The following is a 57671-nucleotide window of genomic DNA, read 5'->3' as shown; positions in this document are numbered from 1 at the left end:
CTTCGACGTCTGGCTCAGCCGGGCCGCGCAGGAGACCCTCCACTCCGGCCAGGCGCTGACCCTGTTCACCATCACCATCGCCGCGGCCGAGATCGGCATCGGCCTGGCGATCGTGCTCGCCGTCTACCGCAACCGCGGCACCTCCGACATCGACAAGCTCCGCGACACCGCCGAGGGTCCCGGCACCGAGGGACCGGGTTCCGCGGCCGAGAAGGCTGAGGCCAGCGCGTGACCACGACCACCCTCGCCGTCCTCGTCCCGCTTCTGCCGTTCCTCGGCGCGGCGGCCGGACTGCTGCTCGGCCGCACCGGGCCCGGGTTCGTCCGTCCGCTCGCCGTGCTGCCGCCGCTGGCCTCGCTCGTCCTGGCCGCGCTGGTCGCCGCACGCCAGGGCGGCGGTCAGGCCATCGACGCCCACACGGAACTGACGCCCACCGGCTCGGTCCCCATCGAGCTGGCGCTGCACATCGACGGCTTCGCCGCGCTCGTCGCGATCCTGGTCGCGTTCGTCGCCGCCTGCGTGCAGATCTACTCGACCGGCTATCTGCGCGACGACCCGCGCTACCCCTCGTACGCCGCACTCGTCTCCCTGTTCACCTCCGCGATGCTCCTGGTCGTCTACTCCGGCGACCTGATCGTGCTGCTGGTCGGCTGGGAAGTCATGGGCATCTGCTCCTACTTCCTGGTCGGCCACTACTGGGAGACCCCCGAGGCCCGCGCCGCCTCACTGAAGGCCTTCCTGGTCACCAAGCTCGGCGACGTGCCGTTCCTCATCGGCCTGTTCGCGCTCGCCACCGACGCCGGCTCCTTCCGCATCACCCGCGTCCTCGGCGCCGTCGCGAGCGGCGGCCTGCACCATCCGACGGTGGTCGCCCTGCTGCTCCTCGCGGGCGTCGCGGGCAAGTCGGCGCAGTTCCCGCTGCACACCTGGCTCCCGGACGCGATGGCCGGCCCGACCCCCGTCTCGGCGCTGATCCACGCGGCGACGATGGTCGCCGCCGGTGTCTACTTCATCGCCCGTCTCCTTCCCGTCTTCGAGGCCTCCCAGGCCGCGATGACCGTGCTGGCCGTCATGGCCGCCGTCACGATGGTGGGCTCCGGCCTCGCCGCGCTCGCCCAGGACGACATCAAGCGCGTCCTCGCCTACTCGACCATCGGCCAGCTCGGCTACATGACCGGCGCCCTCGCCGTCGGCGACCGCGGTGCCGCCGTCTTCCACCTCCTGTCCCACGGCGCCTTCAAGGCGCTGCTGTTCCTCGCGGCCGGTGTGATCATCCACGCCGCCGGCACCAACTCGCTGGCCGCCATGTCCCGCATGCACGGCCTGCGCGACCGCGTGCCGGACGCCTACTGGACGATGACCGTGGCGCTCCTCGCGCTCGCCGCGATCCCGCCGTTCAGCGGCTTCTTCTCCAAGGAGTCCGTCCTCGGTGCCGCCGAGCGAGCGGCCGACGGTCACACCGCGCACGTGCCCGGCGCGGCCGGCTGGATCGTCCTCGTCACCGGCCTGGTCACGGCCCTGCTGACCGCCGCCTACGCCACCCGGCTGTGGCTGCTGGCCTTCCGCGGCCGGGGCGCCGAGGCCCCCGACCACGGCCGCCAGCCGCTGACGATGACCGTGGTGCTGTGGGTCCTCGCCGTGCCGTCCCTCGCCTTCGGCGGGCTCGCCTACCGCGCGCTGCCCGGCTGGTTCGACGGCCGCGACCTGACCCCGACCCTGCTCACCTCCGTCCTCGGCACGGGCCTCGCCCTGGTTGGCGGGCTGCTCACCTTCGGCGCCTGGCAGCGCACCACCGCCCTCGCCGCCCGGGTCCCGCTCGGCGCGGTCGCCGCCCATCCGGAGGAGGCCGCCGGACTGGTCGAGGCCGAGGCCATCGCCACCCACGAGCCGGCCTACGGCGACATCGCCTACGCGCCGGACCCCGCGGACCCGGCGCGGCTGCTGCTCGGCCCGCTGCGCCGCCACGCGGCCGCCGGCTTCCACGTGGACGCCGTGTACGCGGCGCTGTTCGTCCGCCCGGTGCAGGCCGGAGCGAGTCTCGTCCGGTTCCTCGACCGCGAGGTCGTCGACACCTACGTACACGGCGCGGCCGCGCTGCCCCGGCTGCTCGGGGCCGCCGTACGCCGGGCGCAGACCGGCAATGTGCAGACCTATGTGAGCGCGCTGCTCGCCGGCACCGTCGTCCTGGCGGTCGCCGTCGTCCTCGTCGCCACGGGAGCGTGAGCAGGCGTGATCGATATCAACGAGTCCGTGATGCAGTTCCTTCTGGCATTCACCGTCGTCGGCCCGCTCCTCGGCGCCGTCGCCGCCCTCCTGCCCGCCCCGCCCGGGCTGAAGGGGAAGTCGCCCGAGCAAGCCGTGCTGCGGCACGGCGTGACCGTGACCGGCGCGATCCTCATCGCCGCGATCGCCCTCGCGCTCGGCTTCGACCACCACCATCCGTCGAAGATGCAGGCCACGACCGACATCAGCTGGATCCCCGCGCTCGACGTGCGGATCCACCTCGGCATCGACGGCATCTCGCTCCCCCTTGTCGTGCTGACCGCGCTGCTGACCTTCCTGTGCGCGCTGTACTCCTACTTCAACCCGCCCAAGGGCGGCTCCCCGAAGGCGTTCGTCGCGCTGCTGCTCCTGCTCGAGTCCGGCACCCTCGCGACCTTCGCCGTCCTCGATCTGCTGCTGTTCTTCCTCGCGTTCGAGATGGTGCTCATCCCGATGTACTTCCTCATCGCCCGCTGGGGCGGCGAGGGCCGGACCCGGGCCGCGTGGAAGTTCATCCTGTTCACGCTGCTCGGCTCCGTCGTCATGCTGCTCGGCCTGCTCCTGATCGGGATCAAGGCGGGCACGTTCGACATGGTGGCACTCGCCACTGACAACGGCCGGTCGCTGACCGCGTCCGTGCAGGTCATCGCCGTTCTGGCGATCGGGATCGGGCTCGCGGTGAAGTCGCCGATGTGGCCTCTGCACAGCTGGCTGCCCGACGCGCATACCGCCGCGCCGACCGTCGGCTCGGTGCTGCTGGCCGGTGTCCTGCTGAAGATGGGTACGTACGGGTTCGTCCGGATCCTGTTGCCAGTGGCGCCGCACGGCTTCCACACCTTCGCGCCGTACCTCGCGGCGTTCGCCGTGGTCGGGATCATCTACGGGTCGCTGGCCTGTCTGGCGCTGGCCAAGCGGGGCGCGAAGGGCGATCTCAAGCGGCTGATCGCCTACTCGTCCGTCGGCCACATGGGCTTCGTGCTGCTGGGCATCGCCACCATGACCCCGACCGGCGTCAACGGCGCCCTGTTCGCCAACATCGCCCACGGCCTCATCACCGGCCTGCTGTTCTTCCTGGTCGGCGCGCTGAAGGACCGCACGGGCACGACGGACCTCGACACACTCGCCGAGGAGACCGGCCTCGCCCTGTACGGCAAGGCGCCCCGCCTCGGCGGCCTGCTCGCCTTCGGCGCCGTCGCCTCGCTCGGGCTGCCCGGGCTCGCCGGGTTCTGGGGCGAGATGCTGGCCCTGTTCGGGTCCTTCAAGCCCGCGGCCGACCTCAGCCGGCCCGCGTACCTCACCTTCATGGCGATCGGCGCCTTCGGCACCCTGCTGACGGCCGCGTACATGCTGATCGTGGTCCGCCGGGTATGCATGGGCGGCGCCGAACAGGAGGTCCCGGAACTCGCCGACGTGCGCGGCTACGAGTTCGCCGCCTGGACCCCGCTCGTCGCCCTCACCGTCGTCGCCGGACTGTGGCCGAGGGCGCTGCTCGGCCTGACCGACCCGGCCGTGCAGCAGCTCCTCGCAGGAGGCACCCGATGAGCGCCCAGCCCCTCGCCGAGTCGCTGGTCCAGTCCGTCGACTGGCTCGCCGTCGCCCCGCCCACCATCGCCGCCGCGGTGGGACTCGTCGTCCTGGTCGCCGACCTGTTCCTGCCCGAGGCCCGCAAGGCCGTCCTCGGCTGGGTCTCGGTCGCCGGACTGGCCGTGGCCGCGCTGATGCTCCTGCCCCTCCTGGACGGCGACCGCAGCACCTTCTGCCTGACCGGCGGGGGTACGCGCGCGTGCAGCTACACCGCCGACCACTTCACGCTCGTCATCCAGTTCCTCGTCCTCGGCGGCGCGCTGCTCGCGGCCCTGCTGTCCGTCACGAACCTGGAGGACGACCGGCGGCGCGTACCGCCGGGCGAGTTCTGGTTCCTGCTGCTGTCCTCCGCGGCCGGAGCCGCCCTGCTGCCCGCGTCCCGGGACCTCGCCACCCTGATCGTCGCCCTGGAGGTCGCCTCCCTGCCCGCCTTCGCCCTGGTCGGCATCCGGCACGGCGACGAGCGGTCCTCCGAGGCCGCCCTGAAGTTCTTCCTGTCCTCGGTGACGGCCACCGCGGTCAGCCTGATGGGCATCAGCTTCGTCTACGCCTCCACCGGCACCCTCTACCTCACCCAGGTCGCCCAGCGCCTGCCCCACGTCGGCGGACAGCTGCACACGCTCGCCCAGGCGGGTGTCGTCCTCACCCTGATCGGCTTCGCCTTCAAGACGGCCGCCGTCCCCTTCCACTTCTGGGTGCCCGACACCTACGTCGGCGCGCCGCTGCCCGTCGCCGCCTACCTGTCGGTCGTCGGCAAGGCGGTCGGCTTCTCCGGCCTGATCCTGGTGACCGTCGTCGCGTTCCCGTCGTACGCCGACGTCTGGGGTCCCGCGCTCGCCGTCCTGGCCGCGCTCACCATGACCGTCGGCAACGTCGGCGCCCTGCGCCAGCAGGCCACGCGCGCGTACAGCGCCGTACGGCTGCTCGCCTGGTCCTCCGTCGGCCAGGCCGGCTACCTGCTGGTGCCGATCGCCGCCGCCGGCTACGCCAGTGACCCGCAGAAGGCGATCGGCTCCACGGTGGCCTACGCGCTGATGTACGGCGCCGTGAACCTCGGGGCGTTCGCGGTGGCCGCCGTGGTGGGCCGCAGCCGGGACCTGAACCGGATCAGCGACTACCGGGGCCTGTACGCCACCAACCCGCTCACCGCGCTCCTGCTGGCGTTCTTCCTGCTGTGCCTGGCCGGACTGCCGCCGGGCGTGATCGGCCTGTTCGCCAAGGTCACCGTGTTCTCGGCGGCCGTGGACGCGGGCCTCGGCTGGCTCGCCGTCGTCATGGCCGTCAACGTCGTGATCGCCCTCTTCTACTACCTGCAGTGGACGGCGCTGCTGTTCCGCGCCCCCGAGGGCGAACCCGCCCGGCACCGCGTCCCGGCCCCCGTCACGGCAGCCCTCGCCCTCACCGGCGTACTCGGCGTGGCCCTGTCCGGAGCACCCCAGCTGGTCCTCCGATTCGCGGCCACCGGACTGTTCTGAGACGCGGCCACGCGCGCGTGGGGCACACCCGGCCCCACGCGCACGTGGCCGCACGCACCCCGTCACCCGTACGGCCCCGGCGCGCACCCGCACCCACCAGGGAACTCCCAGCCGCCGCCTGGCGTTGTCACAGGCGGGAGGGTCCACTGGACCAAAGTGTTCCCCAGCTGCACGACTTGGAGGGCGCACAGTGCACCGCCGGCACAACGGGCTCAGGACCGCAGTACTCCTCGGGGGGCTGTCCGCACTCATCATCGTCATCGGCAGCTTCTTCGGCCGTGCCGGTCTGGTCGTCGCGGTCCTGGTCGCCCTCGGGACGAACGCGTACGCGTACTGGAACAGCGACAAGCTGGCCCTGCGCGCGATGCGCGCCCGCCCGGTCAGCGAGTTCGAGGCCCCGGCGCTGTACCGGATGGTCCGTGAGCTGTCCACGCAGGCCCGCCAGCCCATGCCCCGCCTGTACATCTCGCCCACGGAGGCCCCCAACGCCTTCGCCACGGGCCGCAACCCGCGCAACGCGGCCGTGTGCTGCACCGAGGGCATCCTGCGCCTGCTGGACGAGCGCGAGCTGCGCGGCGTCATCGGCCATGAGCTCAGCCACGTCTACAACCGGGACATCCTCATCTCCTCGGTGGCCGGTGCGCTCGCCTCGGTGATCATGTTCCTGGTGAACTTCGCCTGGCTCATCCCGGTCGGCCGCTCGGACGACGACGACGGCCCCGGCCTGCTCGGCATGCTCTTGATCATGATCCTCGGCCCGCTCGCCGCCAGCCTCATCCAGCTGGCCATCAGCCGCTCCCGCGAGTACGAGGCGGACGCCTCCGGAGCCCAGCTCACCGGCGACCCGCTGGCCCTCGCCAGTGCCCTGAGAAAGCTGGAGACCGGCACCCAGCAGCTCCCGCTGCCCCCAGAGCCGCGGATCGAGACCGCCAGCCACATGATGATCGCGAACCCGTTCCGCCCTGGTCAGGGGCTGTCCAAGATGTTCTCCACGCACCCGCCGATGGCGGAGCGCATCGCCCGGCTGGAGCAGCTGGCGGGCCGTCACCGGTGAAGGCCCGCAGTCCTTGGAGGGACGGGACGAGCAGGACGACGCCCCGGTCACCCTGGTCCGTCCAGGGCCGGTGGCGACGGCCGTGAGCGCCGTGCCGCGGGAAGAGTTCTCGAAGGCGGCACTGAAGACCGGTCTGTAGGACCTGCGGTGGCTGGAGGCGACCGCCCGCGCCCATCACCCGGTCATCGAGACCCTGGCCCGGCACACCACGGTCCCCCTGCGGCTGGCCACCGTATATCTCGACTAGTTGCGGGTCCGGGACATGCTGCGCGAGCAGTCGCCGCGCTGCTGGAACGGCTCGCCGACCAGGAGGAACGGGGCGTCAAGGTGCACGCCGAAAGTGCCTGCCGACGCTGAGCCCGACCCCCCGCGGAAGTCGGCGGCCCGGCGGTGGAGCGCGCCCGGCACCGGCCGCAGGAGGCGGACCGCCCCTGTGGTCGGCGCCCCGGCACGGGGGGGGATCAGCGCCCGGCGAATCCCTGGTCCGACGCGACCACCTCACGTCCGAGCGGCATGAGCGAGACCGGGACGAGCTTCAGGTTCGCCCAGCCGAAGGGGATCCCGATGATCGACAGGAACAGCGGGATGCTCGTGATCAGGTGCCCCAGTGCCAGCCACCATCCCGCGAAGATCACCCAGATCACGTTGCCGATGAAGGAGCCCGCCCCCGCGTCCGGCCGTTCCACGGTCGTCCGGCCGAACGGCCACAGGACGAAGCCGGCGATGCGCAGCGAAGCGATGCCGAACGGGATGGTGATGATCAGGACGAAGCAGATCACGGCAGCGATGAGATAACCGATCGCCATCCACAAGCCGCAGAAGACGAGCCACAGGATGTTGAGCAGCAGGTTGAACACCTTCATGATCGGTACCTCTCCAGGTCGTTCCGTCGGCATGCCTGCTGCCACCAGTATCAGCATGTCCGGCGTTCGGGCAGAACCGCAGCATCCTTGTGGCGTGATCGGGAACGTTCGCGGACGGTCCCACTCGGCGGCGCCGCCGGCCCGCCGGGCGGGCCGCCGGAAAACGGGCACCACGCGCGCGTGCCGGGCGCGCTGACAAGGCGTCACTCGGTACGCCGCCGCGCCCGCCGCCGTACGGCGTGGACCGCCACGCCCACCGCGAGCACGCCCGCCCCCACGGCCACCGAGACGGCGGGCAGCGCGAACGCCAGCGTGGCGCAGCCCAGCAGGCCCACCACGGGCACCACGCGGGCGGCCGGGGCCGGACTCAGGGTCCACGCGGAGGCGTTGGCGACGGCGTAGTAGGCGAGCACGCCGAAGGAGGAGAAGCCGATCGCGCCCCGCACGTCGACCGTCGCGGCCAGTACGGCGACCACCGCGCCCACGGCGAGCTCCGCCCGGTGCGGCACCTGGAAACGCGGGTGCACGGCCGCCAGCACCCGGGGCAGATGCCCGTCCCGGGCCATGGCGAGCGTCGTCCGGGACACGCCGAGGATCAGCGCGAGCAGCGAGCCGAGCGCCGCCACCGCGGCCCCCGCCCGCACCACCGGCACGAGCCCCGGCGCGCCGGCCGCCCGTACCGCGTCGGCCAGCGGCGCCGCCGCGTGCCCGAGCCGGTCCGGACCGAGAACGGCGAGCACGGCGACGGCCACGCACGCGTACACCACGAGTGCGATCCCCAGGGCCAGCGGGATCGCGCGCGGGATCGTGCGCGCCGGATCCCGTACCTCCTCCCCCAGGGTGGCGATCCGGGCGTATCCGGCGAACGCGAAGAACAGCAGTCCCGCCGCCTGGAGCACCCCGCCCGCGCCCGACGACAGCCCGATGTCCAGCCGCCCGGCGCCGGCCCGCCCGGAGGCCAGGCACACGACCACCACGGCCGCGAGGACGGCCAGCACCACCGCCACGATCACGCGCGTCAGCCACGCGGACTTCTGGAGCCCGCCGTAGTTCACCGCGGTGAGGGCGACCACGGCCGCGACCGCCACCGCGTGCGCCTGCCCGGGCCATGCGTAGGCGCCCACGGTGAGCGCCATGGCCGCGCAGGACGCCGTCTTGCCGACCACGAACGCCCAGCCCGCGAGATAGCCCCAGAAGGGGCCCAGCCGTTCCCGCCCGTACAGGTACGTCCCGCCGGAGGCCGGATGGCGCGCGGCCAGCCGGGCCGAGGACATCGCGTTGCAGTAGGCCACCACGGCCGCGAGCGCCAGCCCGGGCAGCAGCCCCGGTCCGGCCGCGCGCGCGGCCGGACCCAGGGCCGAGAACACGCCGGCCCCGACCATCGAGCCGAGGCCGACGACCACGGCGTCCCGCACCCCGAGGGTGCGGCGCAGTCCGGGGCCCGGTCCGGTGCCGGAGAAGGTCATGCGCCGACCCTACTGACCGCCCCGACGGCGCCGTGGACCGGTGATGTCGTCCACGTCAACAGACCACGAACCCACGGTCACCAGGTCGCGAACACACGGACACCGGATCACGAACACTCGGTCAACAGGGCGCGAACCACGGACACGCGCGAAGACAGCACGGAAGGGTGGGCACCGCTCGGGGTGCCCACCCTTCCGTTCGGGTCCTACCGCTAGGTGTTGCCGGTAGGTCTTACCGGTAGTTCACGAACTGCAGCGCGAAGTCGAAGTCCTTGCCCTTCAGCAGCGCGATCACGGCCTGCAGGTCGTCCCGGCTCTTGGAGGAGACGCGCAGTTCGTCACCCTGGACCTGGGCCTTCACACCCTTCGGGCCCTCGTCGCGGATGATCTTCGCCACCTTCTTCGCGTTCTCCTGGGAGATCCCCTCCTGGATCGACGCGAAGATCTTGTACTCCTTGCCGGACAGCTGGGGCTCGCCCGCGTCCAGGGCCTTCAGCGAGATACCACGCTTGATCAGCTTGGACTCGAAGACGTCGAGGACGGCCTTCACCCGGTCCTCGGAGTTCGCCTCCATGAGGATCTTCTCCCCGGACCACGAGATCGAGGCACCCACGCCCTTGAAGTCGTAGCGCTGCGAGATCTCCTTGGCGGCCTGGTTGAGGGCGTTGTCGACCTCCTGCCGCTCGACCTTCGAGACGATGTCGAAACTGGAGTCGGCCATGTCCTGTGGCTCCTTGTATCGGGGTGCGTATCGGATGCGTGTCGGGTGCGTGCCGGCGTGCGCGGCGGCGGCCGCCGGGCCCGGCGTCGTACCGGGCCGCATCCGCACCAGCCTAGCCACCCCACGAGCCGAGGGGCGGAGATCAACCGGGTGGCGAAGCACCCCCGTGTATCGGGTATTGTTTACGTCGTCGCCAGGGAGCACCGCCGAGAAGTGGTTCGATCTGGTGGCCGACCCGGCGGTGTGCCCGAGCGGCCAAAGGGAGCAGACTGTAAATCTGCCGGCTCAGCCTTCCCAGGTTCGAATCCTGGCGCCGCCACACGGAATCGAGAGCCCCGTGACCTGCGAGAGCAGGTCGCGGGGCTCTTGTCGTCGGTCGTCAGTGGAACTTGGCGGCCATGCCCGCCTCGTAGTCGCCGGCGGGCTGCTGGGTGATGACGTTGCCGCGGTTGAAGGCGTTGATGGCGGCGATCTGGGCCACCAGGTCGGCGAGCTGGTCCTCGTCGTAGTACTTGGCCGCGTTCGCCCACACCTCGTCCGGGACGCCGCCGGCCGCGTCGGCGATGCGGGTGCCCTGCTCCGTCAGCTCCAGCGCCGCACGCTCGGCGTCGGTGAAGACCTTGGCCTCCCGCCAGGCGGCGACCAGGTGGAGGCGTACGGCGGTCTCGCCGGCCGCGGCGGCTTCCTTGGTGTGCATGTCGATGCATCCGGCACAGCCGTTGATCTGGCTGGCGCGGAGCATCATCAGTTCGCGGGTCGAGGCCGGCACGGTCGACTCCGAGAGCGCCCTGCCCGCGGCGATGAGGTGCTTCATGGCCTTGGCCGCGACCGGACTGGCCATGACGTTCAGACGAGCTTCCACGGTGTACTCCTGGGTGGTTGCCGGTGCGTACGCCCTCTTGGACAGAGCGGCCCCGCGCGCTGTGACAACCCATGAATGTGACCTGCGCCTCATGTGTCTCGTACGGCGGAGAACCGTTTCGGCGCGGATCCCGTTCGGTCGCATCCCGCTGGTCGCACTTCCGGGTATCCTCACTAGAATCGAACGTGTGAACGATGACCGTCCGCTGACGCGTCTCGACATGCTGCGTTTCGCCCGCCGCGTCGTCGAACACCAGGCCGCGCGGCAGCTCGCCCTGATGGACCGGTGGATCGCGGACGAGGAACGCAGGGAAGCCGAACGGCAGCGCCGTCTCGCCACCCGGCAGGCCGCTCCGGACTGGCTGATCGAGCGCGGCCTGAACGGCCGCACCGCGGTGTACGTCCACGTCGGCGGCTGTACCGGCGCCGGCGGGCGGGCCAAGGAGGTCGGGCGGAACCAGGCGGTCCGTGCGCTCACCGAAGGAGGAGTCGCCGCATGCCCGCTGTGCCGCCCCGACACCGCGCTGGGAATACTGGAATGACCGGTCCGGGTGCACGCCCGGACGGTCCGGACGATGCTGGAGCCATGGCCGGGAAACGCCCCATCATCGTGCACCTGCCGTCCCCGACCGGCGGCCGCCGGGTCCGGGTGGACGGCGAGATCCTCGGCCTGGCGCACAGTGTCGCGGACCTGGTGGAGTTCCTGCGCCGCGCGGGGCTGGAGATCGAGCCGGAGCAGGTGGCCGACTCGCCGCTGATCGACTGGCGCGGGGTGGGCCCCGATCGCTGGGAGGCCGAGACCCGCACCTGACGGCGGTGTCGCGCCGGCGCCGGTGCGGGCACACTGACGGCATGTCCTCCCGACGCGGAACCTGCCCTGTGTGCCACCGCGACATCGCCGTCGTCGCGGGCCGCTACGCGCGGCACGACCCGCCCGGCGCACGGCAGAACGGCGAACTCGTCTCCTGCGCCGGGTCACGGCGGCAGGCCCGACTCGGGGCCGCCCAGCCCGCGTTGGACGGATTCGCCGTACCGGAGTTTCCCGGGCAGCTGCCTCTGTTCTGAGTCACGAGGAGTCCGAGTCACGAGGAGGCGGAGCGAGACTGCTGGCGAGTTGGCCTGCGTGCGCGGGCGGGTGAGCTGACGCGGGGACAAGTGGACGGCGCAGACGGCTCGGTGGCGGGACCTGTCCGTTCAACGGCCGGAGGCCTGCGTCAGTTCCCGGCCACCGACTTCACCGCCACCGACACCGGTGCCGATCCGCTGATCAGCTCCAGCGTCAGGCCGGCCGTCGCCGGGGTGTCCACCAACTCCGCGAGTACGGCCGCCACATCGTCCCGGGGGATCGCGCCGCGCCCTGTGTGCGCCTCCAGACGGACCTGACCGGTACCGGCGTCGTCCGTCAGCGAGCCGGGGCGCAGGATCGTCCAGTCCAGGGCCTCCTGGCGGGCGATGTACGCGTCCGCCTCGCCCTTGGCGCGCAGGTACGCGTCGAAGACGTCGTCGCCCCGGTGCGCGGGATCCGCGCCCATCGAGGACACGACCAGGAACCGGCGCACGCGCGCGCGAACGGCCGCGTCCGCGAACAGCACCGCCGCGCCCCTGTCCACCGTCTCCTTGCGGGCCGCCCCGCTGCCCGGGCCCGCGCCGGCCGCGAAGACCGCCGCGTCGGCGCCCTGCAGGTGCGCCGCGACCTCCTCCACCGAGGCGGACTCCAGGTCGAGCAACACCGGTTCGGCGCCCGCCGCCCGCAGGTCGTCGCCCTGTTCGGACCTGCGGATGATCCCCGCGACCTCGTCCCCGCGCGCGGAGAGCAGGCGCTCCAGCCGCAGCGCGATCTGACCATGACCACCAGCGATGACAATGCGCATGATTCCGACCGTACGCCGGACGGGGCGCATCCGCCGCATGGGTTGCCCGGCGTGGCAGAACCGCGCCGCCTCACGCCAACGACCATGCCGACGGGCTCACGCCCACGGACGCGCCGCCGGGAGCGCATCTCCGGGCTCGCACCCACGGGTACGCGCCGGGCACGCACGGCCCCCCGCCCGTGCCCCCCGCGCACGCACCCCCCACCGCACGCCCCCCTCGCCCGCGCTCCCAGGCGCCGACTCCCGCCCCCGCACCACCCCCCTCACGACAACTCGCCCCGCCCCTGCCGCGGCAACCCGAGCTCCGCCGTGGCAACCGAGTTGCAGTACTCGCGTACCGCACTCGTGCGGGCCACCACCCGGCCCCGGTGGACCACGATCCGGCTGTAGGCCAACGACAGGGCGCCGGCCAGGCGGTTGCCGCGTACGGCGAGGAGGTCGGCGGGGAAGCCGGCCTCCACGCGTACCTCCGGCAGTCCGAGCGTGGCGCGGGCCGAGCTGCTGACGGCGTCGTAGGCGTCCTCCGGGCGCAGGCCGTGGGTGGAGGCGAGGAGGTAGGCGGCCTCCAGGGGATCACCGCGGCCCACGGGGTTGGCGGCGTCGCGCAGGGCGCCGCTGCCGGCGGACACGCGCACTCCGGCCGCGCGCAGCAGCCGTACCGGGGCGGCGCCCCGGCGGTCGGCGCCGCAGCAGCTGCCCTGCGGGAGGCACACGACCGTCACGCCGGCCGCCGCGAGCTGGTCCGCGGCGCGGGAGGCGGCCTCGGTGGGCAGGCGCGCGAGACCGGCGCACGGTCCGATCGTCACGCCGGGGCGCAGGCCCCCGGCCATGGCCGCGAGCCGGGACAGCCGGGCCGGGTCGGAGGCGTCCGTGTGCAGGTCCACCGGGCAGCCGTGCTCGGAGGCGACCTCCAGGACCGCCTCCACATAGCCCGTGGGGTCGGGGTCCAGGTCGGGGCAGCCGCCCACCACGGACGCGCCCATCTTGAGCGCGTCGCGCAGCATCGCCAGCCCGTCGGCCCCGGCCACCCCGGTCAGCAGCCGTGGCATCGCCACCGCCGTCAGCTCGGCGAGCCCGCGCAGCGAGCGCCGTGCCTGCAGGACGGCGCCCAGCGCGCCGAGCCCCTGCACATCGCCCACGCGCACGTGCGCGCGTGCCGCCGTCGCGCCGTGGCCGAGCTGCAGCAGGGCCGCCTCCGTAGCCCGGCGCTGGACGTCCTCGGGGGCGTAAGACACCGGGCCGGGGCGCTCGGCGGACAGCGCGGTGTCGCCGTGGGCGTGCGGTTCCGCCGGGGCCGGCAGGAGCAGGTAGCCGTTCAGGTCCACGCGCGTGGCGCCCGTCCGGGCCGGGCCCGGCGCCAGACTGCCGGCCGTGCCCACCGCCTCGATGCGCCCGCCGCCCAGCCGTACGTCCACCGTCCGGCCGTCGGTGAGGCGCGCCCCGCACAGCAGCAGGGCGGCCGGGTCGGACTGGCCCGAGGAGCCCGAGGAGTTCGACGGCGGGTGGGGCTGCGGCTGGCTGTCGGGCATCGCGCTCCAGGAGGGGGCCGGGGGCTCGGGCGGGCCCGCGTGAGACACCGGGGCCCGGGCCCCAAGATCACGCAGAGCGAGTCGAGCCTAGGGTGGCGAGCCGCGCCGGGCGCGCAGGAGCGCAATAGTCGTACCGGTTGGTCCGCCCATGGCAGTACACGTGTCGCCCACCCGCGTGGCCCGGCTCTCCCCGATGAGGCCCACGCGCGCGTGCCGCCGCTCCCGCTCCGCGCGCTCCCTGTGCTCCGTGCGGCGACACTGGGGCCGCTGCGAGCGCTGGGGTGGGAGTTGCCGGGAGCCGCCGGATACGGATTTGGGTGAACGGCGGCGGACCGTGTAATGTCTTCATCGCTCGCCCCAATAGCTCAGTCGGCAGAGCGTCTCCATGGTAAGGAGAAGGTCAACGGTTCGATTCCGTTTTGGGGCTCTGGTGTGAGAGGTTCCCGTCGAAAGGCGGGGTCCGATCACATCACAGCGGTGTAGCTCAGTCGGTAGAGCAAGCGGCTCATAATCGCTGTGTCACCGGTTCAAGTCCGGTCACCGCTACTGACAGTAGCCGATTGCGGGGTCGGTCCTTCGATCGGCTACTCTTTCTTGCGTTGAATTAGTCCACCCGTTCGTCTTAGGAGCACTCACGTGGCTGCCACCGACGTCCGCCCGAAGATCACGCTGGCCTGCGTGGAGTGCAAGGAGCGGAACTACATCACCAAGAAGAACCGGCGTAACAACCCGGACCGTCTTGAGATGAAGAAGCACTGCCCGCGTTGCAACGCGCACACCGCGCACCGCGAGACGCGATAAACAGGCTCGTCCGCGAGGCCGTCCCCTTCCGAGGGGGCGGCCTCGCGGCGTTTCACCGCTTCACCGGCGTTTCACCGCTTCACCAGTGCTTCATCCTCACCAGCGCTTCGGCCCCACCGGCGCTTCGGCTCCCCCGTGCTTCAGCGGCCAGGGGGCACACGCGTCCCCCCGCGCATTCCCCGGCGGGAATCCGGCTAATTTGGGGCCATCACAGCAGACATCAGGAGGTGCCGGGCCATGGCGCTCGACCAGTCCTTCGTGGGACGGACCTACCCGCCCACCGCGCCCTATGAGGTGGGCAGGGAGAAGATCCGCGAGTTCGCCGAGGCGGTGGGCGAGACCAACCCGGTCTACACGGACCCGGAGGCCGCGAAGGCGTTCGGTCATTCCGATGTGATCGCCCCGCCGACGTTCGTGTTCGCCATCACCTTCCCGGCCGCCGGGCAGATCGTCGAGGACCCGCAGCTCGGACTCGACTACAGCCGCGTGGTGCACGGCGACCAGAAGTTCGCCTACAGCCGCCCCGTACGCGCCGGCGACCGGCTCTCCGTGACCTCCACCATCGAGGGCATCAAGTCCCTCGCGGGCAACGACATCCTGGACATCCGCGGTGAGGTGCACGACGAGGCCGGCGAGCTCGTCGTGACCGCCTGGACCAAGCTCGTGGCCCGCGCGGCCGAGGAGGCGTGAGGACCTGATGACGGCGAAGATCGCGTACGACGACGTCGAGGTCGGCACCGAACTCCCGGCGCAGACCTTCCCCGTGACCCGTGCCACGCTCGTGCGCTACGCGGGCGCCTCCGGGGACTTCAACCCGATCCACTGGAACGAGAAGTTCGCCAAGGAGGTCGGCCTGCCGGACGTCATCGCGCACGGCATGTTCACCATGGCCGAGGCGATCCGCGTGGTCACCGACTGGACCGGGGACCCGGGCGCGGTCGTGGAGTACGGCGTCCGCTTCACCAAGCCGGTCGTCGTGCCGAACGACGACCAGGGCGCGCTGATCGAGGTCAGCGGCAAGGTCGCGGCCAAGCTGGACGACAACACCGTGCGCGTGGACCTCACGGCGACCAGCGGTGGCCAGAAGGTGCTGGGCATGTCCCGCGCGGTCGTGCGGCTGGCCTGACGGCTCCACCGGAACCGGTGATGTAAGGGGCGTCCTCCCTGGTGGGGCGCCCCTTACGTGCGTCCCGGTCCGGACGGCTTGCCAAGTTAGTGATTGAGTACTAACTTAGCCGCATGCCCAGGATGAGTGCAGAGGAACGACGCGAGAGCGTCATTCGCGCGGCGATCGCCGAGTTCGCGCAGAGGGGCTACTACGGCACCTCCACCGAGGCGATCGCGAGCCGCGTGGGGGTCTCGCAGCCGTACCTCTTCCGGCTCTTCCCGGGCAAGAAGGCGATCTTCGCCGCCGCGTCGCTGCGCTGCGTCGACGACACCTGCCGGGTTTTCGAGGAGGCGGCCGAGGGGCTGCGGGGCGAGGAGGCCCTGCATGCCATGGCGAACGCCTATGTGCGGCTGATCACGGAGCAGCCCGAGAAGCTGCAGATGCAGATGCAGACGTACATCACGGTCGCGGCGGCCGAGGCGGAGGGTGACCATGAGTTCGGCGAGGCCGTGCGGACGGCCTGGATGAAGCTCTGGGACACCGTTCACCTGCCGCTGGGAGCGGACGACAACGAGACCACGACCTTCCTGGCGTACGGAATGCTCATCAACGCCCTCGCGGCCATGGGGTTTCCGCCCCAGCACCGGGTCTGGCAGGGGATGTATCCGTCGGCCCGGACCACCGGCCGGCTGGAGAAGTAGCGGAACGAGGCGGCTGCCCTGCCTTTTTTCATGCGCACGAAAGTTAGTAAGCAATAACTAACTAGATCGCTCTCTGGGGGAGAGATGTCACAGCAGACCGCACCGAGCACGGGCCGCGGAAGCGCCGCCTGGGCCCTCGTCATCACCAGCGTCGCCGGCTTCATGGCGGCCCTCGACAACCTAGTCGTGACCACCGCCCTGCCCTCCATCCGCAAGGATCTCGGCGGCGCCCTGGACGACCTCGAGTGGACCGTGAGCGCCTACACGCTCACCTTCGCCGTCCTGCTGATGTTCGGCGCGGCGCTCGGTGACCGCTTCGGCCGCCGCCGGCTCTTCATCGCCGGACTCGCCGTCTTCACCGGTGCCTCCGCCGCCGCGGCCATGGCCCCCGGCATCGGCTCGCTGATCGCCGCCCGCGCGGTCCAGGGCGTCGGCGCGGCCGTGATGATGCCGCTCACGCTGACCCTGCTGACCGCGGCCGTCCCCGCGGCCAAGCGAGGGATGGTGTACGGCATCTGGGGCGCCGTCAACGGGCTCGCCGTCGCCTCCGGACCCCTCATCGGCGGCAGCCTCACCGAGCACGTCTCCTGGCACTGGATCTTCTGGCTGAACGTGCCGCTCGGCCTGGTCACGCTGCCGCTCGCCCGTCTCCGCCTCGCCGAGTCCCACGGCACCGGCGCCCGGCTCGACGTCCCCGGCACCCTGCTCGCCAGCGGCGGCCTCTTCGGGATCGTCTACGGCCTGGTCCGCGGCCCCGCCGACGGCTGGACCGACACCGTCGTCCTGACCGCGCTGTTCGCGGGTGGCGCGCTGCTGACCGGGTTCGTCCTGTACAGCTCGCGCGCGGCCAACCCCATGCTGCCGATGCGGCTGTTCCGGTCCCGCGCCTTCTCCGGCATCAACGCGGCCAGCCTGCTGATGTTCGTCGGCATGTTCGGCTCGATCTTCCTGCTCAGCCAGTACATGCAGGGCGTGCTCGGCTACTCGCCCACCGAGGCGGGCCTCAGGATGCTGCCCTGGACCGGCATGCCGATGCTCGTCGCGCCGATCGCCGGGATCCTCTCCGACCGCATCGGCGGGCGCCCGGTCGTCGCCGCGGGCCTGTTCCTGCAGGCCGCCGGTCTCGCCTACATGGCCGCGGTCGCCACCACGGACGCCTCCTACGCCGCCCAGCTTCCCGCCCTGGTCGTCAGCGGGGTCGGAATGGCCCTGTTCTTCGCGCCGGCCGCCAACCTGGTGATGTCCAGCGTCCGCCCGCAGGAGCAGGGCATCGCGTCCGGCGCCAACAACGCGCTGCGGGAGGTGGGCGGAGCGCTCGGCATCGCGGTGATGTCGTCGATCTTCTCCGCGCAGGGCGGTTACGACAGTGCGCGGAGCTTCGTCGACGGCCTGCGGCCCGCCCTGGTCACCGGCTCGGCGGTGGTCGCCCTCGCCGCGGTCGCTGCCCTGGTGATACCGGGCCGGCGCAGGGCCGCCCGTCTCGCCGCGGCGGACGAGCGGACGCCCGCGACCGCCTCGGAGGGCACTCCCTCGGAGGGCGCGGCGCCGGCGGCCGGGGCCTCGGTGGCCACGGCCCCGGCGGCTACCGCCTTGGAGAGCACCGCCCGCTGAGGACGGGACCCTGGATCGCCACCCGGCAGACCTCCAGCGACCGAATGCCGGGGAGCCGGGAGAAGGCGGAGCCGGCGGCTCACGTGGCCCGACGACGGTCGGCAGTTGGGGCACACACCGCCTACGCGCGCGTGGTCTTCGAGAGGAGGCCACGCGCGCGTGCATGTGTGCTGGCTTCCACCCGCGCGTACATGCGTCTGTGCCGTCCACGCGCGCGTGCCGGTCGGCAGGGAGCGGTCAGCCGTGGGCGGCAGGGGGCCGAGGCGTCATGCCGCAAGGGCCGTTCCTGGCGGGGCGTGCGGGGACGGGACCAGAGGTCGCCCGCCCCGCGAGGGCGCCCTCGTAGCCCCGGACAGGCCGGCCGGGGACGAAGGCAAGATCGCCTCGACGCCACCCTGCGTCAAGGCCCTGGCCCACCGGACGAGAGGCCCCCGCCCCGCCCACGGTGCCGAGAAGCCCCCGGTCCCGGCCTCGGCGCCGCCGTCGCCGCCCGCGTGGATGCCGGGCTGTCGGGGCCGTCTCGTAGTCTTGGGCCCGTGCAGGTACTCCACGACGCCCCTCTTGCCCCGCTGACCACCTTCCGGCTGGGCGGTCCCGCGACGCGGCTGGTCACTGCGGTGACCGACGCCGAGGTGATCGCCGCCGTCCGTGAGGCCGACGACAGCGGGACGCCGCTGCTGGTCATCGGCGGTGGATCGAACCTGGTCATCGGCGACAAGGGCTTCGACGGCACCGCCCTGCGCATCGCCACGCGCGGTGTCGAGATGCGCGGTACGACGCTGGAGCTCGCCGCCGGCGAGGTGTGGACGGACGCCGTCGCCCGCACGGTCGAGGCGGGGCTCGCCGGCATCGAGTGCCTGGCCGGCATCCCCGGGTCCGCGGGTGCCACGCCGATCCAGAACGTGGGCGCCTACGGTCAGGAGGTGTCCTCCACCATCACCGAGGTCATCGCCTACGACCGGCGCGCCGGCGAGACCGTCACGCTCACGAACGAGGAGTGCGCCTTCGCCTACCGCCACAGCCGCTTCAAGGCCGACCCCGAGCGCCATGTCGTGCTGCGCGTCCGCTTCGAGCTGGAGGACGCGGGCGGGCTGTCGGCGCCCGTCAGGTACGCCGAGGCGGCCCGTGCGCTCGGTGTCGAGCCGGGGGACCGGGTGCCGCTGGCCGAGGCCCGCGAGACCGTGCTGAAGCTGCGCGCCGGGAAAGGCATGGTGCTCGACCCCGAGGACCACGACACCTGGTCCGCCGGGTCCTTCTTCACCAACCCGATCCTCACCGGCGAGCAGTTCGACGCGTTCCACGCGCGCGTGCGCGAGCGGCTGGGCGACGGCGTGGAGCCGCCCGCCTACCCGGCGGGGGAGGGCCGTACGAAGACCTCCGCGGCCTGGCTGATCGACAAGGCGGGCTTCACCAAGGGCTACGGCACCGGACCGGCCCGCATCTCCACCAAGCACACCCTCGCCCTCACCAACCGGGGCGCCGCCACCACCGAGGACCTGCTGGCCCTGGCCCGCGAGGTGGTCGCCGGGGTCCGCGAGGCCTTCGGGATCACGCTCGTCAACGAGCCGGTGACGGTCGGCGTCAGCCTGTAGCGCATCGGCCCGCAGGGACAGACCGGGGAGCGAGGCGCACGCCTAGTACGCCACTCCCACTCCCTGCTTCACCGTCGCCTCGTCGTCGATCATCGCCAGCATGGCGTGCGCGACGTCGGCGCGTGCGATGAAGCGGCCCTGGCGCGGGAAGCCGCCGACGACGGTGCGGTAGCGGCCGGTGAGCGGCTTGTTCTGCAGGCGCGGTGGCCGTACGGACGTCCAGTCCGTGGCGCTGCGGGCCAGCTCGGCCTCCATGGCGCGCAGGTCGGTGTAGACGTCCTTCAGGGCGGCCGAGACCAGACCGCGCATCGCACGGTCGAGCGTGCCGTCGCCCTCTGCGGCGGGGCCGACGGGACCGGCGCTGACCACGAGCAGCCGTCGTACGCCCTCGGCCTCCATGGCGTGCAGGACCGTACGGGTCAGCCGGGTGGCGACCCCCGCGTCCTTGCGGCTGCGCGCGCCCAGGCCGGAGAGGACGGCGTCCCGGCCGCTGACAGCGGCGCGCAGCTCCTCGGGGTCGGCGAGGTCGGCGCGGAACACCTCCAGCGTGTCCCCTGTGACGTCGAGCCGGGCCGGGTCGCGGACCACGGCCGTCACCCGGTGGCCGGCGCCGAGGGCCTGACGCACGATCTCGCGGCCGATGCCGCCGGTGGCGCCGAAAACGGTGAGGTTCATGAGTACTCCCGCACTGGATGGTGGGTGAGTGTTCACTCACCCTTGCCTCCCTCTAGAGTGGGTAAGCACTCACTCACTCGTCAAGCCCGATTGGACGCCCCATGGAGCCGAAGCCGGCACGTGTCCGCATCCTCGACGCCGCCCACGAGCTCATGCTCACCGTCGGACTCGCCCGCGCCACCACCAAGGAGATCGCCCGCGCGGCCGGCTGCTCCGAAGCGGCCCTCTACAAGTACTTCGACAGCAAGGAGGAGCTGTTCGTGCGCGTGCTCACCGAGCGGCTGCCCCGGCTCACGCCCCTCCTGGCCAGTCTCGCCGCCGAACCCGGACAGGGCACCCTGGAGGGCAACCTCACCGAAATCGCCCGCCAGGCCGCGCTCTTCTACGAGCAGAGCTTCCCGATCGGCGCCTCCCTGTACGCCGAGACCCAGCTCAAACGGCGCCACGACGACGCCCTGCGCAGGCTCGGAGCCGGCCCGCACCGGCCCATCGAGGACCTGGACGCCTACCTGCGCGCCGAACAGGCCCTCGGCCGCGTCCGCGCCGACGCCGACACCTTCGCCGCCGCCAACCTGCTGCTGGGCGCCTGCGCACAGCGCGCGTTCGCCTACGACATGACCGCCACAGGGGAGCGGCCGCCGGTCGACGCGTTCGCCGCGCGGCTCGCGAAGACGCTGCTGGGCGGAATCTCCGTTGCGCCCACGCGCGCGTGACCCCCACGCTGGGCACATGACAAGCACCCGGACAGCCGCCCCGTGGAGCACCGTATGCGGCTGAGGCTGCGCGAGTTCCGGCCCCGCACCGGACCGCACGCATACCGGGTCGTCCAGCCGCGGCACCCCCTGCGGCACACCTCCCTGCGCGCTCCCGACCCCATCGGCCTGCTGCTCGGCGACCACGACGGACTGAGCCGGCTCGCGGGCCTGTTCTCCTTCGCCGCCTGCTCCCGGCACACCATCGTCCATGTGCCGCTGCGCGACGGCGTCCCGCCCGACGAGGGCGTCGGCGAGCCGGTCGACCTCGTCCTCGTCCACCGCAGCCTCGGCCTGCGCGCCGGTCACTGGCCCGAACTGCGGCGCAGGCTACGGCAGGGCACCCCGCTCACCGTCCGCACCGACGAGGCGCGCACCGCGCGGGACGCCGCCGCCTGGCGCGCACGCCAGGAGCTGACCGGTTTCCGGGACGAGCTGAGGCACGCCACGCACGCGCGTACCCTCTTTTTCTTCGGCGACCGGGACCTGTTCGCCGACACCGCGGTCTTGCTCGCCCGGGCGGCGGGCCACGGGCCGCATCAGGCGGGTGTCGGCGAGGGACACATGGCGTACCTGGGGTCGGTCTTCCACCTGGTCGACCCGCCCGGCGGCGGGCATCCGATCGAGGTGATGGTCTGCTTCAAGGCATATCCGCCCTACGCCCACTTCAGGCCGCCGGGCGAGCCAGCCACTCGTCCACGCCGGCCAGCAGCCGCGCCCTGACGTCCTCCGGGGCAGCCGACGCCCGCACCGACTGCCGGGCCAGCTCGGCCAGTTCGGCGTCCGAGAAGCCGTGGGCCTGCCGCGCGATCTCGTACTGTGCGGCCAGCCGGGAGCCGAACAGCAGGGGGTCGTCGGCGCCGAGGGCCATGGGAACGCCTGCCTCGAAGAACGTCCGCAGCGGGACGTCCTCGGGCTTCTCGTACACGCCGAGCGCCACGTTCGAGGCCGGGCACACCTCGCAGGTCACGCCCCGGTCGGCCAGCCGCTTCAGCAGCCGCGGGTCCTCCGCCGCGCGCACCCCGTGCCCGATCCGTGAGGCGTGCAGGTCGTCCAGGCAGTCGCGCACCGAGGCGGGGCCGGTCAGCTCACCGCCGTGCGGGGCCGACAGCAGACCGCCCTCACGCGCGATGTGGAAGGCCCGGTCGAAGTCCCGCGCCATGCCGCGCCGCTCGTCGTTGGAGAGCCCGAAACCGACCACACCCCGGTCCGCGTACCGCACGGCCAGGCGGGCCAGCGTACGGGCGTCCAAGGGGTGCTTCATGCGGTTGGCGGCGACCAGCACGCGCATGCCGAGCCCGGTCTCCCGGGACGTCGTCTCCACCGCGTCCAGGATGATCTCCAGCGCGGGGATCAGCCCGCCGAGCCGGGGCGCGTACGACGTCGGGTCCACCTGGATCTCCAGCCACCCCGAGCCGTCCCTGAGGTCCTCCTCGGCGGCCTCCCGGACCAGGCGCTGGATGTCCTCCGGCCGGCGCAGGCAGGAGCGCGCCGCGTCGTACAGCCGCTGGAAGCGGAACCAGCCCCGCTCGTCGGTGGCCCGCAGCCTCGGCGGCTCACCGCTGGTCAGCGCCTCCGTCAGGGCCTCGGGCAGACGTACGCCGTACTTGTCGGCCAGTTCCAGGACGGTTCCCGGCCGCATCGAACCGGTGAAGTGCAGGTGCAGATGGGCCTTCGGCAGCTCAGAGACATCACGTACACGCTCCATCCCAGGATCCTGCCGTACGCACCTGTCACACCGGTAGCCGTTTCCCCGTACGTGGTCTTGCTCGCACAAACGAACAGGGGCACCTCCGAGGTCCGGAGGTGCCCCTGTCCAGAAATGGACCACTCAGTCCCTGGCCTCCGCCAGCAGCTTCTGGATGCGGCTCACGCCCTCGACGAGGTCCTCGTCGCCCAGCGCGTAGGACAGCCGCAGATAGCCCGGCGTGCCGAAGGCCTCGCCCGGGACCACCGCGACCTCGGCCTCCTCCAGGATCAGGGCGGCCAGCTCGACGGTGTCCTGCGGGCGCTTGCCGCGGATCTCCTTGCCGAGCAGGGCCTTGACCGACGGGTAGGCGTAGAACGCGCCCTCGGGCTCGGGGCAGACCACGCCGTCGATCTCGTTGAGCATCCGCACGATGGTCCTGCGGCGCCGGTCGAAGGCCTCGCGCATCTTCGCCACGGCCTCGAGATCACCGGAGACGGCGGCCAGCGCGGCCACCTGGGCCACGTTCGAGACGTTGGAGGTGGCGTGCGACTGCAGGTTCGTCGCGGCCTTGACGACGTCCTTCGGGCCGATGACCCAGCCCACGCGCCAGCCGGTCATGGCGTACGTCTTCGCCACACCGTTGACCACGACGCACTTGTCGCGCAGCTCGGGCAGCAGCGCCGGCAGGGACACCGCGGCGGCGTCGCCGTAGACCAGGTGCTCGTAGATCTCGTCGGTGAGCACCCACAGGCCGTGCTCCAGGGCCCAGCGGCCGATCGCCTCGGTCTCGGGCTCGGAGTACACCGCGCCGGTCGGGTTGGACGGGGAGACGAAGAGCACGACCTTCGTCCTCTCCGTGCGCGCCGCCTCCAGCTGCTCGACCGAGACGCGGTAGCCGGTCGTCTCGTCGGCCACGACCTCCACCGGGACACCGCCCGCCAGGCGGATGGACTCCGGGTACGTCGTCCAGTACGGCGCCGGGACGATGACCTCGTCGCCCGGGTCGAGGATCGCGGCGAACGCCTCGTAGATGGCCTGCTTGCCGCCGTTGGTCACCAGGATCTGCGAGACGTCGGGCTCCCAGCCGGAGTCGCGCAGCGTCTTCGCGGCGATCGCGGCCTTCAGCTCGGGCAGGCCGCCGGCCGGCGTGTAGCGGTGGTACTTGGGGTTCCTGCAGGCCTCTACGGCCGCCTCGACGATGTAGTCCGGGGTCGGGAAGTCGGGTTCGCCGGCGCCGAAGCCGATCACCGGACGCCCGGCGGCCTTCAGGGCCTTGGCCTTGGCGTCCACGGCGAGGGTGGCGGACTCGGAGATCGCGCCGACTCGGGCGGAGACCCGGCGCTCGGTGGGTGGGGTTGCAGCGCTCATGGAGCCCATCGTTCCAGACCGGAAATGTCCCCGGCACACGGGTTTCACGGACTGAACAACCAGGGGTCGAAGCGTGAACACGGGTCCGAATACGCCCTCCGGCCAGGACGATCTTTGGTCAAGTGGCCCCGGACGGGCTCTTTCTGTTCGACGCCGGGCCGTGGACCACGTACACTCTCACCTCGTTGGCCTTCAGAAGCCGCCGCCGAAACCGGTGCACACCGCGCACCCGGCCGGATGCGGTACGTTGGGGGACACACAAAGGGTCGTAGCTCAATTGGTAGAGCACCGGTCTCCAAAACCGGCGGTTGGGGGTTCAAGTCCCTCCGGCCCTGCTACACACACCGCCAGGATGTGTGCGCATGTACGTACAGCAATGCACCGCCGTGCGGCTCAGAAACCGGGCGCGGCACGGCCACGACCCGGGACCAGGTGAGGACAATGACGGACGCCGTGGGCTCCATCGACACGCCTGATGCCCAGGACGAGGCGCTCGAGTCGAAGAAGAAGGCCCGCAAGGGCGGCAAGCGCGCCAAGAAGGGCCCGCTGAAGCGCCTCGCCACCTTCTACCGCCAGGTCATCGCGGAGCTCCGCAAGGTCGTCTGGCCGACGCGCAACCAGCTGACGTCGTACACCACCGTGGTGATCTTCTTCGTCGCCATCATGATCGCGCTGGTGACCGTGATTGACTATGGGCTCAACCACGCGGCCAAGTACGTCTTCGGCTGAGCCAAGAGCGAAGGGCGCCGTGGTACCGGCGCCCGTTTTCGCATGTTCCACCCCTATGTATCCAGGAAGAAGCAGCCATCGTGTCTGACCCGAACCTGAACGACGACGCCATCGAGTCGCGCGCGACCGCTGCCGAGACGGTGGACGACGAGCTCGACATCGTCGAGGGCGCGGACGAGCAGGACGAGTTCGAGGCTGCCGAGGCCGAGGCGGGGGAGCCGGCCGAAGAGGCTGCCCTGAACGTCGAGGACGAAGAGGACGAGGAAGCCGGCGAGGAGGCTGCCGCCGAGGCCGAAGAGGCCGCCGAGGAGGAGCCGGCCGAGCCCGTCGACCCCGTCGAGGCCCTGCGCCAGGAACTGCGTTCCCTGCCCGGCGAGTGGTACGTCATCCACACCTACGCCGGTTACGAGAACCGCGTGAAGACCAACCTGGAGCAGCGCGCCGTCTCGCTGAACGTCGAGGACTACATCTTCCAGGCCGAGGTGCCGCAGGAGGAGGTCGTCCAGATCAAGAACGGCGACCGCAAGACGATCAAGCAGAACAAGCTGCCGGGTTACGTCCTGGTCCGCATGGACCTGACCAACGAGTCCTGGGGCGTCGTCCGCAACACGCCGGGTGTCACCGGCTTCGTCGGCAACGCCTACGACCCGTACCCGCTGACCCTGGACGAGATCGTCAAGATGCTCGCCCCGGAGGCCGAGGAGAAGGCCGCCCGCGAGGCCGCCGAGGCCGAGGGCAAGCCCGCCCCGCAGCGCAAGGTCGAGGTCCAGGTGCTGGACTTCGAGGTCGGCGACTCGGTCACCGTCACCGACGGTCCGTTCGCCACGCTGCAGGCGACCATCAACGAGATCAACCCCGACTCGAAGAAGGTCAAGGGTCTGGTGGAGATCTTCGGCCGCGAGACGCCGGTCGAGCTGTCCTTCGACCAGATCCAGAAGAACTGATCCAGAAGTACTGATCCAGAAGAACCAGTCCATTTCTGGACGTCGCTCTTCCGCGCAGGTCAGGCGGCCGTCTCAGGCTGTCTGACCTGCTCGGTTTTTGGCCGCGCATCTATACCCGTTATCGTTGTGCGGTATGCCTGCGTCAGGGTCGCGACCTTGCGTGGGCATGGACCCGAATGAAAGGACCCGGAGAGCTATGCCTCCCAAGAAGAAGAAGGTCACGGGGCTCATCAAGCTCCAGATCAACGCCGGTGCGGCGAACCCGGCCCCGCCGGTCGGCCCCGCGCTGGGTCAGCACGGCGTCAACATCATGGAGTTCTGCAAGGCCTACAACGCCGCGACCGAGTCGCAGCGCGGTTGGGTCATCCCGGTGGAGATCACGGTCTACGAGGACCGCTCCTTCACCTTCGTCACCAAGACGCCGCCGGCCGCGAAGATGATCCTCAAGGCCGCGGGCATCCAGAAGGGCTCCGGCGAGCCGCACAAGACCAAGGTCGCCAAGATCACCGAGGCGCAGGTCCGCGAGATCGCCCAGACCAAGCTGCCCGACCTGAACACGACTGACCTGGACGCCGCGGCGAAGATCATCGCCGGTACCGCGCGTTCCATGGGCGTCACGGTCGAGGGCTGACCTCAACCCCCCAGCAGTCATGCGGCCGTAGCCGGTCGCACGTGGCAGGGCCTGCTCGGCCCGAGGACCACGACTCCTCACGAACACACAGGAGCAAGTTGTGAGCAAGCGCAGCAAGGCTCTCCGCGCTGCGGACGCCAAGGTCGACCGGGAGAAGCTGTACGCCCCGCTCGAGGCCGTCCGTCTCGCCAAGGAGACCTCCACGACCAAGTTCGACGCCACCGTCGAGGTCGCCTTCCGTCTGGGTGTCGACCCGCGCAAGGCCGACCAGATGGTCCGTGGCACCGTGAACCTTCCGCACGGCACCGGTAAGACCGCCCGGGTCCTGGTCTTCGCGACCGGCGACCGTGCCGAGGCCGCGCGTGCCGCGGGCGCCGACATCGTCGGTGCCGACGAACTGATCGACGAGGTCTCGAAGGGCCGTCTGGACTTCGACGCCGTCGTCGCCACCCCGGACCTCATGGGCAAGGTCGGCCGCCTCGGCCGCGTCCTCGGCCCGCGTGGTCTGATGCCGAACCCGAAGACCGGCACCGTCACCCCCGACGTCGCCAAGGCCGTCACCGACATCAAGGGCGGCAAGATCGAGTTCCGCGTCGACAAGCACTCGAACCTGCACTTCATCATCGGCAAGGCGTCCTTCGACGACGCCAAGCTGGTGGAGAACTACGGCGCCGCGCTGGAGGAGATCCTCCGTCTGAAGCCGTCCGCCGCCAAGGGCCGCTACCTCAAGAAGGCCGCCATCACCACCACGATGGGCCCCGGCATCCCGGTCGACCCGAACCGCACCCGCAACCTCCTCGTCGAGGAGGACCCGGCCGCCGTCTGAGCCCACCGCTCACCCCGGTAGCCGCGTCAGGTACGCGTAAGAGAGGGCGGGCCCCGCAACCTTTGAGGTGCGGGGCCCGTCCTTTCTTTGTACGAGGCTGTGCGGGAACTTTCGTACGGCTGTCAGTGGCCTGGGCTACGTTCAGGGCACAACGACTCGCAACAGGGGTGGGACGAGACATGAAGAGCACGACCGTGCGCCGGGTGACCCTTTCCATGGCGGTGGCCGCCGCGCTGACGTCCGTGGCGGCCTGCGGCTCCTCCTCCGGCTCGGGCAAGGGTGACAAGGCGGCCGGCGGCGGCACGATCCACGTCAGCCCCATCGCCGCCGTGCTGCGCAGCGCCGAGCAGGCCACCGACAAGGCGGACTCGGCCAAGGTGCGCTCCACGATGTCCCTCGGCAACGTGATGTCGGCGACCGGAACCGGCGCCCTCAACTGGGCCCACGGCCTCCAGGGCAACATGACCCTCAGGTACACCGGCGGCCAGATGGCCCAGATGATGCGCGCGGCCGGCACGCCGACGACTCAGGCCCGCTACCTGGCGGACGCGTACTACGCGCACATGAGCGACACCTTCGCCCAGAAGACGGGCGGCAAGCACTGGCTCCGGTACGCGTACGCCGACCTCGCCAAGTTCGGCGGAGCCTCCGGTTCGTACATGAAGGACCAGCTCCAGAACGCCACGCCGACCCAGACGGTGAAGCTGCTGCTGGCCTCCCCCGACGTGAAGAAGGTCGGCCAGGAGACCGTCTCCGGCGTCCGTGCGACGCACTACGCGGGCACGGTGAACGTCGCCGACTTCGCGGGCCGGAGCAGCAACCTCAGCGCGGACCAGCTGGCCGCCCTGAAGACACAGCTCGACCAGGCGGGCATCACCACCGAGACCATCGACATCTGGCTCAACGACCAGAACCTGCCGGTGAAGAAGACCGAGCGGGCGGACACGGCCAAGGGCGCCCTGACCAGCACCGCCTACTACAGCGACTACGGCGTGCCGGTCTCCGCCGAGGCCCCGCCGGCCAGTGACACCAAGGACTTCAAGGACCTGCTGAAGTCCCTCGGCACCCCCGGCTCGGGGAACACGTCGAGCGGCTCGGCCACCGGCGTCCCCGGGGCCGGCATCGGCAGCAGCTCCTGACTCCGCCACGGGACCTGGGCGCCGTAGAGCCCGATTTGCTCGACGGTGCCCGGGTCCCGTACTCTCTTCCAGAAGCCAAAGACCGCTGGTCGTTGCCGCGCGCTCGTACGAGGGTGCGGTGGCCGAAGGATCCGCTGAAAAGTGGGCGACCCGCGCAGGTGACAGTGGAAGAACTCCCGGAGTGCGCGCGCCGAGCGCGTGTGCGGCCGGTCGAGTCCGCCCCGTGCGCCTGCGCCGGGGCGTTTCGTTTTCCCCAGTCCTCCTTCGGGTCCGCGCGGTCCGAATCACCCGGAAGGAGGCCGAGGCTCTATGGCGAGGCCCGACAAGGCTGCCGCGGTTGCCGAGCTGACGGACAAGTTCCGCAGCTCCAACGCCGCCGTGCTGACCGAGTACCGCGGTCTCACCGTGGCGCAGCTCAAGACGCTGCGCCGGTCGCTCGGTGAGAACGCCCAGTACGCCGTGGTGAAGAACACGCTGACCAAGATTGCGGCCAAGGAGGCCGGGATCACGCTGGAGGACCAGCTCTTCGCTGGCCCGACGGCCGTCGCCTTCGTCACCGGTGACCCGGTGGAGTCGGCGAAGGGTCTGCGTGACTTCGCCAAGGACAACCCCAATCTCGTCATCAAGGGCGGTGTCCTGGAGGGCAAGGCCCTCTCCGCCGACGAGATCAAGAAGCTTGCGGACCTCGAGTCCCGCGAGGTTCTGCTCGCCAAGCTGGCGGGCGCCATGAAGGGCAAGCAGTCCCAGGCTGCCGCACTCTTCCAGGCGCTCCCGTCGAAGCTCGTCCGCACCGTGGACGCGCTGCGCGCCAAGCAGGCCGAGCAGGGCGGTGCCGAGTAATTCGGCTCGCATCATGACCGCCGCCGCCAGGCAGCGGTCGTAGCGGGCCGAACGTACGCCCGCCAGTCATGTACATCCGGCACCAGCCGATTTAGTGGAAGGAAAGCCATCATGGCTCTCACCCAGGACGAACTGCTCGCCGAGTTCGAGGGCATGACCCTGATCCAGCTCGCCGAGTTCGTGAAGGCGTTCGAGGAGAAGTTCGACGTCACCGCCGCCGCCCCCGTCGCGGTCGCCGCCGCCGGCGCCCCGGGTGCCCCGGCCGCCGAGGCCGTCGAGGAGAAGGACGAGTTCGACGTCATCCTCACCGGCGCCGGCGACAAGAAGATCCAGGTCATCAAGGTCGTGCGTGAGCTGACCTCCCTGGGTCTGAAGGAGGCCAAGGACCTCGTCGACGGCACCCCGAAGCCGGTCCTCGAGAAGGTCAACAAGGAAGCCGCCGACAAGGCCGCCGAGGCCCTCAAGGGCGCCGGCGCCTCCGTCGAGGTCAAGTAAGACCTTCGCGACCGCGCAAGCGGCCTCCTAGGGCCACGGTCGTAAGAAAACGGCCTCCTAGGGCTGTAACGCGAACGCACCGAAGGGCGATCATCCATCCGGGTGGTCGCCCTTCGGCGTTCCCCGGGGCCCGGAGTGGGCTGCCTTGCACCTGTGTTCGTGAGGGGTAAGGTGATCTTCGCCGTGTCTCCGGATCCCCGGTTCCCGCAAGGGAGCCCTTGACGAACCGCACGCAGCGCGCAATTCTCAGGACGCGTCGTCACAAGGATCCGAATCCGAGGCATGGATCGACGGCGAAGAGGGCAGTATCAACGTGCGTTGAGGGCAGCATGCCGAGGGCGTTGACAAGAGCGGTGAGCACAGCGAGGGTCTCGACAAACCCGCACTGGACATCAGTGTGCCAAGTGGCTACACTGACCCTTTGCGCTGCCTGTTAGCTGCCCCCTGCCCGTCACCAGGGGTCTGCCCTCACTCGAGCACTGACGACAAAAGCCACCTTGACCTGGGGCTTCTGTCTCTGTGTACGGGAGAGGGGCCGGCACGCGCGTAGTGAGTCCGAGCCCTCGGAAGGACCCCCTCTTGGCCGCCTCGCGCAATGCCTCGACCGCGAATATGAACAACGGCGCCAGCACCGCCCCGCTGCGCATCTCCTTTGCAAAGATCAAGGAGCCTCTCGAGGTTCCGAACCTGCTCGCGCTGCAGACCGAGAGCTTCGACTGGCTGCTCGGCAACACCGCCTGGCAGAGTCGGGTCGAGGAGGCTCTGGAGAACGGTCAGGACGTCCCCACCAAGTCCGGTCTGGAGGAGATCTTCGAGGAGATCTCCCCGATCGAGGACTTCTCCGGGTCGATGTCCCTGACGTTCCGGGACCACCGCTTCGAGCCGCCGAAGAACTCCATCGACGAGTGCAAGGAGCGCGACTTCACGTACGCCGCCCCGCTCTTCGTCACCGCCGAGTTCACCAACAACGAGACCGGTGAGATCAAGTCCCAGACGGTCTTCATGGGCGACTTCCCGCTCATGACGAACAAGGGCACCTTCGTCATCAACGGCACCGAGCGTGTCGTGGTGTCCCAGCTGGTCCGTTCCCCCGGTGTCTACTTCGACTCCACCATCGACAAGACGTCCGACAAGGACATCTTCTCCGCCAAGATCATCCCGTCCCGGGGCGCCTGGCTGGAGATGGAGATCGACAAGCGCGACATGGTCGGTGTCCGCATCGACCGCAAGCGCAAGCAGTCGGTCACCGTGCTGCTGAAGGCGCTCGGCTGGACGACCGAGCAGATCCTCGAGGAGTTCGGCGAGTACGAGTCCATGCGCGCCACCCTGGAGAAGGACCACACCCAGGGCCAGGACGACGCGCTGCTCGACATCTACCGCAAGCTGCGCCCGGGCGAGCCCCCCACGCGTGAGGCCGCGCAGACGCTGCTGGAGAACCTGTACTTCAACCCGAAGCGCTACGACCTCGCCAAGGTCGGCCGCTACAAGGTCAACAAGAAGCTCGGTGCGGACGAGCCGCTGGACGCCGGCGTGCTCACCACCGACGACGTCATCGCCACCATCAAGTACCTGGTGAAGCTGCACGCCGGCGAGACCGAGACGGTGGCCGAGTCCGGCCGCACGATCATGGTCGAGACCGACGACATCGACCACTTCGGCAACCGCCGTATCCGCAGCGTCGGTGAGCTGATCCAGAACCAGGTCCGTACGGGTCTCGCCCGTATGGAGCGTGTCGTGCGCGAGCGCATGACCACGCAGGACGTCGAGGCGATCACGCCGCAGACCCTGATCAACATCCGCCCGGTCGTGGCGTCGATCAAGGAGTTCTTCGGCACCTCGCAGCTGTCGCAGTTCATGGACCAGAACAACCCGCTGTCGGGGCTGACGCACAAGCGTCGTCTGAACGCCCTCGGCCCGGGTGGTCTCTCCCGTGAGCGGGCCGGCTTCGAGGTCCGTGACGTGCACCCCTCGCACTACGGCCGCATGTGCCCGATCGAGACGCCGGAAGGCCCGAACATCGGTCTGATCGGCTCGCTCGCCTCCTACGGCCGCGTCAACGCGTTCGGCTTCATCGAGACGCCGTACCGCAAGGTCGTCGAGGGCCAGGTCACCGACGAGGTCGACTACCTGACCGCCGACGAGGAGGACCGCTTCGTCATCGCGCAGGCCAACGCGCCGCTGAACGACGAGATGCGGTTCGCCGAGGCCCGCGTGCTGGTCCGCCGCCGTGGCGGCGAGGTCGACTACGTCGGCCCCGAGGACGTGGACTACATGGACGTCTCGCCGCGCCAGATGGTGTCGGTCGCGACCGCCATGATCCCCTTCCTGGAGCACGACGACGCCAACCGTGCCCTCATGGGCGCGAACATGATGCGTCAGGCCGTGCCGCTGATTAAGTCCGAGGCCCCGCTCGTCGGCACCGGCATGGAGTACCGCTCCGCCGTCGACGCCGGTGACGTGGTCAAGGCCGAGAAGGACGGTGTGGTCCAGGAGGTCTCCGCGGACTACATCACCACCGCCAACGACGACGGCACGTACATCACGTACCGCCTGGCCAAGTTCTCCCGGTCCAACCAGGGCACCTCGGTCAACCAGAAGGTCATCGTCAACGAGGGCGACCGGATCATCACCGGCCAGGTGCTGGCCGACGGCCCGGCCACCCAGAACGGCGAGATGGCCCTCGGCAAGAACCTGCTCGTGGCGTTCATGCCGTGGGAGGGTCACAACTACGAGGACGCGATCATCCTGTCGCAGCGCCTCGTGCAGGACGACGTCCTCTCCTCGATCCACATCGAGGAGCACGAGGTCGACGCCCGTGACACCAAGCTCGGCCCCGAGGAGATCACCCGGGACATCCCGAACGTCTCCGAGGAGGTCCTCGCCGACCTCGACGAGCGCGGCATCATCCGCATCGGTGCCGAGGTCATCGCCGGCGACATCCTCGTCGGCAAGGTGACCCCGAAGGGTGAGACGGAGCTGACCCCGGAGGAGCGCCTGCTGCGCGCGATCTTCGGTGAGAAGGCCCGTGAGGTCCGTGACACCTCGCTGAAGGTGCCGCACGGCGAGACCGGCAAGGTCATCGGCGTGCGCGTCTTCGACCGCGAGGAGGGCGACGAGCTGCCGCCGGGCGTGAACCAGCTGGTCCGCGTCTACGTCGCGCAGAAGCGCAAGATCACCGACGGTGACAAGCTCGCCGGCCGGCACGGCAACAAGGGTGTCATCTCCAAGATCCTGCCCATCGAGGACATGCCGTTCCTCGAGGACGGAACCCCGGTCGACATCATCCTCAACCCGCTGGGTGTGCCGTCCCGAATGAACCCGGGACAGGTCCTGGAGATCCACCTCGGCTGGCTCGCCAGCCGCGGCTGGGACGTCTCCGGCCTCGCGGACGAGTGGGCCCAGCGCCTGCAGGCCATCGGCGCCGACCAGGTCGCCCCGCGCACCAACGTCGCGACCCCGGTCTTCGACGGTGCCCGTGAGGACGAGCTGGCGGGTCTGCTGCAGCACACCATCCCGAACCGCGACGGCGAGCGCATGGTGCTCCCGTCCGGCAAGGCGCGGCTGTTCGACGGCCGCAGCGGTGAGCCGTTCCCGGACCCGATCTCGGTCGGCTACATGTACATCCTGAAGCTGCACCACCTGGTCGACGACAAGCTGCACGCCCGCTCGACCGGTCCGTACTCGATGATCACCCAGCAGCCGCTGGGTGGTAAGGCGCAGTTCGGTGGCCAGCGGTTCGGCGAGATGGAGGTGTGGGCACTCGAGGCCTACGGCGCCGCGTACGCCCTCCAGGAGCTGCTGACCATCAAGTCCGACGACGTCACCGGCCGCGTGAAGGTCTACGAGGCCATCGTCAAGGGCGAGAACATCCCCGAGCCCGGCATCCCCGAGTCCTTCAAGGTGCTCATCAAGGAGATGCAGTCGCTCTGCCTGAACGTGGAGGTGCTGTCCAGCGACGGTATGTCCATCGAGATGCGTGACACCGACGAGGACGTCTTCCGCGCTGCGGAGGAGCTCGGAATCGACCTGTCCCGGCGCGAGCCGAGCAGCGTCGAAGAGGTCTGACGGGAGTCCGGCAGGGGCCTCATCACCGTGAGGCCCCCGCCGACCCCCAGGCCCCCGTTTCAGACCAAAGACTTTCGACCCTGAGAGGGATTGACGCATAGTGCTCGACGTCAACTTCTTCGACGAGCTCCGGATCGGCCTGGCCACCGCTGACGACATCCGTCAGTGGAGCCACGGCGAGGTCAAGAAGCCCGAGACCATCAACTACCGCACCCTCAAGCCCGAGAAGGACGGACTCTTCTGCGAGAAGATCTTCGGTCCTACCCGGGACTGGGAGTGCTACTGCGGCAAGTACAAGCGCGTCCGCTTCAAGGGCATCATCTGCGAGCGCTGTGGCGTCGAGGTCACGCGCGCCAAGGTGCGCCGTGAGCGGATGGGCCACATCGAGCTGGCCGCGCCCGTCACGCACATCTGGTACTTCAAGGGTGTTCCGTCGCGCCTGGGCTACCTGCTCGACCTGGCGCCGAAGGACCTCGAGAAGGTCATCTACTTCGCCGCGTACATGATCACGTACGTCGACGAGGAGCGCCGTACCCGCGACCTGCCCTCCCTGGAGGCGCACGTCTCGGTCGAGCGCCAGCAGATCGAGAACCGCCGGGACGCCGACCTGGAGGCCCGCGCCAAGAAGCTCGAGTCCGACCTGGCCGAGCTGGAGGCCGAGGGCGCCAAGGCCGACGTGCGCCGCAAGGTGCGCGAGGGTGCCGAGCGCGAGATGAAGCAGCTGCGCGACCGTGCGCAGCGCGAGATCGACCGCCTCGACGAGGTGTGGAACCGGTTCAAGAACCTCAAGGTCCAGGACCTCGAGGGCGACGAGCTGCTCTACCGCGAGCTGCGTGACCGCTTCGGCACGTACTTCGACGGCTCGATGGGAGCCGCGGCGCTGCAGAAGCGCCTGGAGTCCTTCGACCTGGAGGAGGAGGCCGAGAAGCTCCGCGAGATCATCCGCACCGGCAAGGGCCAGAAGAAGACCCGTGCCCTGAAGCGCCTGAAGGTCGTCTCCGCGTTCCTGCAGACGTCCAACAGCCCCAAGGGCATGGTCCTGGACTGCGTTCCGGTCATCCCGCCGGACCTGCGTCCGATGGTGCAGCTGGACGGTGGCCGCTTCGCGACCTCCGACCTGAACGACCTGTACCGCCGTGTGATCAACCGCAACAACCGTCTGAAGCGGCTTCTCGACCTCGGTGCGCCCGAGATCATCGTGAACAACGAGAAGCGCATGCTCCAGGAGGCCGTTGACGCCCTCTTCGACAACGGCCGTCGCGGTCGCCCGGTGACCGGTCCCGGTAACCGCCCGCTGAAGTCCCTCAGCGACATGCTGAAGGGCAAGCAGGGCCGCTTCCGTCAGAACCTGCTCGGCAAGCGTGTCGACTACTCGGCGCGTTCCGTGATCGTCGTCGGCCCGCAGCTGAAGCTGCACCAGTGCGGTCTGCCGAAGGCGATGGCGCTGGAGCTGTTCAAGCCGTTCGTGATGAAGCGCCTGGTCGACCTGAACCACGCGCAGAACATCAAGAGCGCCAAGCGCATGGTGGAGCGCGGCCGCACGGTCGTGTACGACGTCCTCGAAGAGGTCATCGCCGAGCACCCGGTCCTGCTGAACCGTGCTCCCACCCTGCACCGCCTCGGCATCCAGGCCTTCGAGCCGCAGCTGGTCGAGGGCAAGGCCATCCAGATCCACCCGCTCGTCTGCACCGCGTTCAACGCGGACTTCGACGGTGACCAGATGGCCGTGCACCTGCCGCTGTCCGCGGAGGCGCAGGCCGAGGCCCGCATCCTGATGCTGTCCTCGAACAACATCCTCAAGCCGGCCGACGGCCGTCCGGTGACGATGCCGACCCAGGACATGGTCCTCGGTCTGTTCTTCCTCACCACCGACGGCGAGATGCGTGACGTCAAGGGCGAGGGCCGCTCGTTCGCGTCCGTGGCCGAGGCGATCATGGCGTTCGACGCCGGCGAGCTGTCGCTGCAGTCGCGCGTGGACATCCGCTTCCCGGTGGGCACCATCCCGCCGCGCGGCTGGACCCCGCCGGCGCGCGAGGAGGGCGAGCCGGAGTGGCAGCAGGGTGACAGCTTCCGGCTGAACACCACGCTGGGCCGCGCGCTCTTCAACGAGCTGCTGCCCGAGGACTACCCGTTCGTCGACTACGAGGTCGGCAAGAAGCAGCTCTCCGAGATCGTCAACGACCTCGCCGAGCGCTACCCGAAGGTCATCGTGGCGGCGACGCTCGACAACCTGAAGGCGGCCGGCTTCTACTGGGCGACCCGTTCCGGTGTCACCGTGGCCATCTCCGACGTCGTCGTGCCCGAGGCGAAGAAGGAGATCGTCCGCGGCTACGAGGCGCAGGACGAGAAGGTCCAGAAGCAGTACGAGCGCGGTCTGATCACCAAGGACGAGCGCACGCAGGAGCTCATCGCGATCTGGACCAAGGCGACCAACGAGGTCGCCGAGGCGATGAACGAGAACTTCCCGAAGACCAACCCGATCTTCATGATGGTGAACTCGGGTGCACGAGGCAACATGATGCAGATGCGTCAGATCGCCGGTATGCGTGGTCTGGTGTCGAACGCCAAGAACGAGACCATCCCGCGTCCGATCAAGGCCTCGTTCCGTGAGGGTCTGTCCGTGCTGGAGTACTTCATCTCCACGCACGGTGCCCGTAAGGGTCTGGCGGACACCGCCCTGCGTACCGCCGACTCGGGTTACCTCACCCGTCGTCTGGTCGACGTCTCGCAGGACGTCATCATCCGCGAGGAGGACTGCGGCACCGAGCGCGGCCTCAAGCTGGCGATCGCCGAGCGCGGCGAGGACGGTGTCCTGCGCAAGACGGGCAACGTCGAGACGTCCGTGTACGCGCGCTGCCTCGCCGAGGACATCGTGGTCGACGGCAAGGTGCTGGCCCCGGCCGGTACCGACCTCGGCGACGTGCTCATCGACGAGCTGGTCAAGCACGGCGTGGAGACGGTCAAGACCCGCTCGGTCCTGACCTGCGAGTCCGCCGTCGGCACCTGCGCGATGTGCTACGGCCGTTCGCTGGCCACCGGCAAGCTGGTCGACATCGGTGAGGCGGTCGGCATCATCGCCGCCCAGTCCATCGGTGAGCCCGGTACCCAGCTGACGATGCGTACCTTCCACACCGGTGGTGTGGCCGGTGACGACATCACCCAGGGTCTGCCGCGTGTCGTCGAGCTCTTCGAGGCCCGTACCCCGAAGGGTGTCGCCCCGATCTCCGAGGCCTCCGGCCGCGTGCGGATCGAGGAGACCGAGAAGACCAAGAAGATCGTCGTCACCCCGGACGACGGCAGCGACGAGACGGCCTACCCGATCTCCAAGCGTGCCAAGGTCCTGGTCAGCGAGGGCGAGCACGTCGAGGTGGGCCAGCAGCTCACCGTGGGTGCCACCAACCCGCACGACGTGCTGCGCATCCTGGGCCAGCGTGCCGTCCAGGTCCACCTGGTCGGCGAGGTCCAGAAGGTCTACAACTCGCAGGGTGTGTCGATCCACGACAAGCACATCGAGATCATCATCCGGCAGATGCTGCGCCGCGTGACGATCATCGAGTCCGGCGACGCCGAGCTGCTGCCCGGCGAGCTGGTCGAGCGCTCGAAGTTCGAGACCGAGAACCGTCGTGTGGTCCAGGAGGGCGGTCACCCGGCCTCCGGCCGTCCGCAGCTGATGGGTATCACCAAGGCCTCGCTGGCGACGGAGTCCTGGCTGTCGGCCGCCTCCTTCCAGGAGACGACCCGAGTCCTGACGGACGCGGCGATCAACGCCAAGTCCGACAGCCTCATCGGCCTCAAGGAGAACGTCATCATCGGTAAGCTCATCCCGGCCGGTACGGGCCTGTCCCGCTACCGCAACATCCGGGTCGAGCCGACCGAGGAGGCCAAGGCCGCGATGTACTCGGCCGTCGGCTACGACGACATCGACTACTCGCCGTTCGGCACCGGCTCCGGCCAGGCCGTTCCGCTGGAGGACTACGACTACGGTCCGTACAACCAGTAAGCGAGCGGTTTGAACCGAAGGGCGGTCACCCCATTGCGGGGTGACCGCCCTTCGGCGTCCTTCTGCGGCTTCTGTGGCCCCTCAGGGGGCCGGCGGCGCCACGGTGGCCCGGCGGGGCCGCAGGGAGGCGCTCGGGCCCGTACAGCCGCTTCCGCGTGTGCGGAATGTGAAATCGAAGATCATCCACGGTGTAGGGGCTTGACACGGGGGAACCGGTACTGCGGGGCGCGGTCCATTTGTTTTGACCACAGCGAATGAGGTAGGTACGCTCAGACCTTGTGCCTGGGGTGTGCCCTGGCTCTCGTGCGTGCCTTCAGACCGTACGGCGAGCCCTGAGCGGCCACCGTAATCTGTGCTCTTTTCGCCTAGCGGCGGGAGTCCGCCGGATTCGACACACCCGACCGCGTGGGTCGGCGACGTTCCAGGTTAGCTGTACCCATCGGCACACAGAAACCGGAGAAGTAGTGCCTACGATCCAGCAGCTGGTCCGCAAGGGCCGGCAGGACAAGGTCGAGAAGAACAAGACGCCCGCACTCGAGGGTTCCCCTCAGCGTCGTGGCGTCTGCACGCGTGTGTTCACGACCACCCCGAAGAAGCCGAACTCGGCCCTCCGCAAGGTCGCGCGTGTGCGTCTGACCAGCGGCATCGAGGTCACCGCTTACATTCCGGGTGAGGGACACAACCTGCAGGAGCACTCCATCGTGCTCGTGCGCGGCGGCCGTGTGAAGGACCTGCCGGGTGTTCGCTACAAGATCATCCGCGGTTCGCTCGACACCCAGGGTGTCAAGAACCGCAAGCAGGCTCGCAGCCGTTACGGCGCCAAGAAGGAGAAGTAAGAATGCCTCGTAAGGGCCCCGCCCCGAAGCGCCCGGTCATCATCGACCCGGTCTACGGTTCTCCTCTGGTGACCTCCCTGATCAACAAGGTGCTGCTGAACGGCAAGCGCTCCACCGCCGAGCGCATCGTCTACGGCGCCATGGAGGGCCTGCGCGAGAAGACCGGCAACGACCCGGTCGTCACGCTGAAGCGCGCTCTCGAGAACATCAAGCCGACCCTCGAGGTCAAGTCCCGCCGTGTCGGTGGCGCCACCTACCAGGTGCCGGTCGAGGTCAAGCCCGGCCGTGCCAACACCCTGGCGCTGCGCTGGCTGGTCGGTTACTCCCGCGCCCGTCGCGAGAAGACCATGACCGAGCGTCTCCTCAACGAGCTTCTCGACGCCTCCAACGGCCTCGGTGCGGCCGTGAAGAAGCGCGAGGACACGCACAAGATGGCCGAGTCCAACAAGGCCTTCGCGCACTACCGCTGGTAGTCGCTACCCACATCGAGACCGAGAGAAGACTGAAGCCTTATGGCTACCACTTCACTTGACCTGGCCAAGGTCCGCAACATCGGGATCATGGCCCACATCGACGCGGGCAAGACGACCACCACCGAGCGGATCCTGTTCTACACCGGCGTTTCGTACAAGATCGGTGAGGTCCACGACGGCGCTGCCACCATGGACTGGATGGAGCAGGAGCAGGAGCGTGGCATCACGATCACCTCTGCTGCCACCACCTGCCACTGGCCGCTGGAGAACGTCGACCACACCATCAACATCATCGACACCCCGGGTCACGTCGACTTCACCGTCGAGGTGGAGCGCTCCCTGCGCGTGCTCGACGGTGCGGTGACGGTGTTCGACGGCGTCGCCGGCGTCGAGCCCCAGTCCGAGACGGTGTGGCGTCAGGCGGACCGCTACGGCGTTCCGCGTATCTGCTTCGTCAACAAGCTCGACCGGACCGGTGCCGAGTTCCACCGCTGCGTCGACATGATCTCTGACCGCCTGGGCGCTCAGCCGATCGTGATGCAGCTGCCGATCGGTGCCGAGGCCGACTTCAAGGGCGTCGTGGACCTGGTCCGCATGAAGGCGCTCGTGTGGTCCGCCGAGGCGACCAAGGGCGAGATGTACGACGTCGTCGACATCCCGGCCACGCACACCGAGGCGGCCGAGGAGTGGCGCGGCAAGCTGGTCGAGGCCGTCGCCGAGAACGACGAAGAGATCATGGAGCTGTACCTGGAGGGCGAGGAGCCTTCCGAGGAGCAGCTGTACGCCGCGATCCGTCGTATCACCATCGCGTCCGGCAAGTCCAAGGGCACCACGGTCACCCCGGTGTTCTGCGGCACCGCGTTCAAGAACAAGGGCGTCCAGCCCCTGCTCGACGCGGTCGTGCGCTACCTGCCTTCCCCGGTTGACATCGAGGCCATCGAGGGCCACTCGGTCAGCAACCCGGAGGAGGTCGTCAAGCGCAAGCCGTCCGACGACGAGCCGCTGTCCGCGCTGGCGTTCAAGATCATGAGCGACCCGCACCTCGGCAAGCTCACCTTCGTCCGGGTCTACTCGGGCCGCCTGGAGTCCGGCTCTTCGGTGCTGAACTCCGTCAAGGGCAAGAAGGAGCGCATCGGCAAGATCTACCGCATGCACGCCAACAAGCGTGAGGAGATCGACTCGGTGGGCGCCGGCGACATCGTCGCCGTCATGGGCCTGAAGCAGACCACCACCGGTGAGACGCTGGCCGACGACAAGAACCCGGTCATCCTGGAGTCCATGGACTTCCCGGCGCCGGTCATCCAGGTCGCCATCGAGCCCAAGTCGAAGGGCGACCAGGAGAAGCTGGGCGTCGCGATCCAGCGCCTGGCCGAGGAGGACCCGTCCTTCCAGGTCCACTCGGACGAGGAGACCGGCCAGACCATCATCGGCGGCATGGGCGAGCTGCACCTCGAGGTGCTGGTCGACCGTATGCGCCGTGAGTTCAAGGTCGAGGCCAACGTCGGCAAGCCGCAGGTGGCCTACCGCGAGACGATCCGCAAGGCCGTCGAGCGCGTCGACTACACCCACAAGAAGCAGACCGGTGGTACCGGTCAGTTCGCGAAGGTGCAGATCGGCATCGAGCCGCTCGAGGGTGGCGACACCTCGTACGAGTTCGTGAACAAGGTGACCGGTGGCCGTATCCCGAAGGAGTACATCCCTTCGGTGGACGCCGGCGCGCAGGAGGCCATGCAGTTCGGCATCCTCGCCGGTTACGAGATGACCGGTGTCCGCGTGATCCTGCACGACGGTGCGTACCACGAGGTGGACTCCTCCGAGCTCGCCTTCAAGATCGCCGGTTCGCAGGCCTTCAAGGAGGCCGCGCGCAAGGCCAGCCCCGTGCTGCTCGAGCCGATGATGTCCGTCGAGGTCACCACGCCCGAGGACTACATGGGTGAGGTCATCGGCGACATCAACTCCCGCCGTGGCCAGATCCAGGTCATGGAGGAGCGGGCGGGTGCCCGCGTCGTGAAGGGCCTCGTGCCCCTGTCGGAGATGTTCGGCTACGTCGGAGACCTCCGCAGCAAGACATCGGGTCGCGCGAGCTACTCGATGCAATTCGACTCCTACGCCGAGGTTCCGCGGAACGTCGCCGAGGAGATCATCGCGAAGGCCAAGGGCGAGTAACGCACCGCGTTCACACGCCGTAGGCTTGACTCCGGAGCCTCAAGGGGCAAACAGCCGTAAACCCGGATGTTTGCCCCCGGTTCCGGGCCTTTACAGCAAAGATCACCTGGCGCCGATGAAGTAAGGCGTACAGAACCACTCCACAGGAGGACCCCAGTGGCGAAGGCGAAGTTCGAGCGGACTAAGCCGCACGTCAACATCGGCACCATCGGTCACATCGACCACGGTAAGACGACCCTCACGGCCGCCATTACCAAGGTGCTGCATGACGCGTACCCGGACCTGAACGAGGCCACCCCGTTCGACAACATCGACAAGGCGCCCGAGGAGCGCCAGCGCGGTATCACCATCTCCATCGCGCACGTCGAGTACCAGACCGAGGCGCGTCACTACGCCCACGTCGACTGCCCGGGTCACGCGGACTACATCAAGAACATGATCACCGGTGCCGCCCAGATGGACGGCGCGATCCTGGTGGTCGCCGCGACCGACGGCCCGATGCCGCAGACCAAGGAGCACGTGCTCCTGGCCCGCCAGGTCGGCGTTCCGTACATCGTCGTCGCCCTGAACAAGGCCGACATGGTGGACGACGAGGAGATCCTGGAGCTCGTCGAGCTCGAGGTCCGTGAGCTCCTCACCGAGTACGAGTTCCCCGGCGACGACGTCCCGGTCGTCAAGGTCTCCGCTCTCAAGGCCCTCGAGGGCGAGAAGGAGTGGGTGGACTCCGTCCTCAACCTGATGAACGCCGTCGACGAGTCGATCCCCCAGCCGGAGCGCGACGTCGACAAGCCGTTCCTGATGCCGATCGAGGACGTCTTCACCATCACCGGTCGCGGTACGGTCGTCACCGGCCGTATCGAGCGTGGTGTCCTCAAGGTCAACGAGACCGTCGACATCATCGGCATCAAGCCGGAGAAGACCTCCACCACGGTCACCGGCATCGAGATGTTCCGCAAGCTGCTCGACGAGGGCCAGGCCGGTGAGAACGTCGGTCTGCTGCTCCGCGGCATCAAGCGCGAGGACGTCGAGCGCGGCCAGGTCATCATCAAGCCGGGCTCGGTCACCCCGCACACGGAGTTCGAGGCCCAGGCCTACATCCTGTCCAAGGACGAGGGTGGCCGCCACACGCCGTTCTTCAACAACTACCGCCCGCAGTTCTACTTCCGTACGACGGACGTGACCGGCGTGGTGACCCTCCCCGAGGGCACCGAGATGGTCATGCCGGGTGACAACACCGAGATGTCGGTGCAGCTCATCCAGCCCGTCGCCATGGAAGAGGGCCTGAAGTTCGCCATCCGCGAGGGTGGCCGCACCGTGGGCGCCGGCCAGGTCACCAAGATCGTCAAGTAAGTTCCGCTTGCTTGAGGGTCACCTGACCTGAGTGGCTCGGAGGGGCCCGTACGACTTCGGTCGTACGGGCCCCTTTGCTGTCCCCGGCAAAGGTCGCGACCGAACGCTGCCGCGGCGACCCAGCCTGCTCCGCTCGACCAGGCGTTGTATGATCTAGGTCGGGTACTTCATGTGCGGGGATTGATCGCGCGGGCCTCGGATGGGGAAGTCCGGGGAGTTCTGCCGGACAGCAGGCGACCTTCTCCACGTAGGGCGTCACACCCCAGGAATCGCGTCACTGAACACGGCAGCCGGTAGGACGACCATGACTGAGTTGGACACCATCGCACATCCCTCCGATCCGGCGGTGCAGCGGATCATCGATGTCACCAAGCCTTCTCGATCCAACATCAAGACCACGTTGATCGAAGACGTCGAGCCCCTCACGCACTGCATCGGGGCCGGGATGGAGTTCATCGAGGTCTACGGCAGCGACAGCAGCCCTTTCCCCTCCGCATTGCTGGATCTGTGCAGGCGGCACAACATCCCGGTCCGCCTCATCGACTCGTCGATCGTCAACCAGTTGTTCAAGGGGGAGAGGAAGGCCAAGACGTTCGGCATCGCCCGCGTCCCACGTCCGGCCAGGTTCAGCGACATCGAAAGCCGGAGTGGGGACGTCGTCGTTCTCGACGGGGTGAAGATCGTCGGGAACATCGGCGCGATCGTACGGACGTCGCTCGCGCTCGGCGCGTCGGGGATCATCCTGGTCGACAGTGATATCGCCAGCATCGCGGACCGGCGTCTGCAACGAGCCAGCCGAGGGTACGTCTTCTCGCTTCCCGTGGTTCTCTCCGGTCGCGAGGAGGCCATCGCCTTCATCCGGGACAGTGGTCTGAAGCTGATGACGCTCAAGGCAGACGGCGACATGTCCGTGAAGGAACTCGGGAACAGCCCCGACCGGCTGGCCCTGTTGTTCGGCAGCGAAAAGGGTGGGCCTTCCGATCTGTTCGAGGAAGCGGCTTCCGCCTCGGTCTCGATCCCCATGATGAGCTCGACCGAGTCCCTCAACGTGTCCGTTTCCCTCGGCATCGCGCTGCACGAGAGGATCGACAGGAATCTCGCCGCCAACCGGTGAGCGCCTCAGTTCCCCCGGACACTCGGTTCCTCGACGTCGCTCGGTAAGTGGTGACCACCGCACACGGCGGCGATCACCACTGACGAATCGAGGTGCGCCGGTTCACCGGACACGTCGGAGGTACACGTTTCTCACACCTCCCAGGCCGGCAACGCCCAGCGCTTCAGCCGGTACGGCGCCCACCACACACCGCCGCCGATCCGGACGACCAGGTGCTGCTTCTCGAACACCGACATCGCCTGGTCCGGCATGGAGTCCGCTCCGCGGTCGGCCAGCAACGAGTCGATCGCGGAGACAAGGGCGCCGTCCGAGACCGTGAGCCGGCGCAAGCCGGCGTGGCGCCGGTCCCTGATCTGCAGGAATCCGGGTCCCCGGCGGAAGAAGCACCGGCCGACGTGGTACCTCGCCCGCCAGACGGCCAGCACCTCGTCACCGCGCGGCCCCTCCAGGACCGACGGGGGGAAGAGGTGGCTGAACACCCACCACACCGGGCCGTCCGACGCCAGGCGCGCCCGCCAGTCCACCTCCACGCCGTAGCCGGTGAGTTCGCGGATGAAGGAGAGCACGGGGATCATGTGCTCGCTCCCGGGCCGCCCACTGAGGTCGACAAGGGGCTCGACCGACACGAACCGCGCGCCGGACTCATGGATCCGGCGCGCCTCGTCCACGACGTCCCCGCCGAGTACGCCGTCGCCGAGGTGCATGTCCGGCAAGGCCCGTACCCCCGGGGCACCGTGGCGCCACAGGCTGAACCGTACGTCGAACCCGCTACCGGGAACGGTCGCGACATCATTCATCGCCGGCACGTGCACACTCACCTCTCACACCGCCACGGGCGTCGGAGACGGGCGGTCGGATGCCGACAGCCCCTGGCCCACCTGGATCTGCATGAACCTCTGGTTGCGGTCCTTGGTGACGACGTGAATCATCCGACCGTCGTCCGTGAAGATCAGGCCCAGTTCCATCCACCGGTCGATCACGGCGCTGACGTCCGTCTGCCCGAACCGCTTCGAGCATTCGCGCTCGAGGTACTGGAGCGTCCTCGGCTGGTCGAGCAGTTGGAAGAGCGCGAGCTCGACGTCGGTGGTGAGCTGGACGACGTCCCAGTCGAAGCCCGGCCGGGTGTTGGTGATCGTGACGCCCTCGTCGGTCTCGAAGTAGGACAGCTGACTGCGCCAGTGCTGGTGGCGCCACTCGTCCAGGCCGGCCCTCAGTTTCCACGCCATGTCGTTCCCGATGCCCCGGTGCGTCGCGTCGAAGATGTACGCGATGTCGAACAGTTCCTTCTCGGGAAGGTCGTAGGTGAGCGCGTACTGAGAGGCCGCCCACCGCTCCTGGAAGCCAAGCGAGGGGTTCTCGAAGTACGGGGCGAAACGCTGGACCGCGAGCCTGTCGTCCCCGCCGGCCGGGCCCAGGTGGTGCAGCTTCGGGAACTGCTCGATGATCTTGGCGTAGTCCTCGTCCGTCTCCCCGGGGAACCCGTAGAGGTAGGCCCAGATGACGGTCAGGCCCAGCGACTCGGCGTCCCGCAGCATGCGCACGTTCAGGCAGCCGGAGACGCCCTTGTCCATGAGCTTCAGCACCCTGCTGCTCAGGCTCTCGACCCCGGGCTGGATGCAGACCACGCCGCCCTTCGAGATGATCTCGAGTTGCTCGTAGCGCAGGTTGGCCTTGATCTCGTACATCAGCCGCAAGTCGATGTCGGCCTCGGCGAGATGAGGCAGGAGCGAGTCCAGGTAGGCCATGTCCAGGATGTTGTCCACGATCATCACGTCGAGGATCCTGTGGCGCTTCGCGAGCGTGACGAGGTCGTCGATGAACTGGTCCGGCCGCTTGCTGCGGAACATCATGCTGGCGCCGTTCAGCCCGCAGAAGGTGCAGTGGTGCTTCTCGCCCCACCAGCAGCCGCGGGAGCTCTCGATGACCAGCCTGGGCTCCAGCCAGAACCGGGCGTGCGACTTCGAGAACTGCGCGAAGTACTCGTCGTAGTGGGGCAGGACCATCGCGGCCGGCGGCAGTGGCTTGGTGCTCACGGCGTTGAACACCGAGGTCCCGCTCTCGTCCCGCCAGCACAGACCCGGGACGGCCTCGAAGGCCGGCTCCTCGCGCAGTGAGCGCAGCAGACCCGGCCAGGCCAACTCGCCCTCACCGCGGACCACATAGTCGATGAAGCCGAAGTTGCGGTGCAGCGCCTCGCCCATCGGCCCTTCGCAGTTGGCGCCGCCGAACACGGTCACCGTCCGGGGGGACAGTTCCTTGAGGCGCCGCGCGACCGCGAGGGACGCGGTGAGGGTCTGGAACGTGGTGGTGAAGCCGACGACGTCGGGTTCACCGGAGGCGATGCGCTCGGCGAGTTCGTCGGTGAACTCCTCGACGTGTTCGTGGAGCCACAGCGTGGTCTGCGTCCGGCTTTCCACGGTCGTTCCGTGGGCGAGGTCCTGCCCGGGGTCGAGCGCCGCCTGGGGGCCGAACTTCTCCAGGAACTCCGGTACCTTCCACTTCGGGTCGTGGTAGAGGGCCGAGGAGAAGACCCAGTCGCCGGTGCCGATGTAGCAGCTTTCGAGGTCGTAGTAGCGGTAGTCCTCGTAGCTGAAGTCGGGGCGGCGCGAGGTGATCCAGTCCACGAAGTCGAGATTTCCGTACACCACGTCGACCTGGGCGTCGGGAAACTCCTTGAGCGTAAGACTCTTGAGCAGTCCGAGTGCCAGGGATGGAAACCCGATCGGACTCCACGGCACATTAGCGAGCACAATGTGCATGATTCTCCTCCGTTGAGGTCGATTTCGGCCGGACCATTGCGTAGCTGGAGGCGTGCGGAGCCAGATCCAGACGGATTCCGGTAGGAGGGCTACGGATGTGCGAGCTCCTTGGCGACGGCGTCGAGTTCCTTCGCCAGTTCCTCGGTCGACTTTCCTGCCAGTTCCTCGTTGGCGCGAGCGAGGAGGTAGCAGAAAAGGAACCGCTCAGCCAGGTTGAATCCCATGGTGTAGAGACAGCTGTACAGCAGGCTCGTCTGAATCCGGTACGCCAGGAAATCCGGGTTCCGGTGCAGGAGGTCCGACATCTCGTGCGACAGTTCCTTTGAGTGGAAGCTGCTGCGCGACAACGCGGCGTCGGGGGTCTGGTGGAAGTCGTCGAGCGTGGGCCCGTCGTGGGTGATGAGCCCGGCCCGGCATGCCTCGCGCAGGGTGCCGAAGTGCTGCCGGACGACGTCCACCCAGGCGCGAGCCGGCTGGTCGTCGGCGGCGGGCAACGGGTTTGACGCGCAGTCGCCGATGAATTCCCGGGCAGCCGAGCCCAATTTCTCGTAATAGGCGGCACAACGACGCTCGAAGGCATCAGGGTCCTTGGCCTGCGCGGCCTTGGCGCCTTCGTAGTGTGAGCGGTAGCTGAGCATACGGAGGCTGAGGAGTTCGCGGAAGTCGCGGGAGGACAGCTGCCGCTGCTCGGACTCCAGCAGGGTGGCGCCCGAATTCGCGACCATCAGGCGCAGTGCCAGCAGGTAGGCCTTGGCCGTGTCGCCGCCGATCTCCGACACGCTGCGGGCGAGGACCGGCGCCACGGCGCGGTAGAGCCGCTTCGCCGCGGCGTCGAACCCGTCCCCGCCGATGCCGGAGTTCCACAGCGGGGAGGGGATCTCCTCGAACAGGACCTCCGCCGTGGCCGGACGCAAGCCGTGGCGGTCCGCCGCGCGTTGGACGCGGTCGCGCGCCTCGCCGGCCGTGACCGTATCGGACCCGAGGCTGATCTGCAGACAGTCGCGTCCGGTCGCCTGCTCCCAGGTGCGCACGAAGTAGAAGTCACCCGGCCAGGCGGGCTGGGCCGGCCCGAACAGGTCGGTGATGAAACCGCGGACCACCTGCGGCAGCGTTCTGTTTCCCCCGTCGAGGGGGATCGTCACAAAGACATGCACCATACGTATCTCCGGGTAAGTCGCTGGCGCCGGGCGCGCATTCGGTGAATGGCGCCCGGCGGCAGCAACTATCCTCGCCGCCTTATCAAGAAGGCGACGATGATGTCGCGCAGGCGGTGCCGGCGCAGGGAGTCACTGTCGCCGGGCGCGCATTTCGCGAATGGCGCCCGACGACAGCGACATGATGCGCTGTCCGGTCAGGACGACGAGGACGACGACGAGCTGGTCGTGCAGCCCGTGGTCGTGCACGAGGCCGCCATGACCTGCGACAGGGTTTCGTCGCTGTAGCTCGAGTCCTCAATCAGGTCCGAGATCTCCAGCGCATTCAGGTCGAGCTGCTCTGCAGCGTCCACTTGAAACACCTCCCTTTCGGTTTCGGTTTCCATTCCATCTTACCGCCATATAGCGGTAGTTGTGGTGACAAGAGCTGAGAAATCCAAATGGTCACGAACGGATTCCTGCGCTCCGGTCAAGCCTTGTGCGGCACCCGCAGTTCGGTCAGGGAACTCCGGATGACGTACGCCAGGAACGCCTCCGCGGCCGGAAGAATCCCCAGGCGGTTGTTGGTCGTGTGTATGTAGTTGGCCAGGCAGCCGGCATACGGGGTTCCTTCGAGCGCGAGCTCCCCGAAGTCACTCCCCGTCGGTTTTTCCTGTACCGAGAGTGTGGAATTCAGCGCAGTGGCATAGATGTCGTGGAAGACGTCGGTGGCTCCGTCGCGCCAGACCGCGCCGCACAGGTTCGTCACCCTGCTCCGCGTCTTCTCGTACACGGCCGCCCATTTCTCCTCGTAACCGGGCGGTACCCACCTGAGCCAGTCCTTCTCATAGGCGCGGAGGAAATCCTGGCTCTGCTCCACGTCCAGCCCGGAACCTTTGAGGGACATGGCCATGACGCGCATGGCCAGACCCGCCGGCGACGCCTGGAGTTCACGGTCCGACCGGTCGGCGAGGAGATCCAGCACCGCGGCCGAAGTCGAGCGGAACAGCTCTTCGGCGATACGGAGTCCCGTGGTCCCGCCGTACTTCGCGTACTCGGGCGAGTAGGGGGAGGGTTCGATGGTGCCCGGCGCCCTGACCTCCTCGGGCTTCGCCCCTTCGAGATCTGCCAGGCCCGGCTGGAGGGAGGACTGCTCCTCGTACTCGGCGGCCTGCTCGGCGTCGAGCGTGGGCATCGCCGCGGCCAGCATGCCGCGTACCGACTCGACGGTCTCGTCGGACGCCCGGTGCAGCCTGAGCCGGATGTGCGGACCGCCCTGCCAGTACCGCAAGTACCAGAAGCGCTCCCGCATCCCGGCGTCCCGCACGACGGGACGGATCACGTCCCGCAGGAAGGTGGGCTGGAGGGACATCGGCAGATAGACATGGAGGGGCCGCCACTCGGCGTCGGGTTCAGTCCCTGTAGAGCTCAACGAAAAACTCCTCTGCCGCTGCCGGCCCTGAGCCGCCGTACTCGTCGGTCGCCGGCATGCACTCTCGAACGGACACGTAGACGTCGTCCCGCGTCAGAGCGGTCTTCGCGAAGCTGCGCACCAGATACGGATTGCGGAAGTCGACGTACATGGGCTTGTGGACACTGGCCCTGTGCAGGTGGTTGAAGTCGGTCCAGTCCCGTGGGATCTCCTCGACCAGCCCGGACAGCAGGTTGTACTCGTCCAGGCGCTGCGTCAGCACGAACGCGTGCTGGGGCAGGCCCTGTTCGATGCGCCACTGGTCGAAGCGCAGCAGCGCCGGGTACGAGTCCTTGCTCAGCTCGGACAGTTCGGGGATCTCGCGCGCGGGCACCGTCCAGGTCCTGCGGCTGGCGACGACGTCGCCGACCATCAGCCGGGGGGACGAGCCCGGATATCCGCGGTGACCCATCGCCCGCCCGATGTTGTCCATCGGCGCGTAGTTGTACCTGATGGTCGGGCTCAGGACCTCGATGAGGTTGTAGAGGACCGGCACCACGATGGGGAGCAGGAAGTTCATGGGGGTCAGATGGACGCGCTCGTCGCGCTCGGGGTCCCAGAGGAGCAGCCCGCGGTGGGCGTGGTCGATCCGGATCATGAGCTTGTCGAGGCTGTAGGCCTTCATCTCCGGCGAGGTGGGCCAGGTGCCGGGGTAGTTCAGCACCCGGTCGGTGAGCGGCGGGTGCAGGTTGAAATTGAGCCCGGCGACCATGTTGAGGTCCACCTGCCCGGGGAACGCCTTCCTGAGGTGTTCCCGGACGGCCGACCGGAGCGTCCAGCCCTCGGCTGCCGAGCCCTCGATGAACGAGCTGAAGCGCGAGAAGTACACGCCGTATCCGGTCAGGACGCCGTTCACCACGACGGCGGGCGACGGGGCGCCGCCCGCGAGCTGGACCCGGAAGGTGATCGAGTCGGGGTCGACGCAGTCCTCCACGCCCGCACACGCGTCCTTGAGGGCCTCGGGGGACATCCGGACGACGCCGTCCTCGGGTACGAGCTGCCGGCCGATGTCCCGCAGGGCCTGGTCGCGCTGCGCGATGAAGGTCTTCGACGCCGCGGCGGAACGCCCCCAGAACACCGCGTCCTGCTCGGCTTCCGAGAGCTGTACGAGCTTCTCGAAGAACGTCAGGAAAGGCACGGTGTCGCGGTCGCCGAAGGTGTCCGCCGCGAAGGCGTACACGCCCAGCCGCTTCGCGTGGCCGTAGTCGAGCATCGACGACAGCCGCCACAGGCTCTCCAGCGCGGGGACGCTCTTGGCCACGGCTTCCCGGTTCCAGGTGGCGGGACGGTCGGGCGTCCAGAGGTCCTCGTACACCGGCGCCCGGGTGATCTCGGCGGGGGGCGCCTCCAGCCCGCACACCTCGGCGATGCCGGTGAGAGCCTGGTCCGCGGCGCTCAGCAGCGGCCTGCGCTTCTCCGTGGGCGCGTCGGACAGCGCCGCTTCCAGTTCCACGAGGGTGTCGAGGTGACCGCTCAACGCGGCTACGGGCGCGGTCGTCCCGGCGCGCAGGACCCCCGCCAGCTTCTCGGAGTATCCCGGGTCCTGTTCGTCGAAGCCGGGGCAGACGTACAGCAGCTCGAGAAGCAGCATCGTCCGCAGGGCCTTCCGGCTGGCCTCCTCCTTGCCGGTCAACTCGGTCAGCGCCCGGAGCACCTCGGGCACCGACGCCGTGCCCGAGTCCATGACGGTCAGGATGCAGTTGACGACCTTGTCGCGCTTGAGCCTGACGACCGTCTCCGAGAGGCCTTCCCCGTCGGCGTCGGGGACGACCCCGATGAACTCGACCGTCTTGTCGTCCGCGCGCAGCGACGAGTTCAGCAGCACCTGGCAGAGGTCGATACCGCCATCGACCCGTCGCAGTCCCGCGACCAGCCAGTTCACCAGCACCCGGTTCAGGGTCGACGTCGAGTACGTCCGGGGCTCGGACACGGCGTGTTCGGCCTCGGGAAGATCCGTGGGGAAGGCTCCGACCTCGGTGAACCGGCCGAAGGGCGACGGCTTCAGCGCGGCGCGATAGGCGAAGTTCACCAGCGTGGACTCAAGGACGCGCAGCCGGCTCGGCTTGGCCGAACGCATCTCGCCCGAGGTGTACCGGCGCAGGCTCTCGTAGAGCTGGTCGCCCGAGAGCTGGATGCTCCTCGCCATCGAGTCGTGCTCGAAGAGCCGGGCGAAACCGGCGCGTGCCGACTGCGTCCTCGCGTCGAACAGCGACTGTGCCTCGTCCTCGCAGCGCCGCGTCCGCCGAACGAGGTCGAACCACTCCCGCAGCCCGGCGACCGTGTCCTTCTCCAGGTGCGGTTCCACGACGGCGATCCGCCGCGCCGCCGGCTCGGCACGCTGGTTGTAGACGTCACGGCGCAGCCTGACGAGCTCGGCACGCACCGACTCGTCCACGTGCGGGACGACCCCGGCCAGACGGTCGGACACCTCTTCCGCACGCCGCGCACATTCCACCCGGAGACGGCGGCTCTCCTCGATCCGCTCCCAGGTCTCGTCGAACCGGAGGTCCGCCAGTTCTGTCACCGGCAGCCGACTACGCCGGAAGAGGACGTAGGGGCTGACCCTCGCGGTGGACTCAGCCGGCGGCTCCGCATGCTCATCCGATCGCACGAAAGGGCTCTCTTTCTCTTACCAGCGGGCTACGCAAAGGGGTGCGGCGGGACGTCCGCCGGGGTCTGGTCGTCGGGCAGCAGCGAGGGGTGGGGGAGCCGTCCGCCGTGCAGGCGTGGCAGCCCCTCCATGCGCCGTGTGCGGTGCCCGAACGTCATCGGCAGGCATCCGGGGACGAAGCTGCGTGTGCACACCAGCCCGCGCCAGCGCAGCTCCGGCGTGGTGAGATCGGCCGCGTAGACGTGACTGCCGACGGCCTCGATCCGCGTGCGCACGTAGTCGAGGTCTTCCTTGAGGGTGCCGAACTCCGGGGCTGCCGCGGCCGCCGCGCTGAGACTGACCTCGGGCCGGTCCGGCGTCGTCAGGAACGCGAACCAGTCGCGGGAGGCGGGCAGCGCACCGAGCAGGCTGTGGTCGTCCATGGTGACCAGCGAGTCGTGGTCCTCCGCGAGCCGCTGCCGGTGCTCCGGGTCGTCGTCGTACACGCACCGCATGGAGGCCACGCGCGCGGCCACCTCGAAGATGGCCGACTCGGCCGCCGCCCGCGGATACAGGCCGGCCGCCGTCGACACGAGCGTGCAGGGACCCGAGTCCGCGTCGCGCTGGGCGAGTGCCAGCACGACCGGGATCTCGATGTCCAAGGTCGCCCAGTACAGCCGGACCCGGAATCCGGTGACCACTTCGACGCGCTCCATCAGGTCCCTGACGTCGCTGTCGGCCGGTCCCAGGGTGAGTTCGGGGAGGAGCAGCTTGCGGTACCACGTGAGCAGGAAGGCGTCCCGTTCCACGATCTCGAAGAGCCCGTGCAGGGTCGCTTCCTCGTGACTCTGGCCCAGCGCGAAGCCGTTCGACGTGTCGTAGAAGAACGGCTGCCGCGTCCCCGGGCGGCGCACCCACGACAGGGCGACCTCCGGAAGGTACCGGGCGGGTCCTTCGCCGAGGGGTGTGACCGGGACCCACTCCACCGTTTCGGCCGGATCCAGCGGCGTCCAGGGAAAGTCCTCGCGCGCGTACTGGTCGGCGGAGTGGTAGCCGAGGGTGCGGGGGTCGATGGCCCGTGTCCCCAGCTCCGAGAGCGAGGCCTCCACGGTGCCGTCGACCGGCTGGTGGCAGAAGCCCGCGAGACGCTCCAGGCCCTCCAGCACCGCGGTCGTCCGGCTCTTGGCGAAGCTCCGGGAGCGCCCGACCCCGGGCTCCAGCATGCCGTTGCCCAGCGGCAGGCCCACCTGCGCCGTGGGGAGGGGGCCGTCCAGATCGGCGAGCGGTTCCCTGAACAGCGAGTGCGGTCCCATGTAGTCGGACGTGAGTGTCGGCGGCAGCGGGCGGCCGGCCCGGAGCGCACCCTCGGACTTCTCGAGCAGCTCGGGCGCGGAGCCGAAGGCGACCGTGGTCGTGGTCGTCGCCGACTGGCATGCCGGGCATCCCGTCCTCGGCGGTACGAGCCCTTGTCGCACCGTGCCGCCGGCTCGGTCGACCATGGCGAGCGTTCCGGCGGGCGGGTTCTCCCGCAGGAAGAGTGCCGCGGTCCGAGTGACGACTGTGCGCACCGCGGGACCGGCCTGCCGCCAGAGCGCGTCGCTGCGCGCGCCTTTCGCGGAATCGCTGTCGGACGCCTCCTCGAACGGCAGGTCGGCCGAGTCCACGTGCCTGGTGAGGGACCACGCCAGGCACCGCGGGCATCCGCCGCCCCCCTGGTCCGCCCGGTCGTAGGCCAGGACGTAGACGCTGCCGCACCAGAACAACACGGCTATGCTCCGCCCCGTTCCGGCCCCGTCGGCGTGTATCCGTGTGGGGTCGGTCAGCGGTCCCAGGAGCACCTCCGCGGGCGTGGGTGCGCCGGCGTCGGCCGACAGCGCGGAGACCAGGTCCGCGGCGGGTGGAACGTGCGTTTGCGTCCTCATGCCATCTCCACCAGTCGGACCTGGTGCCGCGCGAAGGGAACCGTGTGCGCGGTCACCTCCGTACATCGCGGCCGTGCGATGTGCCGCCATACCTCGGCCCAGTCACGGAAGTGGGGGTTGAGCGGGACCAGGGCGCCGTCGTCGTTGACGAGCCGGAGCAACGCCATCGACACCGCTTCCGCGTAACAGGCGCCCGCGCCCTGCGTGACCGTTCCTCCGGCGGCGCGCCCCAGGACCCGGTAGACGCCGTTCGGCAGGCGGGTGCCGGACCACTGCGGCGCCTCGCAGCCGGCGGTGCGCTCGACACCCCGCTGGATGTACCGGCTGAATGCGGCGCACTCGTCGTGCCCCAGGTCGTCGTCGGACAGCGGCACCAACTCGGGGCCGTCCGCCGGCGTCGCCATCGACTGCCTCAGCAGGGCTCGGTAGACCGCCTCGTCCAGAGTCCATCCGGCGCTGAGTGTCGGCCGCGGTCCGTCGTGCTGCGCGGCGAAGAGTTCGAGGCCGTTGAGCGCTGCCTGGTAGAGGGCCTCCCGGGACGACAGCGTGGCGGCGGTGATCTCGCGCGTCCCGGCAGGTCCGACGAGGAGGGTGGCCCGTGCCTGTCCGAACGGGACCTGGGGCAGGTCGCCCCCGTCCAGGTAGCGGAAGGGGCCGGCGAACTCGTCCGTCCAGCCGGCCAGGACGTCGATGATGTGCCCGTGGTCGTCGTCCAGCCGGCTGTCGTCGTCGGGACTGACGATGTTCCTGCGGACCAGGGCCTCTTCCGCGTCGTCGCGCCGGTCACCGGTGGCGGGTGGTACCACCGCGCGGTGGCAGCGGCAGCCCGCCGCCGACCACGCGGGATGCGGTTTCACCGCCGGCAGGCTCGCGTCGAGGGGCATGGCCACCGCTGCTGCCGTGTGCTCACCGAGCCCGGCAGTGCGCTGGTAGATCGCGTGGATCACGGCCGCCGCGGTGAAGTCGTCCGGTGCCGGTGACACGGTGCCGGCCGGAGCGCCGGGCCGCGCCGTGCGACCGTACCGGCACAGGCAGGCCCAGCAACCGGTCGACGTGTCGTCGGACCAGAGGATCCAGTGGCGTCGGCCCGCCTCGCCCACGATGCCGTGCGGTACGCCGCGGTCCAGCAGCGCGTCCTGCAGTCGCACGGTGCGTTCGTACGGGAGGCTGTCCGCGTCGATGACGACCAGGCCCGCGTCCTCCCACAGCGGCAGCGGATCCTCGTCCGAGACGGTGTGGTACTCGGTCCTCAGCCCGAACAGCGGTGAACCGGCCAGGAGTTGGCGCAGGCGCGCGAGCCAGTCGGTGCCGCCGTACAGGTGGAGGGCGGTGGCGAGGACGCGGTCCAGCGCGCGCACCGGTTCGTCCGTCAGCTGTGAGAAGAACGGAATCAGCCACTCCGCCGCGGGGCCCTTGGCGGTGACCTGATGGGCGATCGGCGCGTCGAGGACGGTGACGCACCGACGGGTCACCAGCGCGTCGAGCACGCGCGACACCGCCGCGCGTGACCCGGCCGGGAACGCACCGACCAGGTCAGCACCGGTGCGACTGCCGTCAGACCGGTCCAGCAGCGTCGAGACCACGCCGAAGGCGGACGCACCCTTGATCGTGAAGGACGCGGAGCCGACACCGATCCACGCTCCGTGTTTCGTCCGCAGCGCGGACACGTCCGGGCGGGCGAGGACGACTCCGTCCGCGCGGGACGCACCCTCGTAGGACATCGATTCACTCGCTTTCGTCGCGCAGCATGTCGCGTCGCCGGATGACCGTCGACGGGGGTGGGGGATGGGCGCGTTTCGAGGCCTGTGATCAGGGCGCCGGGTGGGCGTAGGTCGCGGCGAGCAGGGGGTGCCGGGTCGCACCGTCGCTCTGGACCAGATTCCGGACGGCCGAGCCGATGAACCCGCCGAAGATGGTGCCGACGAGGTCGTGGGACTGGCATCTCAGGTGGAAGTCGTAGAGGGCCATGGAGGCACGCACCGCGCAGAGGCGGTAGCCGTGCGATCCCGCCCACGAGTCCGCGCGGTCGATGTCGGCGTAGACGCTGACGATTCCCGCCGCGTCGGCGAACTCGCGCTGGACACCGAGGAGTTCGGGATCGCCGACGACCGAGGCCGGGGCGATGTACGACGCCTCCCGCGCGGTGACCCGGTAGACCCCGGCCGGCTTCCCCTCGCTGCGCAGCGCGAAGACGAACGCCTCGAGCGGGCCGGTGTCGTCATCGAGCTGCCAGCCGTCGGAGTCGCGCCGCAACGTCTTCTGCACCAGGCTCAGGATCAGATCCGTGCGCACGGGTGTGTCCGCGTAGTGCAGGGACGACCGGCGTGTCAGGAGGGTGGCGGCCAGATCGCGGGGGTGCCCGGGGGCCGCCTCCTGCTCATCGACGGCGACGCGCGTGGCGTCCGCGAACGGCTTCGGTGACCGGTGTGCCGCGAGACCGTCGCTCGTCCGGGCACGAGCGGCGAAGCCGTCGAGCAGCGGCTGCATCATGGACGTGTCGGATCGCATCGAATCAGCCCACTTCCATGACCGCGGCGATGGGTTCTTCGGCGGGGGAGAGGCCCAGGTACTCACTCAGCAGGTGGTCGTCCCAATCCGTGACGAGCGAATAGTCCAGGTTCAGGTGGTCGGTGACCCTCCGGGCGGTGGACAGTCCGACGCCCGCGTCGCAGAGCGAGAGCCGGAGCCCGAACGTGCCGTACTTGGCGGCGATCTTCTTGAGATTGGAGGTCACGACCAGCAGCAGCGGCCGGTCGCCCGGCAGCTCGTCGGTGGTGAGTTGTGCGAGGGAGTGGTCCTGGTCGCGGTACGCGTACCCGCCCACGGGCAGGACGGCCTCGTCACGGCTCACCACATAGGCCGTCGCCGAGCCGATGTTCCCGCCGGCCGCGGTCCACCGTTGTACCCACCCCTCGGTCCGCTCGCGGATGCCGAACGCCATCGCGAGCAGGAGGGCGACATCGGGCCGGCCGAGGTCCGCCCGGTCTTCGGCCGGCGCTCCGGCCAGCCTCGACACGTCCGCCTCGGGCAGCGCCAGCCGCGGGCAGCTGGGCCAGCTCCGGAACTCGAACTGCAGCTTGATGTTCGAGGACTGGAAATGGGCCAGATGCCCTTTGGGGTCCAGGAACCTGCGCGGTGGCAAGGCCACCGCCGCCTCGTATGTCGCGCTGGACGGCGGCACGGAGGCCGTCGTGCCCTCGCTGAACGAGCAAGTGGGACACCCGGGGCGGGTCGCGCTCGGACGGTGTCGCGTCGCCAGGGTGGTCAGGTCGATGATGCCCGCATCGAGCGGCAGGTAGGTCCGGATCGATCGCGAGACGAGCGCGAGCACGTGATGGGCGACGAGGCCGGCGACGAGGTCGTACGCGTGCTGCGGCGGATCGTCAGACAGGTCGTCCTCGCCCGACACGCCGCACTCCAGGCACGGGGTGAACGCGGGGTCCACGTACGGTCCCATGACCATCGAGGTGCTGTCGGCCCGGACGCGCAACAGGGGTCGCTTCTCCAGCCAACATCGGCGCCGCAGTTCGACGAGCTCCGGCTGGGACTGCCGGGTCTCGAAGAAGACGACGAAGGCGTCGTCGGCGACCGGCAGCCGATCGATGTCGTCGACCACCTCGCACACCCCGCTCAGGCAGCTCGTCGTGGCCTCCACCAGAGGGCGGTGTCCGGCCACATGGACCGTGGCGCGACCGAGCCTCGCCGCGGCGTCGGTCCAGGACGGGTTCACTCCGGTGGAGTTGCCGAGCCGTGACAGCAGGCAGGCGAGCTCGGGCGGTAGCGCCGGGTGTTCGCCGTCCTGGGTGCCCTCCTCCAAGGCCCCTGACGCCCACAACAGGGCCAGGGCCTTGTGGACGACCGCCTCGTCGAGTCCCACCGCGGCGGCGAGATCGGCATGCGCGGCGGCACCGTCACAAGCGGCGGCCAGCCGGCCGAGCGGGCCGCGCGCGAACTTCCCGGTGAAGACCTGCCGTTTGTCCGCGCCGTCGAGCATCACGGCGTCGCCGGACCGGCGCAGCCGGACACCCTTGCGGAGTACGGGGCGGACGGGGACAGCGATCTGCTTGTCATGACGCGCGACCCGTCCGAGGGTATCCGCCCTCAGCTCAACACCCATCGCTTGCACTCCTCCCCCGAAGCGAGAAACTCACGTGAGACCAGCCATCGCGTCGATGCCCGTCCGCCGGTCGCCCCATCGGGCACC

The 57671-nt window shown here is 69.5% G+C and carries 51 protein-coding genes and 4 tRNA genes (2 of these 55 running past the window's edge); 35 read left to right on the top strand and 20 right to left on the bottom strand.

The window, feature by feature from the left end; all coding sequences use genetic code 11:
* From nuoK to ABB07_RS41530, 6 genes are all read left to right on the top strand, one after another.
* Positions 1 to 232 carry the 3' portion of an NADH-quinone oxidoreductase subunit NuoK gene (gene nuoK, locus ABB07_RS16105; protein ID WP_208899352.1) on the top strand. Its footprint begins 140 nt before the window's first position, so the window shows 232 of its 372 coding nt (coding positions 141–372); the start codon falls outside the window, past its left edge; it ends in the stop codon at positions 230 to 232.
* Positions 229 to 2223: an NADH-quinone oxidoreductase subunit 5 family protein gene (locus ABB07_RS16100; protein WP_208899351.1), complete on the top strand. Its 1995-nt coding sequence runs from the start codon at positions 229 to 231 to the stop codon at positions 2221 to 2223. The genes nuoK and ABB07_RS16100 overlap by 4 nt, the downstream gene beginning before the upstream one ends.
* A 6-nt stretch (positions 2224 to 2229) precedes the next feature.
* Positions 2230 to 3804, top strand: coding sequence for an NADH-quinone oxidoreductase subunit M (locus tag ABB07_RS16095; RefSeq protein ID WP_208899350.1), 1575 nt, complete (start codon positions 2230 to 2232; stop codon positions 3802 to 3804).
* Complete coding sequence (locus ABB07_RS16090; RefSeq protein ID WP_208899349.1) at positions 3801 to 5321, top strand: NADH-quinone oxidoreductase subunit N; 1521 nt, start codon at positions 3801 to 3803, stop codon at positions 5319 to 5321. The genes ABB07_RS16095 and ABB07_RS16090 overlap by 4 nt, the downstream gene beginning before the upstream one ends.
* A gap of 190 nt (positions 5322 to 5511) precedes the next feature.
* The gene (gene htpX / locus ABB07_RS16085) at positions 5512 to 6375 is read left to right on the top strand and encodes a zinc metalloprotease HtpX (protein ID WP_208899348.1); all 864 of its coding nucleotides are present in this window, start codon (positions 5512 to 5514) and stop codon (positions 6373 to 6375) included.
* 13 nt (positions 6376 to 6388) lie between these two features.
* The gene (locus ABB07_RS41530; RefSeq protein ID WP_279617389.1) at positions 6389 to 6514 is read left to right on the top strand and encodes a hypothetical protein; all 126 of its coding nucleotides are present in this window, start codon (positions 6389 to 6391) and stop codon (positions 6512 to 6514) included.
* 322 nt (positions 6515 to 6836) lie between these two features.
* Here the strand turns inward: ABB07_RS41530 and ABB07_RS16080 are convergent, their stop codons facing one another.
* The 3 genes from ABB07_RS16080 to ABB07_RS16070 all read right to left on the bottom strand — a co-directional run bounded on the left by ABB07_RS16080 (position 6837) and on the right by ABB07_RS16070 (position 9425).
* Positions 6837 to 7238: a YccF domain-containing protein gene (locus tag ABB07_RS16080; protein ID WP_208899347.1), complete on the bottom strand. Its 402-nt coding sequence runs from the start codon at positions 7236 to 7238 to the stop codon at positions 6837 to 6839.
* Between the two features lie 203 nt (positions 7239 to 7441).
* On the bottom strand, positions 7442 to 8704 hold the full coding sequence (locus ABB07_RS16075; RefSeq protein ID WP_208899346.1) for an APC family permease: 1263 nt from the start codon (positions 8702 to 8704) through the stop codon (positions 7442 to 7444).
* Between the two features lie 232 nt (positions 8705 to 8936).
* Positions 8937 to 9425 carry a YajQ family cyclic di-GMP-binding protein gene (locus ABB07_RS16070; protein ID WP_208899345.1) on the bottom strand — a complete coding sequence of 163 codons (489 nt, stop codon included), beginning with the start codon at positions 9423 to 9425 and terminating at the stop codon, positions 8937 to 8939.
* A gap of 237 nt (positions 9426 to 9662) precedes the next feature.
* On the opposite strand from ABB07_RS16070, the gene ABB07_RS16065 reads away from it, so the two are divergent.
* A tRNA-Tyr gene (locus ABB07_RS16065) sits at positions 9663 to 9744 on the top strand.
* A gap of 60 nt (positions 9745 to 9804) precedes the next feature.
* On the opposite strand, the gene ABB07_RS16060 is transcribed toward ABB07_RS16065, so the two are convergent.
* Complete coding sequence (locus tag ABB07_RS16060; RefSeq protein ID WP_208899344.1) at positions 9805 to 10287, bottom strand: carboxymuconolactone decarboxylase family protein; 483 nt, start codon at positions 10285 to 10287, stop codon at positions 9805 to 9807.
* Between the two features lie 187 nt (positions 10288 to 10474).
* Here ABB07_RS16060 and ABB07_RS16055 point away from each other — a divergent pair, with 187 nt between their 5' ends.
* The 3 genes from ABB07_RS16055 to ABB07_RS16045 are packed head-to-tail and all read left to right on the top strand — an operon-like array spanning position 10475 to position 11351.
* Entirely contained in the window at positions 10475 to 10828 is a 354-nt protein-coding gene (locus ABB07_RS16055; RefSeq protein WP_208899343.1) for a DUF6233 domain-containing protein, read from the top strand.
* 44 nt (positions 10829 to 10872) lie between these two features.
* Positions 10873 to 11097 carry a hypothetical protein gene (locus tag ABB07_RS16050; protein WP_208899342.1) on the top strand — a complete coding sequence of 75 codons (225 nt, stop codon included), beginning with the start codon at positions 10873 to 10875 and terminating at the stop codon, positions 11095 to 11097.
* A 41-nt stretch (positions 11098 to 11138) separates the two neighbouring features.
* Complete coding sequence (locus ABB07_RS16045; protein ID WP_208899341.1) at positions 11139 to 11351, top strand: hypothetical protein; 213 nt, start codon at positions 11139 to 11141, stop codon at positions 11349 to 11351.
* A 149-nt stretch (positions 11352 to 11500) separates the two neighbouring features.
* On the opposite strand, the gene ABB07_RS16040 is transcribed toward ABB07_RS16045, so the two are convergent.
* A complete protein-coding gene (locus ABB07_RS16040; protein WP_208899340.1) occupies positions 11501 to 12157 on the bottom strand; it encodes an SDR family oxidoreductase in 657 nt (218 codons plus the stop codon).
* Between the two features lie 263 nt (positions 12158 to 12420).
* On the bottom strand, positions 12421 to 13686 hold the full coding sequence (locus ABB07_RS16035; protein WP_208899339.1) for an amidohydrolase family protein: 1266 nt from the start codon (positions 13684 to 13686) through the stop codon (positions 12421 to 12423).
* Positions 13687 to 14040: 354 nt separating this feature from the next.
* On the opposite strand from ABB07_RS16035, the gene ABB07_RS16030 reads away from it, so the two are divergent.
* From ABB07_RS16030 to ABB07_RS15995, 8 genes are all read left to right on the top strand, one after another.
* Positions 14041 to 14113, top strand: a tRNA-Thr gene (locus ABB07_RS16030).
* A gap of 46 nt (positions 14114 to 14159) precedes the next feature.
* A tRNA-Met gene (locus tag ABB07_RS16025) sits at positions 14160 to 14232 on the top strand.
* A 90-nt stretch (positions 14233 to 14322) separates the two neighbouring features.
* Complete coding sequence (gene rpmG, locus ABB07_RS16020; RefSeq protein WP_003948671.1) at positions 14323 to 14487, top strand: 50S ribosomal protein L33; 165 nt, start codon at positions 14323 to 14325, stop codon at positions 14485 to 14487.
* A gap of 237 nt (positions 14488 to 14724) precedes the next feature.
* Complete coding sequence (locus ABB07_RS16015) at positions 14725 to 15177, top strand: MaoC family dehydratase N-terminal domain-containing protein (RefSeq protein ID WP_208899338.1); 453 nt, start codon at positions 14725 to 14727, stop codon at positions 15175 to 15177.
* Between the two features lie 7 nt (positions 15178 to 15184).
* Positions 15185 to 15613, top strand: a complete 429-nt coding sequence (locus ABB07_RS16010) for a MaoC family dehydratase (RefSeq protein WP_208899337.1) — start codon at positions 15185 to 15187, stop codon at positions 15611 to 15613.
* Positions 15614 to 15726: 113 nt separating this feature from the next.
* Entirely contained in the window at positions 15727 to 16296 is a 570-nt protein-coding gene (locus ABB07_RS16005) for a TetR/AcrR family transcriptional regulator (RefSeq protein ID WP_208899336.1), read from the top strand.
* An 84-nt stretch (positions 16297 to 16380) separates the two neighbouring features.
* On the top strand, positions 16381 to 17907 hold the full coding sequence (locus tag ABB07_RS16000) for a DHA2 family efflux MFS transporter permease subunit (RefSeq protein ID WP_208899335.1): 1527 nt from the start codon (positions 16381 to 16383) through the stop codon (positions 17905 to 17907).
* A gap of 536 nt (positions 17908 to 18443) precedes the next feature.
* The gene (locus ABB07_RS15995; protein WP_208899334.1) at positions 18444 to 19499 is read left to right on the top strand and encodes a UDP-N-acetylmuramate dehydrogenase; all 1056 of its coding nucleotides are present in this window, start codon (positions 18444 to 18446) and stop codon (positions 19497 to 19499) included.
* A 42-nt stretch (positions 19500 to 19541) separates the two neighbouring features.
* Here ABB07_RS15995 and ABB07_RS15990 read toward each other — a convergent pair whose 3' ends face one another.
* Complete coding sequence (locus ABB07_RS15990) at positions 19542 to 20174, bottom strand: NAD(P)-dependent oxidoreductase (protein WP_208899333.1); 633 nt, start codon at positions 20172 to 20174, stop codon at positions 19542 to 19544.
* Between the two features lie 101 nt (positions 20175 to 20275).
* Between ABB07_RS15990 and ABB07_RS15985 the strand changes: the two genes are divergently transcribed.
* On the top strand, positions 20276 to 20887 hold the full coding sequence (locus tag ABB07_RS15985) for a TetR/AcrR family transcriptional regulator (protein WP_208899332.1): 612 nt from the start codon (positions 20276 to 20278) through the stop codon (positions 20885 to 20887).
* A gap of 54 nt (positions 20888 to 20941) precedes the next feature.
* Positions 20942 to 21649, top strand: a complete 708-nt coding sequence (locus ABB07_RS15980) for a hypothetical protein (RefSeq protein WP_208899331.1) — start codon at positions 20942 to 20944, stop codon at positions 21647 to 21649.
* Here the strand turns inward: ABB07_RS15980 and ABB07_RS15975 are convergent.
* Both ABB07_RS15975 and ABB07_RS15970 read right to left on the bottom strand, forming a co-directional pair.
* Positions 21594 to 22634, bottom strand: a complete 1041-nt coding sequence (locus ABB07_RS15975) for an adenosine deaminase (protein ID WP_208899330.1) — start codon at positions 22632 to 22634, stop codon at positions 21594 to 21596. The two genes, ABB07_RS15980 and ABB07_RS15975, sit on opposite strands and share 56 nt — an antisense overlap.
* Positions 22635 to 22757: 123 nt before the next feature.
* A complete protein-coding gene (locus tag ABB07_RS15970; RefSeq protein ID WP_208899329.1) occupies positions 22758 to 23984 on the bottom strand; it encodes a pyridoxal phosphate-dependent aminotransferase in 1227 nt (408 codons plus the stop codon).
* Between the two features lie 262 nt (positions 23985 to 24246).
* Here ABB07_RS15970 and ABB07_RS15965 point away from each other — a divergent pair.
* The 15 genes from ABB07_RS15965 to nshR all read left to right on the top strand — a co-directional run bounded on the left by ABB07_RS15965 (position 24247) and on the right by nshR (position 43592).
* Positions 24247 to 24319: transfer RNA gene (locus tag ABB07_RS15965), tRNA-Trp, on the top strand.
* Between the two features lie 106 nt (positions 24320 to 24425).
* Positions 24426 to 24713, top strand: a complete 288-nt coding sequence (gene secE / locus ABB07_RS15960) for a preprotein translocase subunit SecE (RefSeq protein WP_208899328.1) — start codon at positions 24426 to 24428, stop codon at positions 24711 to 24713.
* Between the two features lie 80 nt (positions 24714 to 24793).
* Positions 24794 to 25657: a transcription termination/antitermination protein NusG gene (gene nusG / locus ABB07_RS15955; RefSeq protein ID WP_208899327.1), complete on the top strand. Its 864-nt coding sequence runs from the start codon at positions 24794 to 24796 to the stop codon at positions 25655 to 25657.
* Between the two features lie 196 nt (positions 25658 to 25853).
* Positions 25854 to 26288 carry a 50S ribosomal protein L11 gene (gene rplK / locus ABB07_RS15950; protein WP_208899326.1) on the top strand — a complete coding sequence of 145 codons (435 nt, stop codon included), beginning with the start codon at positions 25854 to 25856 and terminating at the stop codon, positions 26286 to 26288.
* 100 nt (positions 26289 to 26388) lie between these two features.
* Positions 26389 to 27114, top strand: a complete 726-nt coding sequence (rplA, locus tag ABB07_RS15945; protein WP_055706206.1) for a 50S ribosomal protein L1 — start codon at positions 26389 to 26391, stop codon at positions 27112 to 27114.
* Positions 27115 to 27293: 179 nt separating this feature from the next.
* Positions 27294 to 28253, top strand: coding sequence for an SCO4651 family lipoprotein (locus ABB07_RS15940; protein WP_208899325.1), 960 nt, complete (start codon positions 27294 to 27296; stop codon positions 28251 to 28253).
* 309 nt (positions 28254 to 28562) lie between these two features.
* Complete coding sequence (gene rplJ / locus ABB07_RS15935; RefSeq protein WP_208899324.1) at positions 28563 to 29093, top strand: 50S ribosomal protein L10; 531 nt, start codon at positions 28563 to 28565, stop codon at positions 29091 to 29093.
* 111 nt (positions 29094 to 29204) lie between these two features.
* Positions 29205 to 29588, top strand: a complete 384-nt coding sequence (gene rplL / locus ABB07_RS15930; RefSeq protein ID WP_398001933.1) for a 50S ribosomal protein L7/L12 — start codon at positions 29205 to 29207, stop codon at positions 29586 to 29588.
* A gap of 579 nt (positions 29589 to 30167) precedes the next feature.
* Positions 30168 to 33653 carry a DNA-directed RNA polymerase subunit beta gene (gene rpoB / locus ABB07_RS15925; protein ID WP_208899323.1) on the top strand — a complete coding sequence of 1162 codons (3486 nt, stop codon included), beginning with the start codon at positions 30168 to 30170 and terminating at the stop codon, positions 33651 to 33653.
* A gap of 100 nt (positions 33654 to 33753) precedes the next feature.
* The gene (locus tag ABB07_RS15920; RefSeq protein WP_208899322.1) at positions 33754 to 37653 is read left to right on the top strand and encodes a DNA-directed RNA polymerase subunit beta'; all 3900 of its coding nucleotides are present in this window, start codon (positions 33754 to 33756) and stop codon (positions 37651 to 37653) included.
* 464 nt (positions 37654 to 38117) lie between these two features.
* Positions 38118 to 38489: a 30S ribosomal protein S12 gene (gene rpsL, locus ABB07_RS15915; protein WP_003948652.1), complete on the top strand. Its 372-nt coding sequence runs from the start codon at positions 38118 to 38120 to the stop codon at positions 38487 to 38489.
* Between the two features lie 2 nt (positions 38490 to 38491).
* The gene (gene rpsG, locus ABB07_RS15910) at positions 38492 to 38962 is read left to right on the top strand and encodes a 30S ribosomal protein S7 (protein WP_055706461.1); all 471 of its coding nucleotides are present in this window, start codon (positions 38492 to 38494) and stop codon (positions 38960 to 38962) included.
* Between the two features lie 39 nt (positions 38963 to 39001).
* Positions 39002 to 41128 carry an elongation factor G gene (gene fusA / locus ABB07_RS15905; RefSeq protein WP_208899321.1) on the top strand — a complete coding sequence of 709 codons (2127 nt, stop codon included), beginning with the start codon at positions 39002 to 39004 and terminating at the stop codon, positions 41126 to 41128.
* A 156-nt stretch (positions 41129 to 41284) separates the two neighbouring features.
* Complete coding sequence (tuf, locus tag ABB07_RS15900) at positions 41285 to 42478, top strand: elongation factor Tu (protein WP_208899320.1); 1194 nt, start codon at positions 41285 to 41287, stop codon at positions 42476 to 42478.
* Between the two features lie 304 nt (positions 42479 to 42782).
* The gene (gene nshR / locus ABB07_RS15895) at positions 42783 to 43592 is read left to right on the top strand and encodes an NshR/TsnR family 23S rRNA methyltransferase (RefSeq protein WP_208899319.1); all 810 of its coding nucleotides are present in this window, start codon (positions 42783 to 42785) and stop codon (positions 43590 to 43592) included.
* Positions 43593 to 43723: 131 nt separating this feature from the next.
* On the opposite strand, the gene ABB07_RS15890 is transcribed toward nshR, so the two are convergent.
* The 11 genes from ABB07_RS15890 to ABB07_RS15840 form a co-directional block, all read right to left on the bottom strand.
* Complete coding sequence (locus tag ABB07_RS15890; RefSeq protein WP_244189768.1) at positions 43724 to 44296, bottom strand: DUF5825 family protein; 573 nt, start codon at positions 44294 to 44296, stop codon at positions 43724 to 43726.
* A gap of 117 nt (positions 44297 to 44413) precedes the next feature.
* Positions 44414 to 46351, bottom strand: a complete 1938-nt coding sequence (locus ABB07_RS15885; protein WP_244189382.1) for a RiPP maturation radical SAM C-methyltransferase — start codon at positions 46349 to 46351, stop codon at positions 44414 to 44416.
* Positions 46352 to 46440: 89 nt separating this feature from the next.
* Positions 46441 to 47508: a hypothetical protein gene (locus tag ABB07_RS15880; RefSeq protein ID WP_208899318.1), complete on the bottom strand. Its 1068-nt coding sequence runs from the start codon at positions 47506 to 47508 to the stop codon at positions 46441 to 46443.
* A 194-nt stretch (positions 47509 to 47702) separates the two neighbouring features.
* On the bottom strand, positions 47703 to 47858 hold the full coding sequence (locus tag ABB07_RS15875; protein WP_086844216.1) for a thiocillin/thiostrepton family thiazolyl peptide: 156 nt from the start codon (positions 47856 to 47858) through the stop codon (positions 47703 to 47705).
* 116 nt (positions 47859 to 47974) lie between these two features.
* Positions 47975 to 48916 carry a thiopeptide-type bacteriocin biosynthesis protein gene (locus ABB07_RS15870; protein WP_244189381.1) on the bottom strand — a complete coding sequence of 314 codons (942 nt, stop codon included), beginning with the start codon at positions 48914 to 48916 and terminating at the stop codon, positions 47975 to 47977.
* Entirely contained in the window at positions 48897 to 51479 is a 2583-nt protein-coding gene (locus tag ABB07_RS15865) for a lantibiotic dehydratase (RefSeq protein WP_244189380.1), read from the bottom strand. Before ABB07_RS15865 ends, ABB07_RS15870 begins: the two co-directional genes overlap by 20 nt.
* A gap of 116 nt (positions 51480 to 51595) precedes the next feature.
* Entirely contained in the window at positions 51596 to 53467 is a 1872-nt protein-coding gene (locus ABB07_RS15860) for a YcaO-like family protein (protein ID WP_244189379.1), read from the bottom strand.
* Positions 53464 to 55188, bottom strand: coding sequence for a hypothetical protein (locus tag ABB07_RS15855; RefSeq protein ID WP_208899316.1), 1725 nt, complete (start codon positions 55186 to 55188; stop codon positions 53464 to 53466). The genes ABB07_RS15860 and ABB07_RS15855 overlap by 4 nt, the downstream gene beginning before the upstream one ends.
* 88 nt (positions 55189 to 55276) lie before the next feature.
* Entirely contained in the window at positions 55277 to 55975 is a 699-nt protein-coding gene (locus ABB07_RS15850; protein ID WP_208899315.1) for a tpaF, read from the bottom strand.
* A gap of 4 nt (positions 55976 to 55979) precedes the next feature.
* On the bottom strand, positions 55980 to 57584 hold the full coding sequence (locus tag ABB07_RS15845) for a tpaE (RefSeq protein WP_208899314.1): 1605 nt from the start codon (positions 57582 to 57584) through the stop codon (positions 55980 to 55982).
* A 30-nt stretch (positions 57585 to 57614) separates the two neighbouring features.
* Positions 57615 to 57671, bottom strand: partial view of a TOMM precursor leader peptide-binding protein gene (locus ABB07_RS15840; protein ID WP_244189378.1) — the 3' portion only. Its footprint extends 516 nt past the window's final position; the window shows 57 of its 573 coding nt (coding positions 517–573); its start codon lies off the right edge, out of view — the gene reads right to left on this strand; the stop codon is at positions 57615 to 57617.

This window comes from Streptomyces incarnatus (genome assembly GCF_001027185.1).
Lineage (GTDB): Bacteria > Actinomycetota > Actinomycetes > Streptomycetales > Streptomycetaceae > Streptomyces > Streptomyces puniciscabiei.
The sequence above is the reverse complement of the archived record's forward strand: the minus strand, read 5'-3'. Positions and strand labels throughout refer to the sequence as shown.

Excerpts from the sequence above, each read along its gene's own strand:
- ABB07_RS16090 (WP_208899349.1), top strand. The coding sequence starts at position 3,801 with ATGAGCGCCCAGCCCCTCGCCGAGTCGCTGGTCCAGTCCGTCGACTGG.
- ABB07_RS16080 (WP_208899347.1), bottom strand. The coding sequence starts at position 7,238 with ATGAAGGTGTTCAACCTGCTGCTCAACATCCTGTGGCTCGTCTTCTGC.
- ABB07_RS16075 (WP_208899346.1), bottom strand. The coding sequence starts at position 8,704 with ATGACCTTCTCCGGCACCGGACCGGGCCCCGGACTGCGCCGCACCCTC.
- ABB07_RS16070 (WP_208899345.1), bottom strand. The coding sequence starts at position 9,425 with ATGGCCGACTCCAGTTTCGACATCGTCTCGAAGGTCGAGCGGCAGGAG.
- ABB07_RS16050 (WP_208899342.1), top strand. The coding sequence starts at position 10,873 with ATGGCCGGGAAACGCCCCATCATCGTGCACCTGCCGTCCCCGACCGGC.
- ABB07_RS16045 (WP_208899341.1), top strand. The coding sequence starts at position 11,139 with ATGTCCTCCCGACGCGGAACCTGCCCTGTGTGCCACCGCGACATCGCC.
- ABB07_RS16040 (WP_208899340.1), bottom strand. The coding sequence starts at position 12,157 with ATGCGCATTGTCATCGCTGGTGGTCATGGTCAGATCGCGCTGCGGCTG.
- ABB07_RS16035 (WP_208899339.1), bottom strand. The coding sequence starts at position 13,686 with ATGCCCGACAGCCAGCCGCAGCCCCACCCGCCGTCGAACTCCTCGGGC.
- ABB07_RS16015 (WP_208899338.1), top strand. The coding sequence starts at position 14,725 with ATGGCGCTCGACCAGTCCTTCGTGGGACGGACCTACCCGCCCACCGCG.
- ABB07_RS16010 (WP_208899337.1), top strand. The coding sequence starts at position 15,185 with ATGACGGCGAAGATCGCGTACGACGACGTCGAGGTCGGCACCGAACTC.
- ABB07_RS16005 (WP_208899336.1), top strand. The coding sequence starts at position 15,727 with ATGCCCAGGATGAGTGCAGAGGAACGACGCGAGAGCGTCATTCGCGCG.
- ABB07_RS16000 (WP_208899335.1), top strand. The coding sequence starts at position 16,381 with ATGTCACAGCAGACCGCACCGAGCACGGGCCGCGGAAGCGCCGCCTGG.
- ABB07_RS15990 (WP_208899333.1), bottom strand. The coding sequence starts at position 20,174 with ATGAACCTCACCGTTTTCGGCGCCACCGGCGGCATCGGCCGCGAGATC.
- ABB07_RS15985 (WP_208899332.1), top strand. The coding sequence starts at position 20,276 with ATGGAGCCGAAGCCGGCACGTGTCCGCATCCTCGACGCCGCCCACGAG.
- ABB07_RS15980 (WP_208899331.1), top strand. The coding sequence starts at position 20,942 with ATGCGGCTGAGGCTGCGCGAGTTCCGGCCCCGCACCGGACCGCACGCA.
- ABB07_RS15975 (WP_208899330.1), bottom strand. The coding sequence starts at position 22,634 with ATGGAGCGTGTACGTGATGTCTCTGAGCTGCCGAAGGCCCATCTGCAC.
- ABB07_RS15970 (WP_208899329.1), bottom strand. The coding sequence starts at position 23,984 with ATGAGCGCTGCAACCCCACCCACCGAGCGCCGGGTCTCCGCCCGAGTC.
- secE (WP_208899328.1), top strand. The coding sequence starts at position 24,426 with ATGACGGACGCCGTGGGCTCCATCGACACGCCTGATGCCCAGGACGAG.
- rplK (WP_208899326.1), top strand. The coding sequence starts at position 25,854 with ATGCCTCCCAAGAAGAAGAAGGTCACGGGGCTCATCAAGCTCCAGATC.
- ABB07_RS15940 (WP_208899325.1), top strand. The coding sequence starts at position 27,294 with ATGAAGAGCACGACCGTGCGCCGGGTGACCCTTTCCATGGCGGTGGCC.
- rplJ (WP_208899324.1), top strand. The coding sequence starts at position 28,563 with ATGGCGAGGCCCGACAAGGCTGCCGCGGTTGCCGAGCTGACGGACAAG.
- rplL (WP_398001933.1), top strand. The coding sequence starts at position 29,205 with ATGGCTCTCACCCAGGACGAACTGCTCGCCGAGTTCGAGGGCATGACC.
- rpsG (WP_055706461.1), top strand. The coding sequence starts at position 38,492 with ATGCCTCGTAAGGGCCCCGCCCCGAAGCGCCCGGTCATCATCGACCCG.
- fusA (WP_208899321.1), top strand. The coding sequence starts at position 39,002 with ATGGCTACCACTTCACTTGACCTGGCCAAGGTCCGCAACATCGGGATC.
- nshR (WP_208899319.1), top strand. The coding sequence starts at position 42,783 with ATGACTGAGTTGGACACCATCGCACATCCCTCCGATCCGGCGGTGCAG.
- ABB07_RS15890 (WP_244189768.1), bottom strand. The coding sequence starts at position 44,296 with ATGCACCTCGGCGACGGCGTACTCGGCGGGGACGTCGTGGACGAGGCG.
- ABB07_RS15885 (WP_244189382.1), bottom strand. The coding sequence starts at position 46,351 with ATGCACATTGTGCTCGCTAATGTGCCGTGGAGTCCGATCGGGTTTCCA.
- ABB07_RS15880 (WP_208899318.1), bottom strand. The coding sequence starts at position 47,508 with ATGGTGCATGTCTTTGTGACGATCCCCCTCGACGGGGGAAACAGAACG.
- ABB07_RS15860 (WP_244189379.1), bottom strand. The coding sequence starts at position 53,467 with ATGAGGACGCAAACGCACGTTCCACCCGCCGCGGACCTGGTCTCCGCG.
- ABB07_RS15855 (WP_208899316.1), bottom strand. The coding sequence starts at position 55,188 with ATGTCCTACGAGGGTGCGTCCCGCGCGGACGGAGTCGTCCTCGCCCGC.
- ABB07_RS15850 (WP_208899315.1), bottom strand. The coding sequence starts at position 55,975 with ATGCGATCCGACACGTCCATGATGCAGCCGCTGCTCGACGGCTTCGCC.
- ABB07_RS15845 (WP_208899314.1), bottom strand. The coding sequence starts at position 57,584 with ATGGGTGTTGAGCTGAGGGCGGATACCCTCGGACGGGTCGCGCGTCAT.